Origin of the sequence: Acinetobacter sp. CE-15 (assembly GCF_051059255.1) — a bacterium.
GTDB classification, from domain to species: Bacteria; Pseudomonadota; Gammaproteobacteria; order Pseudomonadales; family Moraxellaceae; genus Acinetobacter; species Acinetobacter guillouiae.
Map to the genome: position 1 here is coordinate 1 of NZ_CP192737.1, position 57671 is coordinate 57671.

A 57671-nucleotide genomic window follows, 5' to 3' on the forward strand; every position below is an offset into this window, starting at 1 on the left:
ATGCTTTGGACGGACTGCTTAACTCGCTTGCGACAAGAGCTCTCTGATAATGTCTTTGCCATGTGGATTCGTCCTTTGGTTGCAGAAGAAGTCGAAGATACTTTAAAACTGTATGCACCCAATCCATATTGGACTCGCTACATTCAAGAACATCATTTAGAACTGATTTCTATTTTGGCAGAACAATTATCTGAAGGTCGTATTCGCAAAGTCGAAATTTTAGTCGACTCGCGTCCTGGTGCAATTCTTTCTGCTGCTGAACAGCCTGCAACCACAACGGCAGCGCTTGAAAGTTCTCCGATGCCTACACAGCATGTCAAAGCCAAAAAAGACAAAGAATATGAAGTTGTTTCTGCAAAAAATGTGAAGAAACGACAACTTAACCCACTATTTAACTTTGCTTTATTTGTTGAAGGTCGTTCAAACCAAATGGCGGCTGAAACTTGCCGTAAAGTTTTAACACAACTCGGTGAATCTCAACATAATCCACTCTTTTTATACGGTCCTACAGGCTTAGGTAAAACGCATTTAATGCAAGCGGTTGGGAATGCATTATTACAGGCAAAGCCAAATGCGCGTGTGATGTATATGACTGCGGAAAGCTTTGTCCAAGACTTTGTCAGCTCTTTGCAAAAAGGCAAGGTTGAAGAATTTAAAAAGAATTGCCGTTCTTTAGATTTATTGTTGGTGGATGATATTCATTTGTTGGCAGGTAAAGAAGCCAGTCTTGTTGAATTTTTCTATACATTCAATGCTTTATTGGATGAATCTAAACAAATTATTTTGACCTCTGACCGTTATCCAAAAGAATTAACTGAATTGGATCCGCGTTTAGTCTCGCGTTTTTCATGGGGACTATCGGTTGGGGTTGAACCACCAGATATTGAAACACGTATCGAAATTTTGCTGAAAAAAGCCGAAAGCAGTGGCATCGATCTGCCTCGAAATTGCGCTTTATTTATTGCACAGCAGGTTGTTGCCAATGTGCGAGAGCTTGAAGGCGCTTTAAACAAAGTTGTGGCAATCTCACGCTTTAAGGGGTCTGCAATTGATCTAGAAGTGGTTCGTGAATCATTGAAAGATGTTTTGGCGATTCGTGCCCGTACCATCAGTACTGAAAATATTCAACGCGTAGTGAGTGAATACTTCCGTATTCCATTAAAAGAATTGGTGGGGCCAAAACGCACACGTATTTACGCACGACCACGTCAGTTGGCGATGGGGCTTGCGCGTGAGCTTACTGGAGACAGCTTCCCTGAAATTGGGATGGCTTTTGGCGGTCGTGACCACAGTACGGTCATGCATGCCTGTGAAAAAGTGCAAAGTTTACGCGATGAAGATCCAATTTTTAATGAGGATTATAAAAACCTCATGCGCCTGTTACAAAGTTAAAATTTGTACAAATTATGCGCTTGCAATGCGGCATAAACTGCCGCATAGTACGTCATTAAAAAAAATTTATTACCCACATTTTTGTCATATTTAGTTAGAGGAATTCCACCGTGCGTTTGAAAATCGCGAAAGAGAGCTTACTTAATGTTTTGTCCCATGTGGTTGGAGCAGTTGAACGTCGCCATACTTTAAACATTCTTTCAAACGTGAAAATTCAAGCTACAAATCAAGCTCTTACGATTACAGGATCGGATTTGGAAGTGGAGCTTGTGGCAAGTACAACTCTAGCTGAAGGTGCATGTTTACAAGCAGGGGAAACTACAGTTCCTGCACGTAAGTTGGTCGATATTTGTAAATCTTTACCAGCAGCAGCTTTGATTGATTTGCAGATCACTGAAGATCAACGCTGTATTTTAAAATCTGGAAACAGCCGTTTTGTTTTAGGAACCTTACCTGCTGAAGATTATCCATTGTTAACCAATGAAAATAGCCAAGGCACTCAAGTTCAAGTCACTGAGCGTGAATTAAAACGTTTATTTGAAAAAACCTCATTTGCCATGGCTGTGCAAGATGTACGTTTTTACCTGACAGGTACATTATTGGAAATTGATGAAAATCAATTACGCGCAGTCACTACCGATGGGCACCGTTTAGCATTGTGTGAAACATTGGCGTCTTCAACCGCTGCACAATTGGTTCAAGCCATTGTTCCACGTAAAGCAGTCGGTGAGTTACAACGTCTTTTAAGTATCGAAGATGAGCAACTGACCTTGTTAATTGGTCGTGAATTGTTAAATGTTACCATTCAAACCTCTAGCCGCGACAAAGAACAAGGCGATATTACGGTACGTTTCACAACAAAATTAATTGATGGGAAATTCCCTGATTATCGTCGTGTGATTCCACGTGGCGGTGACAAAGTTGTAAATATTCCACATGATGTATTTAAGCAATCCTTACAACGTGTTGCGATTTTAAGTAATGAAAAATTACGTGGTGTATTCTTAAACTTTAATGCTGATTCTTTGCAATTACGTGCCAATAACCCTGAGCAAGATGAAGCGATTGAAGATTTAGCTATTCAATATGCCAATGCGCCGATGGAAATGTCGTTTAATGCGCAATATATTTTAGATGTATTAAGCGTTTTAGATGGTGATGATGTCGCAATGACCATGTCTGAAGCGAATCAGTCGGTATTGGTACAAGATCCAACCCAATCTAATCAAACTTATGTTGTGATGCCGATGCGTGTTTAATTGATTTATTTTTAAATCATAGCCATGCATATTACGCGTTTAAATATACAACGTGTTCGAAACCTCAAGACGGTTGCTCTGCATGAGTTGCAACCGTTTAATGTTTTTTATGGACAAAATGGTTCAGGCAAAACCTCGATTTTAGAAGCCATTCATTTATTGGCAACAGGTCGATCTTTTCGAACACATATCCCTAAAAATTACATTCAAAATAATCAATCAGACGCCATTGTTTTTGCCCAATCTTTGACTGAAAAGATTGGTATGCAAAAGCTGCAAAGTGGTGAGCAGTTAATTAAAGTCAATGGTGATACTGTTGCAACCCAAGGGCAGCTTGCCAAAATCTTACCTTTGCAACTGATTGACCCATTAAGTACCGATATTATTGATCATGGGGCAAAACCACGTCGCCAATTGTTGGATTGGCTCATGTTTCACGTGGAACCAGATTTCTATCATGCATGGCAATATTATTCACGCGCTTTAAAGCAAAGAAATAGCTTACTTAAAACCAAACGTAATTTGACTTTGCTCGATTTAGAGCCGTGGAACAAAATGCTCAGTGATTATGGTGAAATGTTACATTCTCAACGGGTCGAGATTGTTGAGCAATGGAAGCTATATTTGCAAGAAGATTTGGCGCAGTTGCTACCCGATTTAAAGATTGAAATGGAATACAGTGCAGGGTTCCATGTGGAACATGGTTTGGCCAATGACCTGATTCAATATCACCAAAAAGATGTTGATCGACGTTATACTGAGTATGGACCACATCGTGCAGATATCCGATTAAAAACCCCATTAGGCGAAGCGGATGTGGTACTGTCTAGAGGGCAGAAAAAGTTATTGATAATGGCTTTAAAACTATCACAAATTGCCATGTTACATGCCTGTAATAAAGAAACTGTGGTATTATTAGATGATGTGACAGCAGAATTAGATTTAAGCGCACAACAACGTTTAATTGAGCGATTGAGCCAACTTGGTAGTCAAGTTTTTATTACCACACTAGACCATGAATCAGTAAAAAAACATTTACATGATTTGTCTATTTCCTACCAGTTATTCAATGTTGACCAAGGTCAGGTAAGTGTTGTTGCAACATGATTTTAGATTTTAGCCAATTTTGGAAAGACCTATTTTTCACTAGGGAGAAACCATGAGTTCAGAAGATCAAATAGCTTCTCAAACAGAACCAACCATTGAAAAGGCTTATGATTCCTCTAGTATCAAAGTATTACGTGGTCTAGATGCAGTTCGTAAACGCCCAGGTATGTATATTGGTGATACTGATGATGGTTCAGGCTTACACCATATGGTATTTGAGGTCGTCGATAACGCGATTGATGAAGCTTTAGCTGGTCATTGTGATGAAATTTTAGTGACGATTCATGAAGATGAGTCAGTCAGCGTTGCAGATAATGGACGTGGTATTCCAACCGATATTCACCCGGAAGAAGGTGTCTCTGCTGCAGAAGTAATTCTTACGATCCTGCACGCAGGTGGTAAGTTTGATGATAATAGCTATAAAGTTTCAGGCGGTTTGCACGGTGTAGGTGTATCTGTAGTTAATGCACTTTCAAGCAAACTTGAACTTACGATTCATCGTGCTGGTCATATTCATCAACAAGAATATAAACATGGTGATCCGGTTTATCCGTTAAAAATTGTGGGTGATGTCGAAACCACAGGGACCATTGTTCGTTTCTGGCCAAGTACTGAAACGTTTAGCCAAACGATTTTTAATGTCGATATTTTGGCACGTCGCTTACGTGAACTTTCATTCTTGAACGCGGGTGTACGTATTGTCCTACGTGATGAACGTGTTGCCTTAGAACATGTCTTCGATTACGAAGGTGGTTTATCTGAGTTTGTAAAATATATCAACCAAGGTAAAACCCATCTCAATGAAATATTCCATTTCACCACTCAAGCTGAAAATGGCATAGGTGTTGAAGTTGCTTTGCAATGGAATGATACCTATCAAGAGAATGTTCGTTGCTTTACCAACAATATTCCACAAAAAGATGGTGGAACGCATTTAGCTGGTTTCCGTGCAGCGTTGACACGTGGCTTAAACAGCTACATGGAAAATGAAAACTTACTCAAAAAAGAGAAAGTTGCAGTTACTGGTGATGATGCGCGTGAAGGCTTAACAGCAATTGTTTCAGTTAAAGTGCCTGATCCTAAATTCTCATCTCAAACCAAAGAAAAATTGGTGTCGAGTGAAGTTAAACCTGCTGTCGAGCAGGCAATGAACAAAGCCTTTTCTGAGTATTTATTAGAAAATCCTCAGGCTGCAAAATCTATTGCAGGCAAGATCATTGATGCTGCACGTGCGCGTGATGCTGCGCGTAAAGCACGTGAAATGACACGTCGTAAGAGTGCGCTTGATATTGCCGGTCTTCCAGGTAAGTTGGCAGACTGTCAGGAAAAAGATCCAGCACTTTCAGAATTATACTTAGTCGAGGGTGACTCTGCGGGCGGTTCTGCAAAACAAGGCCGTAACCGTAAAATGCAAGCCATTCTTCCGCTCAAAGGTAAAATCCTGAATGTGGAACGTGCACGTTTCGATAAGATGATTTCATCACAGGAAGTGGGTACGCTGATTACTGCATTAGGATGTGGTATTGGCCGTGAAGAATATAACCCAGACAAGTTGCGTTATCATAAAATCATTATCATGACCGATGCTGACGTGGATGGTTCACACATTCGTACCCTGCTTTTGACTTTCTTCTTCCGTCAAATGCCAGAACTTGTGGAACGTGGTTATATTTATATTGCACAACCACCACTGTATAAACTGAAAAAAGGTAAGCAAGAGCAGTACATTAAAGACAATGATGCTTTAGAAACTTATTTGATTTCAAATGCGATTGATGAACTTGAATTACGTGTCAATGCTGAAGCGCCTGCAATTCGTGGCGTAGCATTAGAGAAAGTGATTGCTGATTATCAAACCTCCCAAAAGAGTTTGCAGCGTTTAACCGTACGTTATCCTGCGACCTTGCTGGATGGTTTATTGAGTCTTGAGCATTTTAAACTTGATCAAAATCATGACCAAGATTATGTACAACAATGGGGTGAGAAACTTCGTGCTGCGATTGAAACAACGCAACCAAGTTTACGTCCAGTGTTGAGCTTGGAGTCGTTTGATAAAGAAACTGCTGATGGGCTTAAAACGACGATTTATTTCCCGCGTATAACGATTTATGTGCACAATTTACCGCATAGCTATTTATTAGATGCGGGTTTATTGGCATCGGGCGAATATAAGCGTTTATTGCAGAACTCGAAGAGCTGGTTCACCTTGTTAGAAGAAGGTGCTTATCTGCAAAAAGGCGAACGTAAAATCAACGTTTCGACTTTCCATCAGGTTTGGCAACACATTTTGACAGATTCACGTCGCGGCATGATGATCCAACGCTATAAAGGTTTGGGTGAGATGAATGCTGAACAGCTTTGGGAAACCACAATGGATCCTGAAAACCGTAATATGCTGCAAGTGACCATTGATGATGCGATTGAAGCTGATCGTATGTTTGCATGTTTAATGGGCGATGATGTAGAACCACGTCGTGCGTTCATTGAAGAAAATGCATTAAATGCAGATATTGATGCTTAATTAAACTCATTTTAATCAATAAAAGGGAATAAACCTCGGTTTATTCCCTTTTTTATATCCGCTATTTTAATTTTGATGGTGCTAAACTACTGCTATTTAAAAATTTCAAGCAAAAAAACCAGCTTATTAAAGCTGGTTTTTTTGTAGACTTTAGCTTATTTCAGCTAAAGTATTATTCACCACCAAGCGTACATTCAAAGTTGGCTTTATCTACTGAACAACGTGCCTTTTTCAACACAGACATCATACCTGCATCATAAATACCTTGTTTAGTTAGTTCTAAACGGCCATCACGCATTAATTTTTGATATTTCAGCTTATCTTCAGCGGTTAAATTCATTTTGTATTTTGCTGGAATAGTCGCTTCTAGGCGATTAATCATAGCAAAGCTTTTTGGCAAGTTTTTCACAAAATAATCACGAGATTTTTGACCAAAACCTGCAGGGAACTTTTCAGGACGGATGACAAAGTCAGCAGTTACTTGTAATACAGGGAAGTTAAACATTGCCCCATTTGCGCCTAAACCTTTTTGAATTTCAAGTGGTTTGTAGGCATAAGCTGGTGCACCGACCATATCAACTTGACCATTGTTGAATTTTGCAACAAAGTTGGTGATATCTGAAGGAACTGCTTGCGCACCAACACGTTGTACCAGAATTTTTTGAGCGCTGTCATAGCTTAACACAGCAAACTTTTTACCAGCGGCTTTTTCAATCGAGTTGATATTTTTATCACGGACAAAAATAAATGCTGAACCAAGTGGTGCAATACCAGCAACTTCGTATTTTTTACCACCCAAGGTTGTGGTCATTTTTGCAGCATTACGCGCATCTAAGGCAAAAGTAATGGCTTTTTGTGCAATCGCATTACTTGGCACACCACCAATAGAGTCGATTGAACCCACAAATTTATTGTATTGACGCGCACGCATTGCAGTCATAAATACGCCATCGCATTTGCCTGCTTTAAAGTCGTTATCTGCAACAGCCTCATCTTGTTTTGGAATGAGATTGATATCAGCGCCCCAGCTTTTTGCTGATAATGCCCATTCTTGTGCCATTTGAAATGATTCACCTGACTTACCTAATAAGTCAAATACGCAGACATCTGTCGCAGCTTGAGATGCTGAACTAAATCCAACGATTGAAGTTGCAGCAATAGCGAATGCAATTTTTTTCATATTTTCGTCCTTATCTATTTATCCATCTTTAGGAACTTTTCCATAAGCGCAATATTAATCAGCTTTGTTTGAAAAAAATAGAGCATTTACTCCATTTATTATTTTTTTTTTTGACAATTATTGTGAATTAGCGACTTAACTCTCATTTCATCGACAATCTTTTTATAAGTAAATCAGTTTTTTAAGTCTGAGTTATGCTTTTTCATTACAAATTGTTCGAAATTCATGATCTATGTAATTTTAAATAATTTTGCTGAAATCAAAAAAAATTAGATGAATGTTCATTATAAAAAGCGACGAACGGTTAAATTTTGCACTTGAATTTTGTTCTATTATTAACCAAAATAATGTTGATAAGTGTGTGGGTAACTTTGCAATTAAGCCTAAATTCGATCAACACTGACTGATTTAATCACATATAAAACTTCAAAATCATTAAAAAATGCTCTCAAAGAATGAGTCAAAAGAACTGTTTTAAAATTTTAACTTATCCACAAGCAATTGATAAAAAATATTTTTAAGTTCAAATGAATTGTCTTTTTTAAAGCCTTTTTCGCCATTATTTAGGTGTGCTAATATGTTCCACGGTGGAAATTATCTATTATAAATAAAAGTTATGATTGCATTTTGTCGATTTAAAGATGCTTTTAGGCTTGGACGCGGCTGTTGGATGTGGTTTGGAGGTTGAATAAAATAAGCTTATGATTTTTATTGGATTATTGTGTTAAAAAGCCTTCTTTTTGATCTGCGGGAATATAGAGTAATGAGAAACAATACCTGAGCGTGTTTGCATAGCGTGGCTATGTATTGAATTACTGATGATTTATGAGAAGAGGTATAGAACTTTAAATTTTGTTAAGGCGATGAAATTGCGGTTAAAACTTTAAATAAATAGTTTTATTGATTAACTTATTGATTTTTAATTATATTTTATTAAAAAGCTAGAAAAGGCATTTGCCTATTTCTAGCTAATTTGAGGGGCTTACTGTCTTTAAAAGCACTTTTTAATTAAAAGCGCCTTTTAATCGAAAGAGCTTTCTAATGTTTCTAGTTCCATCATCAGTTCAAGCATTTTTTCTTCAGCTTGTTCTAATTTTACTTTTGACTCTGTCTGTTCATTCATGAGTTTGAGTAAATCATCTTTACGGTTTGCCTCATAAAGGGCTGAGTCTGCAAGTAATGTTTCAATTTCTGCAAGTCTAGGTTGAATTTTTCCAATTTGGCTTTCAATTTTCTCGATATTTTTACGAATAGGACGGCTCAGTTCACGTTGACGAGCAGCTTCTTTACGTTGTGCTTCTTTATCGAGTTTTGAAATACTTGGCTTTTCAACCACCTGAGATTGAACAGGTGCACTAGGCTGTTGTCCATTCTTGATCATATCGATACGTGCTTGACGTAACCACGTTGCATAATCTTGTAAATCCCCGTCAAATTCCTTGCTTTGACCTGCATGAACCAAAATAAGTTCATCACAGACTGAAGCGATCAGCTGACGTTCATGGGAAACTAAAACCACAGCACCTTCAAAATCCTGTAAAGCCATCGTAAGTGCATGGCGCATATCTAAATCTAAATGGTTAGTCGGTTCGTCGAGAATTAAAACATTTGGACGCAGCCAGACGATTAAAGCCAAAGCCAAACGCGCACGTTCACCGCCAGAGAAGCTTTCGCTTGGGGTGTCCATACGTTCACCACTAAAGCCAAAACTTCCTAAAAAGGAGCGTAATGCTGCTTCACTGATCTTTGGGTCAGCAATGCGAGAAAGTTGTAACATCGGGCTGGCATTGCCATCTAAAGCATCCATTTGGTGCTGGGCAAAATAACCAATGTTGAGTAACTCAGAATCTTTACGTAAACCTTGAATCAGCGGTAAATCACCGACTAAAGATTTAATTAGGGTCGATTTACCTGCACCATTCATTCCCAGTAAACCGATACGACTGCTTGGTGTAATCTGTAAATTTACATTGGTGACAATTAATTTATCGCCATAGCCAATATCTGCATGTTCGAGTGTGAGCAGCGGTGAACTCATTTTGCTTGGTTCACGGAAACTAAAGGTAAATGGATTATCGACATGCGCAGGGGCAAGCTCTTGCATACGTTCAAGTTGTTTAATACGGCTTTGCGCTTGTCGTGCTTTAGTCGCTTTGGCTTTAAAACGGTCAATAAATTTTTGTAAGTGTGCTTTAGCTTCTTGTTGCTTTTCAAACGCTTGTTGTTGCTGTGCTAATCGCTCAGAACGTGTGGTTTCAAAAGTAGAATAGTTACCAGTATATAAAGTCAGTACTTGATTTTCGATATGTAAAATATGATCTGTGATTGCATCTAAGAAATCGCGGTCATGTGAAATTAAAATGAGCGTGCCTTCATATGCCTTGAGCCAATCTTCTAACCATAAAATTGCATCTAAATCTAAATGGTTGGTCGGTTCATCAAGTAATAGTAAGTCTGAGCGACTCATCAGGGTGCGAGCAAGATTTAAACGCATCCGCCACCCACCAGAGAAACTTGAAACCAAGAGTTCTGATTGATGCTCAAAAAAACCTAAACCGGCCATCAGTTGAGATGCTTTAGATGCAGCTGTATAGCCATGAATTTCTTCAAAACGGCTATATAAATGTGCTAACTCATCATTACTCAAATCTTCAGAATGGTTTAGTTTGTCTTGGATGAGCCAATATTCTTCATCGCCAGATAACACAAAATCAATAGCTTTCATATCTAAGGCTTTGATTTCCTGAGCCATATGGGCAACGGTCCATATATTTGGACGGGTTAAGCTACCGCTGTCTGACTCCATTCCACCCAAAAGTGCTGAGAACAATGTGGATTTACCCGCACCATTTACACCTGTTAAACCAATTTTCCAACCAGGATGAAGTTGCATAGACGCTTTTTGGAATAAAATGCGTCCACCACGGCGAATTGAAAGTTGGTCTAACTGAATCATAGGAAACTGACTATTGAATATCGGATGCGGTATAGTAAAGGATAAATGGTAGAGTTCAAAAAATGTATTTGATAAAAGAAGTGACAAAATGTCTTTTCTTGAGTGAAAAGCACAATAAATTGGGTAAATAAGATCAATTCAAAAAAAACAAACAATGCTTTATTGTGAATGCTTCAATAAAAAATGTGTATATCTCCCAAACCAACAGCAATCATTAGAATATTTTAATTTTACAACCACTCAATAAAAAAACCGCTCAATCAAATCAGCTCAGCCACTTATTTTTATCAGAATTTTGTCCTGAATTTTTTATTTCATCTAAAAGTTGGTTAAAAAACTAACACAAAATATCCAATTTATGTAGAATTAATCACAGTATCACCTAAAAATGTGTAGTTAAAGTAAAAGACTCGGATTGCTTTTACATCTACAAGGATAAATCTATTTATAAAAATATGGACGTTAGATGATGAATAAAATTGGATATTTACCGATTGTTTTTTCAGTTTTTTTTTCACCTCTGCTACAGGCAAAACAAAATGTGTGTGTGTTTGATTTACTGGGTAAAGCGGGTGAATCTTATAAACTCATGGAAGAATGGGCTTTAGCAGCCAAAGCATGGGGTGCTGATATTAATTTAACCGTGTATCAGTCAGAAGAAGCCGTGGATAAAAATTTTAAAACCAATAAATGTGATGCCGCGGCAATGACCACGATGCGTTCACGTGAATACAATAAATTTGGTGGATCTATTGATGCTTTGGGCGGAATTCCCAATAACGAAATTGCCAGAAGAGCGATCAACTATGCCTTGGATAAACGCAATGCAAAAAGATTGGTTTCTGAAAAAAATGGGGTCAAATATGAATTGGCAATGATTACCCCGATTGGTATTGCTTATATCTTTGTTAAAGATCGCGCAATGAATACTTTGGAGAAGGGCAAAGGTAAAAAGTTTGCCTATCTGCATTATGATCTTGCACAAAAGGTTGCCGTTGAACGTGTAGGCGCAATCGGGGTTCCTTCTGATATTTTTAATTTTGTGAAAAAATTTAATGATGGTGAGGTGGATGCGATTGCTTCACCAGCCTATGCCTATAAACCATTGGAAATTTATAAAGGTTTAGGTAGCAATGGTGCAATGTTTACTTATCCTGTAGTGAATGTGACTGCCGATTTAATTATTAAACCTGAGCAGTTTCCAGAAGGTTTTGGTATTAAGTCACGTGAGTGGGCTGTGAAGCAGTTACCAAGTTCATTTAAGAAAATAGAAAAAATGGAAGCTGAAATTCCAGCAAAATATAAATTAAATGTATCTAAGGATGATGCACTCCGTTATCAGAAATTATTGCGAGAAGGGCGGATTGAGTTAACAAAAAGAGGGGTGTACGATCCTGTGATGATGTCGGTACTGAAAAAAGCACGCTGTACGGTAGATCGCACCAACTTTGAATGTTCACTTGCAGGTGAATAAATTTATTCAATAAAAAAGCCATCAATGTTGATGGCTTTTCTGGTTTTATTGGCTTAGACGGGATTAATCGGTAAAGGTCACTTTTGCAATGGCTTTTTTACTTGCCTGAATAACCAAAGTAACATTTTCTTTCACAGTGAAGTTTGCATCCACAACTTCCCAATCTACTTTTACGGCTCCACGTGAAACAGCATCTTTAGATTGTGCTGAATTCTTGGTTAAACCTGCGGCACGTAGAATAGACACAATCGAGATTTCTCCATTGTATTCACCACGAGAAATAGTCACTTCAGGCGTACCTTCAGGTAGCTCACCTTCTGTGATTAAGTTACCCGCACCTTTATGTGCATGTTCAGCAGCTTCTGCGCCATGGAAGCGTTCAACCAACTCAAGTGCAAGAATTTTCTTAATGTCTTGCGGATTACGACCTTCAGCCATTTCTTTGAGAAGAACGTCAATTTCGTCCATAGACTTAAAGCTGAGTAATTCAAAATAGCGTTCAATCAAGCTGTCAGGCATAGACAATACTTTTTGGTACATTGCGCCAGGGGCATCAAATACACCAATATAGTTGCCTAAAGACTTCGACATTTTATTGACGCCATCCAATCCTTCTAGGATCGGTACGGTAATACATACTTGAGCTTCTTGATCATAACGACCTTGAAGAGTACGTCCCATAAGTAAGTTAAAGGTCTGGTCTGTACCACCAAGCTCAACATCGGCTTCAAGCGCGATAGAGTCGTAACCTTGAACTAAAGGATATAAAAACTCATGAATAGCAATCGGTTGATGGCTATTATAGCGTTTAGTAAAGTCATCACGTTCTAGCATACGCGCAACAGTTTGCTGCGAAGCCAATTGAATCAAATCCGCAGCGGTTTTTGTTGCAAACCACTCAGAGTTAAAACGAACTTTGGTTTTATTTGGATCAAGAATTTTAAACACTTGTTCTTGATATGTTTTGGCATTTTCTAAAACTTGTTCACGCGATAGCGGTGGACGAGTCGCACTCTTACCTGTTGGGTCACCAATCATGGCGGTATAATCACCAATCAAGAATGTGACATCATGACCAAGATCTTGAAACGCTTTTAATTTGTTAATTAAAACAGTATGACCCAAATGTAAATCTGGGGCAGTTGGATCAAATCCTGCTTTAATTTTTAAAGGACGATTTTCTTTTAGTTTCTTCAGAAGATCTTCTTCAGAAATAATTTCGTGAGTGCCTCGGCGAATGAGGGCAAGTTGTTCTTCAGCCGGCAGGAAATTTGACATTACAAAAACCCAAATACTTCAGTTAGACTATTTGTGCGATATACTAACATTTTTTCAGCATAATGCAGGCGAAGAATATCTCATGACAACAATCTATATTGGCGTAATGACTGGAACCAGCATGGATGGCGTCGATTTTGTTGCTGCTTCATTTGATCCTTTACATATCCATGCCACGCTTACAGTCGCTTTTGATCCTCATTTACGCGATGAATTGATGGCATTGACCTTACCTGATGATAATGAAATCGATCGAATGGGTAAGGCGGATGTCGCTCTTGCAACCATGATCGGCAATGGCATTAACCAACTTATACAAGAAAATAATTTAGATAAAAGCCAAATTAAAGCGATTGGTTGTCATGGACAAACTATTCGGCATCGCCCAGAACATGGGTTTACTTTACAAATTGGTGATCCAAATATTATTACGGAAATTACTCAAATTCCTGTGATTTCAGATTTTCGTCGTCGTGATATGGCGGCAGGTGGGCAGGGTGCTCCTCTAGTTCCAGCGTTTCATCAAGCTTTATTCCAACATTCAACCATTCATCGAGTGATTCTCAATTTAGGGGGGATTGCCAATGTCAGCATGCTGCCTGCTGGTGATGAGCAGAATGTTTATGGTTTTGATACAGGTCCTGCCAATATTCTTATGGATGCGTGGTGTCATCGTTATACTGGGCAACCTTATGACGAAAATGGCAATTGGGCAGCTTATGGTCAACCGATACGTTCATTGTTAGATCGCCTTCAAGCAAATGAATACTTCTCTAAAGAACCTCCAAAAAGTACAGGGCGTGAAGACTTTAACTTGGAATGGTTAGATGAGCAGATTTTAGATTGGCGCAATGATTTAGAATATGATGAATTAGAAGATACCCCTGAAAATATTCAGGCAACGTTGATGAAACTCACGACACGGGCCATCAAGAAAGCCATTTATCGTTCGCCTCTAGATACGGGTGAGGTCTATGTTTGCGGTGGAGGTGCTTATAACTCACATCTACTTGAACAACTCCGTTGGCGTCTACGTAAGCACAATTGGTCTGTACAATCGACTTCTGCATTGGGCTTAGCACCGACATGGGTAGAGGCAACTGCATTTGCATGGCTCGCCATGCGCTTTGACCAACAGTTAAGTGGCAACCTACCTGCTGTTACGGGGGCAAAAGGCTATCGTATCTTAGGCACGATTACAGCAGTTTAAAAATAAAATGATTGCTAAGGTGAGTGATACACCTTAGTAATCAATATTTACACAAGAACAAGTGCGGTGTAGTGTGAGATATTTTGTAGAACAATGATCGACCTGTTTAGCGCTGAGATTGTCCTTTACTGCTGTTAAAAAATAGCGCATAAGCTTCCACTATCAATAAAAATTAAAACTGAGATCACAATGAACTTAGCGATACAGAAACAGCGCATAGAATCATTTCAAAGAGAGGGTTTTAGCTTTGATGTGATAGATTCGGGTCCTTTGGATGGGCAGCCTTTTGTCTTGTTACATGGTTTTCCTGAAACCAATAAAAGCTGGCAAGAAACTGCAGAGATCTTGAATCAAAACGGTTATCGTACTTTTGCTGTCAATCAACGTGGTTATAGTTTAGGTGCACAACCGCAAAACCGCCGTGATTATAGAAGTTCTGCTTTGGTTGAAGATGTAAATGCTTTAATCGATATGATTCAACAACAGGTTTATTTAGTTGGACATGATTGGGGAGCTGTAGTGGCTTGGGATGTTGCTCAACGCTATCCTGAAAAAATAAAACATTTGATTACGATTTCTGTACCGCATAAAGCAGCATTTATGCGTTCGATGTTCAGCAGTAATCAATTGTTAAAATCTTACTATATTGGTTTATTCCAGTTACCTAAAATTCCAGAATTATTATTCGAGAAATTACCAAAGTTGGGTCTGGGCTTATTAAAAGATTCAGGAATGACCGCAAAACAACTCGAAGATTTTCAACAAGACATCGTGGTGGAAAAGCGTCTAAGTTCTGCATTAAATTGGTATCGGGGACTTCCATTTAGTTCAAATAAAAATTTAACCCAACCAGTTTGTGTGCCGACTTTATTTATTTGGGGCAAACATGACTCAGCGATCGGTTCTAAAAGCGTTGCCTTAAATCATCATTATGTAAAAGCAGCTTATAAAGAAATTGTGATGGATGCGACGCATTGGATACCAGTGCAGAATGCAAAACAATTGAGCCAACATATTTTAGAAACGATTTAAGCTTGATGTCTCAACCATAAAAATGCCCTCATAAGAAGAGGGCATGATTTGATTCAAAATATGCTTTGAATTAAATGGAGAATGATGAACCGCAACCACAAGTTGTTGTTGCATTCGGGTTTTCTACAATAAAACGTGAGCCTTCTAAGCCTTCAATATAGTCAACTTTAGAACCGACGAGATATTGATAACTCAACGAGTCAACCAACATTTTTACATCACCATTTATAAATTCAGCATCATCTTCATTCATACTTTCGGCAAAGTTAAAACCATAAGAAAATCCTGAACAGCCGCCACCCGTTACATAGACACGTAACATCAGATCTTGATTACCTTCGCTATCACGAAGTTGGCGAACTTTATTTGCAGCATTGTCAGTCAGCTCAAGTGCTTGGGCGGTCATGATATTGTTCCTCAGATTTCAAATGGCTTAAATGAAAAGACCATATATTCAGTATAACATACTCAATATATGGTCAGTGAGTGAACTTTAAAGTAAATTCAGACTAAATTTATCGGATTTAATCTAGAATTATTTGTAGTTCTCATCTTGTAGCGCACATTCAAAGTTTTTCGGATCGTTTTTACAACGGAATTGCCAAAGGATTTTCATCATTTGTTTGTTATAAACGCCTTGTTTGGTCAAGCTGATACGCGATTCACGCATGAGTTTTTGATAACCAGGCTTATCACCATCTGGAACTTGCATCCAGTATTTCGCCGGAATATCTGCTTTCATTTTTCCAATGATAGTGTTTGCACGAGGCAATTGCGTTTTAATCCAATCACGAGATTTTTGACCATAGCCAGCAGGGAATTTATCTGGACGAATGATGATATTACCTGTGACTTGTAGCAGTGGGTAATTCACAATAGCGCCTTTGGTTCCTAAACCCTTATGCAGCTCTAAAGGTTTAAATACCGCTGCAGGTGCACCAATAATATCAACCTGACCATTATTGAATTTACTGCCAAAATTTGTAACATCCGCGGCAACTGCTTGAGCACCAATTTGTTGAACCATAATTTTTTGTGCTTGGTCATAGTCGAGTACCGCAATTTTTTTACCTGCTGCTTTTGCAACGGTATTGATATTGCGGTCATTGACCATCAGGAAAGCATCACCTACTGGAATAACACCAACAACTTCATATTTTCCGCTGGTCATGTATTTTGCAAAGTTTGGATTTGCTAAGCCTTGCATGACTTTTACCGCGAGATTGAGATCTGGAATCGCACCAATTGCATCTAAAGAACCGGTGAAACTATTAAATTGGCGGCCACGCATACCTGTGATACTGACAGCATCACATTTACCCGCTTTAAAATCTTCTGCAATAACAGATTCATTTGAATTCACTTTTAATTCCAGATCCGCACCCCAGTTTTTCGCTGCAAGTTGATAATCTTTCATTAAGGTAAACACATCACCATTTTTGCCTACTAAATCAAATACACACATGACTTGTTTTGCTTGAGTGGCAGATGTTGCAAGCAAAAGCCCCGCAGCAGCAATGAGAGCATTAGACCATTTCATTATTTTTTTCCTTTCCATGATCAATATTATTCATGTTCAATTGAATCGAAGAGCTTCGACCAATAGAACTTTGTGACATCAAAAATGTATCTAGTTTAGAAAATCATTTATTGCTAAACCCAACATGATCTATTCTGAACAATCGATTTTCCAAATCAATTGTTCGAGTTCAATGATGAATTGATGTTATTGAAATCATTGCTTGAAATGAGTCAGTTCGCAATGACCCAAATGACAAAATTTCCTCAGCAAAGAAGAAATGTCAGAAGCTATTAATTACTGAGGAAAATCATTACTTTTGCTTTTATAAATGAATAAATTGTTTGCTAAAAAGACAAAAAAATCTGGGTTAGCCCCAGATTCTTGAAGATTAATCTTGGTTTTGATCTCTGTTTTTACGCTCATCACGTCTTTTATCACGTTGCTGTTGTTGATTTTGACGATCACGCTGTTGCCACTGTTTTTGATCAGGTCTATTGTCCCAGCGATGGTCACGATTTGATTTATTGTTCCAATCTTTTCTATGTTGTTCCCATTGCTGCTTTTTCATTTGATCACGTTTGGCTTGTTCATATTGCCAACGTTGTTTATCCCAGTTCTTTTGGCGCCGTTCTTGTTCAATGCGCATTTGTTGTAAACGATAAGCTCGCTCGCGTTCCCAACGTTGGCGATCATTGTTTCGGTCATATCTTGGATCATAGCGTTGTCCATAGCCATAATCTCGATATACGGGTTGCCCATAGCCGCGAGAGTCATAACCATCTTCAGGAAATGCAACACAACCAACAGCAATAATAGATGTTATGAATGAAACAATTAATGCTTTTATAGCCATAAGTTGTCTCCATTTAACAAGCAAAATAGCAAAAAAAAATTCAGATATAGCAAAATAGTCAATGACAAGTCATTTAACTCAGATTAGCGTATTTAAAAATTATATTTGTATATCGATGATGAGACTTGTATAAGATTATAGTCAGTCGATGCCTGATCATGTAGACAATATGAAGAATTTGAACATTTAAGGAAGAAGTAATGGTTGCTTTTCAACGTAGTATTCATGATTTAGTCGAAAAAGGGCAGGGTTCGGCAGGTAGGGCTTTAGATCGTTTGCCTACATTCGCTCAAGAGTCATTAACCAAGTTATTGGGTTACCCGTACCAGTTTCCTCAATTGGATAGTTTCACCAAATGTTTGATGGCAGCTCAACTTAAACAGGGCAAAGTGGGTTTTATTGGCGCAGATGTAGAGCGCTCTAGAAAGCAATTTGAATCACAAATGCAATCTATTATAAACAAACCGACCCATATCCAATTTGTTGAAGATATTCGTCTTCCGCTGCAAAGTGGCAGCGTCTATGCACGCCATTACCATCCTGCACCAAATAAAAAATTGCCAATGATTGTATTTTATCATGGCGGTGGTTTTGTGGTAGGTAGTGTAGACACCCATGATGAAGTGTGTCGCTTAATTGCTGCTCATGCAAAAGTTCAGGTTTTAAGTATTGAATATCCACTCGCACCTGAGGTTGGCCCACGTGACTTAATTCAATCTTGTGAAGATGCTTTGGCTTGGGTGTATCAAAATCGCCGTCAATTTAAAATTCTCAAAAACCGGATTGCGGTTGCAGGAGATAGCGCGGGCGGAAATATTAGCGCTGTTGTTGCACAACGCACAGTCAATACAGTGTTTGCGCCTCAAGCCCAGTTCTTGATTTATCCTGCCGTTGATTTTAAGAGTCGACATCCATCTTTCTTTGCTTATAAAGATGGCTTGGTGTTGACAGGCTCAGATATTGATTATGTGACCGACTATTATGCGACACGTTTTAATATGGCATTGGATGATCCAATCATTTCACCCACCAATGGCCAGCTAAAGAAACTTGCCCCTGCATTTGTAGTAACGGCTGGACATGATCTTTTGCATGATGAAGGTAAAATTTATGCTTATAAGTTACGTCAAAATGGGGTAAAGGTTCATTATCAGGATTATGAAGATCAAACCCACGGATTTATTAACTTAACCCCTGTTTCACGTAAAGCTAAAAAATACGTTATAGAGATGAGTAAAGAGTTCCGTAAATTCTGGGATAAGCAATAACATAATATCCACTTGTACAAGTCACTTTTGTTTCACGTGGAACAAAAGTGACTGATTAAAAAATAATCAAATAAGAATAATTGTTCTATAAAGGCTAAGCACACGGATTTATCCATACAGTTCTTTTGTTGATAAAGCATCATCAACATATTCAACAACCAATAAGGCTTATGACAGCTATATAGATATAGTCGTGAATACTGTTGAGTATTGGTAAACGTGTTTAAATGTCATTTTTCAACAGAATAAAAGCAGACTACTATGAGAGGCTTATTAATTTAAAATGTTTAAGGAAAAGAGAATGATCAAAAAAATAGGCATCGGTCTTGCTTTAGTGGTTTTAGTGAATCAAGCGTTCGCCAATACAGATATGCAAATTAAAACCAATTTAGGCAACATCAATATAGAGCTTTATGATGATCAAGCACCGATATCAGTAAAAAATTTTAAGAGCTATGTAAATAGTCAATTTTACAACGGCACCATTTTCCATCGTGTTATCCCTGGTTTTATGATTCAAGGCGGTGGCTTTGATAGCAACATGAAAGAGAAGGCTACTCAACCAGCGATCCAGAATGAATCTAGCAATGGCTTAAAGAACGTTCGTGGGACTTTGGCTATGGCACGGACTAATGCGCCAAACTCTGCAACCAGTCAATTCTTTATTAATGTTGCAAATAACGACTTTTTAAATAAGTCTGCTGGAAACCCTGGGTACGCCGTATTTGGTAAGGTGACACAAGGACTGGATATCGTCGATAAAATCGTACAGACACCAACACAAACAGTGGGTATGCACCAAGATGTACCTAAACAAGCTGTAAAAATCATCAGTATTCAAACAATAAAAACAAATGTGAAAAAATAGTTAAAAAATAAAGCAGAAATATTTTGTTCATATTTCTGCTTTAATATTAAAAGCTTACGCGACAAAAAGCCTAAAAATGAACCAAAACAGTGCATAAAAATACAACACTCAATAAAACAATCAGTTAAAAGCACTTGCGTGTGTAAAAAATTGCCCTATAATGAGCTCATCCCGACGCGATACAGCAAACGAACTTAGCTTAGAGGGTTAAGTTGTTAAATGTTTATTGCGTCTTATTTATCACTGACGAAGTGATAAATTAATCATTAAGAGAATATGAAGAACAACTTGTGTGGATTTTTACTGATTGATTGATCGAAATATTATCATTGATTGATTGGTTTAAATTACTCGAAGTTTATTTGAGAGAATTTGTCAGTACATTGATGAGCCAGAATTGTGACCTTAAGTCACTAATGATTTTTAACTGAAGAGTTTGATCATGGCTCAGATTGAACGCTGGCGGCAGGCTTAACACATGCAAGTCGAGCGGGGGAGATTGCTTCGGTGATTGACCTAGCGGCGGACGGGTGAGTAATACTTAGGAATCTGCCTATTAATGGGGGACAACATCTCGAAAGGGATGCTAATACCGCATACGCCCTACGGGGGAAAGCAGGGGATCACTTGTGACCTTGCGTTAATAGATGAGCCTAAGTCGGATTAGCTAGTTGGTGGGGTAAAGGCCTACCAAGGCGACGATCTGTAGCGGGTCTGAGAGGATGATCCGCCACACTGGGACTGAGACACGGCCCAGACTCCTACGGGAGGCAGCAGTGGGGAATATTGGACAATGGGGGGAACCCTGATCCAGCCATGCCGCGTGTGTGAAGAAGGCCTTATGGTTGTAAAGCACTTTAAGCGAGGAGGAGGCTCCTGTAGTTAATACCTACAGTGAGTGGACGTTACTCGCAGAATAAGCACCGGCTAACTCTGTGCCAGCAGCCGCGGTAATACAGAGGGTGCGAGCGTTAATCGGATTTACTGGGCGTAAAGCGTGCGTAGGCGGCTTTTTAAGTCGGATGTGAAATCCCCGAGCTTAACTTGGGAATTGCATTCGATACTGGGAAGCTAGAGTATGGGAGAGGATGGTAGAATTCCAGGTGTAGCGGTGAAATGCGTAGAGATCTGGAGGAATACCGATGGCGAAGGCAGCCATCTGGCCTAATACTGACGCTGAGGTACGAAAGCATGGGGAGCAAACAGGATTAGATACCCTGGTAGTCCATGCCGTAAACGATGTCTACTAGCCGTTGGGGCCTTTGAGGCTTTAGTGGCGCAGCTAACGCGATAAGTAGACCGCCTGGGGAGTACGGTCGCAAGACTAAAACTCAAATGAATTGACGGGGGCCCGCACAAGCGGTGGAGCATGTGGTTTAATTCGATGCAACGCGAAGAACCTTACCTGGTCTTGACATAGTAAGAACTTTCCAGAGATGGATTGGTGCCTTCGGGAACTTACATACAGGTGCTGCATGGCTGTCGTCAGCTCGTGTCGTGAGATGTTGGGTTAAGTCCCGCAACGAGCGCAACCCTTTTCCTTATTTGCCAGCACTTCGGGTGGGAACTTTAAGGATACTGCCAGTGACAAACTGGAGGAAGGCGGGGACGACGTCAAGTCATCATGGCCCTTACGACCAGGGCTACACACGTGCTACAATGGTCGGTACAAAGGGTTGCTACCTAGCGATAGGATGCTAATCTCAAAAAGCCGATCGTAGTCCGGATTGGAGTCTGCAACTCGACTCCATGAAGTCGGAATCGCTAGTAATCGCGGATCAGAATGCCGCGGTGAATACGTTCCCGGGCCTTGTACACACCGCCCGTCACACCATGGGAGTTTGTTGCACCAGAAGTAGGTAGTCTAACCGTAAGGAGGACGCTTACCACGGTGTGGCCGATGACTGGGGTGAAGTCGTAACAAGGTAGCCGTAGGGGAACCTGCGGCTGGATCACCTCCTTAACGAAAGATTGACGATTGGTAAGAATCCACAACAAGTTGTTCTTCATTGATGTATCTGAGGGTCTGTAGCTCAGTTGGTTAGAGCACACGCTTGATAAGCGTGGGGTCACAAGTTCAAGTCTTGTCAGACCCACCAAGTCTACTGAACACAGAAGAGCAGATATATTAAGATCTTAAGCTGGGGACTTAGCTTAGTTGGTAGAGCGCCTGCTTTGCACGCAGGAGGTCAACGGTTCGACTCCGTTAGTCTCCACCAAATTTGAGGAAAAACAAAGCAACGCTTTGTCCGAAAATTTAAGCAAGAAGCTATGCTTCGCGCAGGCACCCATTTGAAAGATAAGATTGATTATAGAATTTAATGAACATTGAGTTTATTAACTTCTGTGATTTATCACAGTTAACTACTTGCTGACGAGGCGGTAGTGAATCATTAACAGAATATATTTGAGTTGAAATAATTGTTTAAACTCGTTTTAGTTGATGTTAGCAAGTAATTGTTAATGTTGAATGAAATGAGCACTAGCGATAAAACTGAATCAAGCGTTTTGGTATATGAATTAAATTGAAGCTGTATGGTGATTAAATTCACAGGCAACAAATAGAAGTGATTAAGTTCACATTGTTGATCCTCCTTGTAGGGATTAACGACTGTTTGGGGTTGTATAGTCAAGTAATTAAGTGCATGTGGTGGATGCCTTGGCAGTCAGAGGCGATGAAAGACGTAATAGCCTGCGATAAGCTTCGGGGAGGCGGCAAATATCCTGTGATCCGGAGATTTCTGAATGGGGAAACCCACTTACCATAAGGTAGGTATCGCATGATGAATACATAGTCATGCGAGGCGAACGAGGGGAAGTGAAACATCTCAGTACCCTTAGGAAAAGAAATCAATTGAGATTCCCTCAGTAGCGGCGAGCGAACGGGGATCAGCCCATTAAGTTATATGTGTTTTAGCGGAAAGCTCTGGGAAGTGCTACCGTAGAGGGTGATAGTCCCGTACACGAAAGGGCACATATAATGATGACGAGTAGGGCGAGGCACGTGAAACCTTGTCTGAATATGGGGGGACCATCCTCCAAGGCTAAATACTCCTGACTGACCGATAGTGAACCAGTACCGTGAGGGAAAGGCGAAAAGAACCCCTGTGAGGGGAGTGAAATAGATCCTGAAACCGCATGCATACAAGCAGTGGGAGCCGACTTGTTCGGTGACTGCGTACCTTTTGTATAATGGGTCAGCGACTTATATTCAGTAGCAAGGTTAACCGCATAGGGGAGCCGTAGAGAAATCGAGTCTTAATAGGGCGTTTAGTTGCTGGGTATAGACCCGAAACCGGGTGATCTATCCATGAGCAGGTTGAAGGTTGGGTAACACTAACTGGAGGACCGAACCCACTGTCGTTGAAAAGCCAGGGGATGACTTGTGGATAGGGGTGAAAGGCTAATCAAACTCGGTGATAGCTGGTTCTCCCCGAAAGCTATTTAGGTAGCGCCTCGGACGAATACCATAGGGGGTAGAGCACTGTTTCGGCTAGGGGGTCATCCCGACTTACCAAACCGATGCAAACTCCGAATACCTATGAGTACTATCCGGGAGACAGACTGCGGGTGCTAACGTCCGTAGTCAAGAGGAAAACAATCCAGACCGCCAGCTAAGGCCCCCAAATTATAGTTAAGTGGGAAACGATGTGGGAAGGCATAGACAGCTAGGAGGTTGGCTTAGAAGCAGCCACCCTTTAAAGAAAGCGTAATAGCTCACTAGTCGAGTCGGCCTGCGCGGAAGATGTAACGGGGCTAAAACTATATGCCGAAGCTGCGGATGTATACTATGTATACGTGGTAGGGGAGCGTTCTGTAAGCCGATGAAGGTGTATTGAGAAGTATGCTGGAGGTATCAGAAGTGCGAATGCTGACGTGAGTAACGACAAAACGGGTGAAAAACCCGTTCGCTGAAAGACCAAGGGTTCCAGTCCAACGTTAATCGGGGCTGGGTGAGTCGACCCCTAAGGCGAGGCCGAGAGGCGTAGTCGATGGGAAATTGGTTAATATTCCAATACTTCTGTGTAATGCGATGAGAGGACGGAGAAAGTTAAGTCAGCCTGGCGTTGGTTGTCCAGGTGAAAGGCAGTAGGCATGCATCTTAGGCAAATCCGGGGTGCTCTATGCTGAGAGCTGATAGCAAGCTAGTTTACTAGCGAAGTGGCTGATACTATGCTTCCAGGAAAAGTCTCTAAGCTTCAGTTACACAGGAATCGTACCCTAAACCGACACAGGTGGTCAGGTCGAGTAGACCAAAGCGCTTGAGAGAACTCTGCTGAAGGAACTAGGCAAAATGGTACCGTAACTTCGGGAGAAGGTACGCTGCTGACGGTGATAGGACTTGCTCCTTGAGCTATTGGCAGCCACAGAAACCAGGCCCCTGCAACTGTTTATTAAAAACATAGCACTCTGCAAACACGAAAGTGGACGTATAGGGTGTGATGCCTGCCCGGTGCTGGAAGGTTAATTGATGGGGTTAGCGTAAGCGAAGCTCTTGATCGAAGCCCCAGTAAACGGCGGCCGTAACTATAACGGTCCTAAGGTAGCGAAATTCCTTGTCGGGTAAGTTCCGACCTGCACGAATGGCATAATGATGGGGGCGCTGTCTCCAGCAGAGGCTCAGTGAAATCGAAATCGCCGTGAAGATGCGGTGTACCCGCGGCTAGACGGAAAGACCCCGTGAACCTTTACTGCAGCTTGACATTGAACTTTGATCTTACTTGTGTAGGATAGGTGGGAGGCTTTGAAGTAGTGACGCCAGTTGCTATGGAGCCATCCTTGAAATACCACCCTGGTAATATTGAGGTTCTAACTCTGTCCCGTTATCCGGGACGAGGACCATGTCTGGTGGGTAGTTTGACTGGGGCGGTCTCCTCCTAAAGAGTAACGGAGGAGTACGAAGGTGCGCTCAGCGTGGTCGGAAATCACGCGTAGAGTATAAAGGCAAAAGCGCGCTTAACTGCGAGACCCACAAGTCGAGCAGGTACGAAAGTAGGTCTTAGTGATCCGGTGGTTCTGTATGGAAGGGCCATCGCTCAACGGATAAAAGGTACTCTGGGGATAACAGGCTGATACCGCCCAAGAGTTCATATCGACGGCGGTGTTTGGCACCTCGATGTCGGCTCATCTCATCCTGGGGCTGAAGCAGGTCCCAAGGGTATGGCTGTTCGCCATTTAAAGAGGTACGCGAGCTGGGTTTAGAACGTCGTGAGACAGTTCGGTCCCTATCTACCGTGGGCGTTGGAAATTTGAGAGGATCTGCTCCTAGTACGAGAGGACCAGAGTGGACGAACCTCTGGTGTACCGGTTGTGACGCCAGTCGCATCGCCGGGTAGCTATGTTCGGAAGGGATAACCGCTGAAAGCATCTAAGCGGGAAGCCTACCTCAAGATAAGATTTCCCTAGGACTTTATGTCCTCTAAAGAGCCGTTGAAGACTACGACGTTGATAGGTTGGATGTGGAAGTGCGGTGACGCATGAAGCTGACCAATACTAATTGCTCGTGAGGCTTGACTATACAACACCCAAGCAGTTGTATACGAAGCATCATTTGATTCATAAAAGATCAAACATACTTGATTTAGTTGTAAAGCTAGTTAAACTATTCAACTCAAATGTTCTGTTAAACTCATTTGGTACGAAGTAAGGCATTTAAATAAGACCCGAACAAGTCCATAACAGTTTGCTGGCGACAATAGCAAGAGTGAACCACCTGATCCCTTCCCGAACTCAGAAGTGAAACCTCTTAGCGCTGATGGTAGTGTGGGGTTACCCATGTGAGAGTAAGTCATCGCCAGCTTTTAAATCTAAAACACCCCGATCTCTAACGAGAGCGGGGTGTTTTTTTATGTGTGGTGTTGATTAGCGAAATGAAATAGATCTCGTTATATTAAGTTAATTGATCACTGAATTCATTGAATAATGAACTGTTGACCTTTAAAATTTTTAGCTAAATAATAATTGAACAAAAATTTGGTATTTCTTATGAAACTTAGCTCATTCTCACCGCTTCCTAATAATGATGAAGAATTACATCTTCCTGAACTGGTGTATGCTGCATCTTTAGGAGAGTTTGAACAGGTCGAACAACTATTATCACAAGGTGTTGATGTCAATCAAACTGATGATGAAGGCTATAGTGCGCTACAAGCTGCGGCGGAAAATGATCATTTAGATATCGTTAAATTATTGATTTCTAAAGGCGCAAACAAAGACTATAAAAGCCAATTTACCGCATTAGAGCTCGCAGAAATGGCTGAAAATCAACAGATTATTTCGTATTTAAATGGTTTATAGATTCTCAAACAATATGATGTGAATCAGATATTCTATAGATATAAAAAGAAAACCCCATCATCCTGATGGGGTTTTCTTCGTATTGGTGTGTTAGATCTGACTCCTGTCGAATCTCACGTTCCTGATGCTCAGACGCTTTATTGTTGTTTTATGTCTGGGAAACTTCCTGTTCCCTATAACTATAGAATATAAGACTCTGCTTTGATCGTATAGATGACAATCGCTGTGATTGCTGTAAGCATTTTCCTACACAGACAACATGGCTATTAATTTACATCGATATTATTTGCCATAAGTCCTTTGCCTTGTGCTTCAGCAATCAAGCGTTCAGCAGATTCACGGTTTTTACGCAGTCCTGGCATACGGAACTCAGTATGACCATAGTCGTGAATGCGTGTCCAACGTCCACCCCATGTTAAACCTACAGATTCAGCAACAACCCCATACAATTGATAACCTTTCCATGCCCAAGGATCTCGTTCAGAAATAACAACTTTACCATCTCGTTTAAAGGCAACATCGGCTGCTAAACCAAATTGATGATAACTTTGATAGGCTTTGGCTAAAGTCGTGGCTGTATTGCCAGATAAACGAGTTTGACGTTCTGGACTACGATAACCTTCTAAAAGCACCATTTCATAACCATGGCGCTCTTTCATGATTTTAAAGACCATGAGTAAACGCTGCTTATAACTTGGATGCATTTTGTCCCATTTACGGTCAACCATTGCTGTATCGAAGCTGCTACGTTGATCTCCAATCCCTTCATTATCTATAGCTGATGGATTTACACTCGGAAATTGATGATTTGGAACAGGATTTTCTCTTTCCAATATCTGTGCTTGAACAATCGCAGCATCAATTAAGCTTTCATCCACTGCTGGAGGAGGGGTTAAAACCTCACCATTTAATAGCGCATAAATTTGAGGGTCAGTTTTTCTTAAATATTCTGCTTCAACCTTTGTCGGATCAATTGGTCGTGTAAATGCAAAAACAAGAATGCTGGAAAGTAAAAAGAAACCCGCAATCAAAATCCACCATTGCTGTAAATGCCAATGGGTTTGGGTTTGATTGGCTGAGGCTGCTTGATTCATTTGTTCTGCAAAGTGCTTTGCAGAAGCCAGCTTTCTCTTACCTTGCGGTAAAAGTGCTTTAAGGTAGTCTAAAGTTTTATGTCTAATTTCATAAGACATCAGAAAAGTTAGACCAAGCACCAAAAAGATAAAACAAATGACAACAAACAAAATCATGGTTTGTTTTCTATGACTTTACGGTCTATCGTCATTTTCACGGTACCTTCAGGGGAAGCTTCTTGCGCTTCCTCTTTTTTAGGTGCGGCTTCTTTTTCAGTAGGTTTAGCCGCAGTTTCTGCTTTTGCTTCTACTTTCGCTTTTGGTACTGGTTTTGCGGTTATTGCAGCTGGCGGTGGCACTGCTGGTTTCGCCTCTGGTTTTAGCATTTGTTCAAACGGGGAGGCATTCGGATTTGGATTTTTCTGAGCAGCAACCTTATTTTCATGTTTAAAAATCTGATTGAAATCTTTTTCATTTATATGCTGCTTATATGCACCAGCATTTTCATCGTGATGATTGGTTGCTGTTTCTTCAGCATGCACATCGCGTAGTTCAGGTTCTTGTGTTGCAACCGAATCCGTATTGGTACTGGTATTTTCTGTTGGGTTGATATTGATAAAAACAAAAAAGAAAATAGCAGAAATAACCATCCCAGCAATTAAACCAAGTAGAAAAACAGACGATTTCCCCAATGTTTTTTTAGCGGGTTTACTTTGTAATATACGAATAGATGTTTGTTTTTCTTGTGTCATAATTCAACCTGTCAAGGCAATTGAATAGTGATATGTGCTTGTTCAGCAGGTGCAGAAATCACATTATTAAATTTCGCAATAGAAGCATTTTCCGTCTTATTCAACATGAATTTTAGGCCAGCGAAAGCCAGTACAGCAAATAACAACAGGAAAATTAAAATCCAAACAAAGGGTAATTCTTTATGAATAATATTTTTGATTTGATCTGGTAAAGCCGCAAAAGGAGAAAAGGCCGTCTTTTTGCCTTTTAAATAATCGATTTCATCACCGACTCGTGCCACAAGATGATTTAAACTTTCAATTGATTCAATACGATACTTACCTTGGAAACCGAGCAATAAGCAATAATGAAAAACTTCGAGAGAAGCCAATCTTTCTTTACCACGAGCACGAATCAGTTCGAGAAACTCAAAGAAACGATAACCTGCAAGCTGTGAACCAAATAAAGTTAATTGGAGTGGACTGATTAACCAATGATTTTGTAGATTAAAGAATGATGGATCTTGTTGAGTAACAATGGTTTCATCAATTAAGGCGCAATATGCATATTTTGCATCATGAATATCTTCAGGAGAAAACTGCAGTTTTTTTGCTTGGTGTTCAAAACGATTCAACAAATCTAAAATTTTGTCTTTAAAGCCGTTTGCATTTTCTGGCACATACTGATTCTTCAATAAGAAAACAATATAAAATCCGTCATGTAGAAGATCGACTAAATTGGTTGCTTGTGTGATTTTGGATTGTTGCGGTAAAGAACCTCCACCAATTTGTCCATCATCAAACAGTGAGGGGGCAATATTATTCTGGCTCATGACATACTCCTCGCTTAACCATTCATCACTGCAATTAATTCAATACTGATATCTTGGAAACCTGCAGGGACATATATACAGATGGTTTCAGAATCAAGCATACGTTGATACATTTCATGATGTGGTTCAATTTCAAAATAATTCACACCAGAACGTACCGGGATAGCAGTTGGAATTTGGACTAAATGATGAATTGGGATTGCAGGAAGTGCTGCAACAACACGTTGTTCAACATCGACAGTATTCCCGACTTTGAAACGCAGTGGGACAATTTGAATCAGTTCATGGGTTTGCATCATGCTACTAGAAACAGCGATATAAAGTCTTGATTCTTTAGTGATTTTATCTGTTTCTAAGCTTCCGACCCAATAAGATGGGCGAATTTCTTTTAGCGCAATACTGATATAACGACTTGAAATAATCGTGTCGAGCAATTCGCGTAAAATTTTATCAAGCTGGCTAAAGCTATCTTGCAAGTTATGATGTTGATATTGTGGCAAATGTTCAACTTCGTATGCGGTCGAGAATGTTAGCAATGAACCCGTTAAACGCAAAAGTTCAAAAAATAATTTTTCAGGGTGAATCTGTGGATTTTGTAACAGATGATTCAAGGTCGCATGAGCAGTATTTAGTGCATTGACCAACCAGAATGAAACAATATCACCCGATCTAAACTCTATGAGCTTTTGTTCATTTTCACGGTTATTGGTTTGAATCATTTTAATTTTGGCACGAACAACGTTCAACGTTCGCTTCAAATTTGCCAATAAGGTTTCATTTGACTGAATATGTAAAATTGGTGGGATATATTTTGAATCAATCTCAAAATTCCCTGAACTATGACGTCGAATTTTTCCGATGGCGAGATATAAAAAACCATCTAAATCTTGATTTGGATCTGCTTGAACATCAAAAAGTTTAAATTCAGTTCGGCGTCGAAGAAATGTAATTTCAGCAGGGGATGCGTCTGTAAAAAGATCGTGAGTTTCATTCAAATATGAATGGTAGCGAGCAGGTTGTTTATCCTGTTCATCAGAGATGTTCTTCTTATTCGGTTGTAAAATAGGCAATGCTAAGTAGATTAACATTTCCCCACGTAAGTTCAGTTCATCCAATAAAATCGGTTGTGGTAACAGATCTTTGGCCGGCGCTTGGTAAATTTCACCATCCTGCCAAATCATATCAATTTGCTCTAAAGCAAGCACATGTGTGCCCAGCTGTGTTTCGTCAAATCGAAGATTTTTAATTCCATAAGGATAAGGAATCGTTGAACGAATGGTGTGGTTAAGTCGTTGTTCTTGATACGTATCTTGTAATTGGAAGTGTTGTGGTCTTAAAAATAAACCTTCACCCCAAAGAACTTTTTCTGCTTTAAACATAGATGATTACCATTCAGAAGATTCATTATTTTGGTTTACGCCCAATAATTCTTGAATAGAATCAAGGGGATTATCATTTTTAATGACTTGAGTTAACCATTCATGTAAAGGCATTTGGCTCCATTTAATTGTTTTTTGCAGCATATAACTCACAGGACTATGCGGCTCATTGGTTTGAAAGTAATCGGCAATCTCTTGTAAAACCCGCATTGCCTGTTCACGGTTTTGTAAATGGCTTTGTGGTTGAGGTTGAAATGTTTGCGCTTGTGGAATTGGCGCTGAATGCGTTGTTTCTGTTACTGGCATTGTCATTTGAGCTGGGGTATCTTCAACTGCAGCTGTATTGGTGTTGTTTCCAAATGAGTCTGCTTTATAGATTTTTTTCAGATTCATTTGAATATTTTCAAACTGTGAATCGATGCTCGCAAAACTTGGTGCTTCCAGCTCCATCAGTGCATCTAATGTTTGTTTGATAATATTCCAATGCTGCAAAATTTCTTGAAATTGCTGATAATTTTGATATTGAAAAGTGCGTGAGGTGTTGAATAGCGCCTGATTGAATTGATCTAATTCTAAGGACGCTTCTACACTGTCAGAATCTTCGGCTTGCTTACGACGATTATTCTGTAAATGTAAGAATTTTTCGTATTGGGCAAGTGAATAAAATGGTTGAATGTTGATGAGCGGAACATTCTTTACCAAGCTCGGTAATTGGGTGGTAAAACCTTGCAGTAAGCCTAGGCGTTGATCTAAGTCGTCATCTTCAATTTCAGGATGAATCTTTAACCAGAACTGTTCTAAAACACGGTGACTCAGTTCCAGTCCTTTGATTAGACCTTCAAAGCCATAGAGGTTTGTCCAAGCTTCAGTAAGCCATGTTAATAAACGAATATCTTTGGTTTTTTGCGTGAGTAATTGGATTGATTTTTCTGCAACAAATGACCAGTCGGCTTGCTTTGGCTCAGAAATCCAATCACCTTGGTCTAATAAAGGATCATCATGGGTACGTGCTTTTTTAATTTCGTGAAACTCATTGGAAAAAGATAAATCTTCTCCACACGGATGAGCATCAGAAATAGGCTCTAATAAGACGTCTAAATTTATATCCATTTTCTATACTCGTATATATTTAAGCTTCCACAACTTTTGACTTTTTGCTCGACTTTTTCTTTGCTGGCTTCGCTTGTGGATCTAATAGGTAAATGATTTCATCATCTTTCGTATCAATATGAATGACTTTTGGTATTTTTTGTTCAGCCAAAGCCACCAATATTTCAGTGGCCAAAGCAGGCAACACTGAGGCATTTAAAATGTTATCAACATTACGAGCGCCACTATCAACTTCAGTACAACGACTTAGAATTAATTCGATTAAATCATCGCTATATGTCACTTTGGTTTCATACTGTTTTTCGAGTCGTGCTGTAATTTTTCCTAGTTTATGCTCAATAATTCTGACTAACAGATCATCATGTAGTGGGAAATAAGGGACAATTCGCATACGGCCTAAGAATGCCGGCTTAAATTGTTTGTATAAGCTTGGTTTGAGTTGTTCAGTCAGCTCTTCAGCACTTGGCCATTCTTCGACAGGTTGATTTAGGCATGCCTGCATGATGGCATTTGAGCCCGTGTTTGACGTCAGTAATATCGTGGTGTTTTTAAAATCAATCACACGACCTTCACCATCTTCGAGCGTACCTTTGTCAAAAACTTGGTAGAACAGTTCTTGGACATCGCTGTGTGCTTTTTCAATCTCGTCTAATAACACAACGCTATACGGATTACGTCGAACGGCTTCAGTCAAAACACCGCCTTGACCATACCCGACATATCCTGGAGGCGCGCCTTTAAGTGAAGAAACCGTATGCGCCTCTTGGTATTCAGACATATTGATAGTGATTAAATGTGACTCACCACCATAGAGTTCATTGGCAAGTGCTAAGGCAGTTTCTGTTTTACCCACACCACTTGGACCAACAAGCATGAAAACACCCTGTGGTTTATTTGGATCTTCTAAACGTGCTTTTGATGTTTTAATACCTTGAACCAATTGATGTAGGGCATAATCTTGTCCCATCACTCGTTTTTCAAGTTTTTCTTCCAGACTGAGAATTTGCTTAATTTCATCATTGACCATTTTGCCAACAGGAATACCCGTCCAGTCTGAAATAATTTCATTAATAATTTGGGCATTTACACGTTCAAAGACCAATGGTTGCTGACCTTGTAGCTCAGAGAGCTGCGTACGTGTACTGAGAATCTCATCTTTGTTGGAATCAGCCTGCTCAGCAGTTTCTAATGCTTGGATTTTTTGAATCAGTGCCAATTCAGCTTGCCATTGTTGTTCTGTTTGCTGAATTTCTTGATCAAGCAATTCCAATGATGATGTTAACTGAGCTAAACGTTCTTCATGAATTGGCTGGTGGCGGTGTTCATTTTCAATAATATTGAATTCAAGATTTAAATTATGTTGTTGTGCTTTAAGTTGATCGAGTTTGACCGGTTGAGCATTTTGGGTTAGCGCAACACGAGCCGCAGCAGTGTCAAGCACACTAATGGCTTTATCTGGGAGTTGGCGGCCACTAATATAACGATGTGAAGAATGAACAGCGGTGATAATCGCTTCATCATCAATGCGTAAATTAAAGTGATTGGCCATCACTGGAATCATGGCACGTAGCATATCGATCGCGACTTCTTCCGTTGGCTCTTCTACTTTGACTACCTGGAAACGACGACTTAAAGCAGCATCTTTTTCAAAATACTGTTTATATTCAGCCCAAGTTGTTGCCGCAATTGTGCGTAACTCACCGCGTGCAAGTGCAGGTTTTAATAAGTTCGCAGCATCATTTTGCCCAGCTTGGCCGCCTGCACCAATCATGGTGTGAGCTTCATCAATAAACAAAATAATTGGATGAGAAGACTGTTGTACTTCTTGAATCACTTGTTTTAAGCGGTTTTCAAACTCACCTTTAACACTTGCACCCGCTTGTAACAGGCCCATATCCAAAGAGTGTAATTGGACATTTTTTAACGCATCGGGCACTTGGTTCTGTGAAATTTTTAATGCCAGACCTTCCACAACTGCGGTTTTACCCACACCAGGTTCACCCGTTAAAATAGGGTTGTTTTGACGACGACGCATTAAGATATCAAGCATTAAACGGATTTCATATTCACGACCAATGACTGGATCAATCCCACCTTTTTGGGCTTTTTCAGTCAAATTAATGGTGAACTGATCTAATGCAGGTGTCTTTTTGCTCGAAGCAGAATGGTCTGTTGGCTGATTCTTAAGTTCAGCTTCTTGTTCTTGAGCGGTTGTTGGAATATTTTCGGCGCTGTTTACACAAATTTCCAAAAATTTATGCTTCATCGTATCAATTGGAAACAGATCAAATAAACTCGATGCTCGAATGGCAATTTGATAAAGATCAGATGCTGTTAAAAGCGCAATCAATAAATGACCGCTTCGGATCACTGGGTCTGGTTCAGCCGAAGCAAGTAACCAAGCTTGCTCTAGAAGTCTAACAATTGATTTGGAAAAAATAGGTGTGCGGGTATTTCCTTTAGGAAGTTGAGAAATACACTCTAATAAATCCGTTAAAAGTGCATCTTTTGAAATTTTGTATTTATTAAGTAGAAGTTCAAGATCATTGGATTGTTGTTCTAATAATTTGACAAAAAAATGTTCGATTTCGATTTCAAAATTTTGATGGTTTACACATAAATTGGCGGATTGTTCTAAAGATGTACGTGAAGATGCTGATAACTTTTTAATCAAAACTTTTAGATCTGTCATTTTCTGTCTCTCTCAAAAAACTTTATTTCTAGGCAAATAAATTCTAAATTTTCTAGCCTATAAAGTTGGCATTAAAATTAGTATATTGAAATCAAATATTTAATAATTTTTTAAAAATCACTGGAAATATTTTACATAAAAAAAAACTTTTGTGAAGACAGGATATTATGTATATTATACAACCAATTAAAAAAGTCATTTTTATCAAACGGTTAAAATATTGATACGAAATTTAACTTGACGAGAGCACGTTTTTTTAGTCTTATTTTTAAGTCTTTAACGAAATTGCTTAATTATACATATTTATAAAACATCAAAAGTAAATCTATTGAATAACTGAATCAAGTAAATATTGAGGTTGGATTTTGAAGAATTTTATTCCATATATTTTAGTTCTTGGAGCATCATTGGCGACTACATTGGTCTACGCGGATGATGAAATCAAACTAAAAAGATCCTGTATAAAAGATTACCCAATGGTCGAGGGAGAAACCAATCCTGAGTTGTTGGCGGTCTATTCACAATTGTGTGATAAGAAAAATAAAGACAATAAAAACAAGCTGTTGGTCTCAGCGGCAGAAAAGTTTCAGCAAATTGGAAAAAATGATAAAGCCATCCAAATTGTCAATTATTTAGAAACGCAAAACATCCAAAGCAATGAATTAACAGATGTCAAATTCCTTGCAGGAATTGGCTTAGCATCTGATGCATTGAATAAAATGCGTACGCGTGAAATGAGATATTTGACTGAGGATAAAACCTATCCTGTTGCGAAAAGTTTTACTGACGCAGTTAGACAAGCAATGCCAGCAGCAGTTTTGGTTGAAAAAAATCAGGAAAGTGCCCCAGTTGTAGAGCGTGCTCGTCCTCAGAAGGTAAATCGCGCTCAGAAGAGCCGTACTACACCAACACGCTCAACGCCTGCTGCAAAACCAGCGACAAAGCCTACTGCGACGCCTGCAAAACCAAAACCAGCAACGTCGAATCCAGCAGCGAGACCTAATTTCCCAACATAATTTATTGCCCAAATTAATGGATAACAAAAATGTCAAAACGTGAAAGTGTACAGAAGAAATTACAGCGAATCCGACCACCACGTGTTCAACTGACTTATGATGTTGAAGTCGGTGATGGTAAAGAAATTAAAGAGTTACCTTTTGTTGTCGGTGTTTTAGGTGACTTTTCTGCTGCTTCTGAGTTAGAAAAAACCAAACTAAAAGATAAAAAATTTATCAATGTCGACTTAGAAAACATTGATGAAGTGATGGAGTCTTTGTCTCCACGTGCTGCATATCAAGTTGAAAATACGCTGACTGAAGAGGGTGGGCGTATGTCAGTCGACTTAACCTTTAAATCGATGGAAGATTTCAGACCAGAACAAGTGGTACAACAAGTAGAACCATTGAGAAAATTAGTTGAAGCTCGTGAACGTTTAACGGATTTGAGAAACAAGATTTCAAATAGTGAGCGTTTGGAAGATTTACTTGATGAAGTCTTACAAAATACTGATCAGATTCGTAAATTAAGCGCTGAGGCGGGTCCTGAAAATGAGTAATTTACAAACCAATACTGTGCAAGATGCAGCCGTAGAAGAAGTAAGTTTACTTGATTCTATTGTGGAGCGTAGCCGCATTGCACGTAATGACGAAGAGCATGACCGTGCGAAAAGCTTGATTGGTGAATTAGCCAAAGAAGTGATGGCAGGAACAATCACTGTTTCAGAAAATATGTCTTTATCGATTGATAAGCGTATTGCTGAAATAGATGCGCTGATTTCAAAGCAGCTCAGTAAAATCATGCACAATGAGCAGTTTCAGAAAATTGAATCGACTTGGCGTGGTTTGTATTACTTCTGTCAGGAGTCACCTTCAAATCCGTTGATCAAAATTCGTATGTTAAACACAACGAAAAAAGAATTGGTTAAAGATTTCCAAGGCGCGACAGATTTCGATCAGAGTACCTTGTTTAAAAAAGTTTATGAAGAAGAATACGGCTCATTCGGTGGCGCACCTTATGCGACATTGATCGGTGACTTCGAGTTTGACCGTACCCCTTCAGACATGTATCTGTTAGAACAGATTTCACATGTTGCAGCAGCGGCACATGCTCCGTTTATTTCGGCAGCAAGTAGTAATATGTTAGGCCTTGAATCATTTACAGATATTGATCGCCCTCGTGATGTTTCAAAAGTATTTGAAACAGCAGAATATGTACAGTGGCGTTCTTTCCGTGAAAGCGATGACGCTCGTTATGTTGCGTTGACAATGCCACGCGTTTTAGGCCGTTTGCCTTATGATCCAAAAGAAGGTTGGGCGACTGAAGGCTTTAACTTCGTGGAAGAAGTTTCAGGGCAAAACCATGATGAATATTTGTGGATGAATGCCGCGTATGCGTTCGGTACTCGTTTGACCAATGCATTTGACCTCCATGGTTGGTGTGCTGCGATTCGTGGTGTTGAAGGTGGTGGTATGGTCGAAGGCTTACCAGTACATACTTTCAAAACCAATGATGGTGAAGTTGTATTTAAGTGCCCAACTGAAATTGCGATCACTGACCGTCGTGAGAAAGAGTTGAGTGACTTAGGTTTTATTCCACTTGTTCATTGTAAAAATACAGATTACGCAGCATTTTTTGGTGCACAGTCTACGCAAAAACCGAAGAAGTATGACAGTGATACCGCAAATGCGAACTCGTCATTATCGAGCCAGATCCAATACATCATGGCAGTTTCTCGAATTGCACATTATTTAAAAGCAATGATGCGAGATAAAGTCGGAAGCTTTGCTTCAGCGGGTAATGTAGAAGCATTTTTAAATGAATGGCTATCACAATATGTATTGCTTGATGATGGTGCTTCACAAGAAGCAAAAGCGCAGTATCCATTGCGTGAAGCTTCTGTAAAAGTTGTAGAGAATCCTGCAGAGCCAGGGCACTACAAGTCTGTGGTCTTCTTAAGACCGCATTTCCAGCTAGATGAGTTGTCGGTTTCTTTGCGACTTGTCACTGAGTTACCTCAGTCCTCGAATTAAAATAGAGCGTGGCTAAATAATAACTTTAAAAAATAAGGGTAATCCAATGAAAGATATATACGTTCAATTTCAAGGCAAGTACAAGGTTGATGGCGAGTCACGTGATTCTGAGCACAAAAATTGGCTAGAAGTTAATTCTTGGTCTCATAATATTCGTCAGCCGAAATCTGCGACTTCTTCAAGCGTTGGTGGTCATACTGCTGAACGTGTAGAACACTCAGATATGCTTTTTGTTAAAGATTTGGATGCAACTAGTCCAAAACTTTGGGAAGCTTGTTCTGCGGGTTATACATTTGATGAAGTTCAAATTGACTTCTACCGTGCAAATGGTGACAAACGTATTAAGTACCTTCAAATCAAACTTAAGCATGTACTTGTTTCAAGTGTAACGCCTACGGTAAATGAAGAAGGTGTTCCAACTGAAGCATTTGGTCTTAAATATGCTGCGGTTGAGTGGACTTATAATCAACAAGATATTAACGGTTCTGCTAAAGGTGCCGTTACTAAGAAATGGTCTCTTTCTAACAATACTGCATCTTACGCTGCTTAATTGTTTGTTGGAACAGATAGGGACTCGGGTCCCTATCTGTTTCATATTATTAGAATATACATTATGAATTTAGATCAACTATACCCATATGGATTTCGATCTACACTATTTGATCGTTTAATTGTTGAAGATGATTATATCAAAGGGCTTTCGATTCATGAGTTAAGAGAGTCTGTTGCTCATGATTTAGAAGACTTATTAAATACACGCATTGCCAAGCTAGATTTGGAAATCGATGATTTCCCTTTAGTAAAAAAGTCTATCGTACAATTTGGCATTATTGATTTTGTTGGGCTTTCCACAGCGAATCCAACCGATCGAGATACCATCTGCCAGTCCATAGAACAATCGATTGCTGCACATGAACCACGCTTAAAACAAATTAAAGTAGAAATGCAGTTAGATGACCAAAATGTTGGTTCGTTATGCCTAAGCATTCAAGCTTATTTAAATATCCACCCACTTTATGAACCTGTAATTTTTGATGCCTTACTTAAGCCAACAACACAGCAATATGTGATTTCTGCCAGATCTTAAAATAAAGTAGGTATGTCGTGATAGAAGAACTTTTACCGTATTATGAAAAGCAATTACAAGAATTTGGACAGCAGTCGCGTGCCTTTGCAGATAAATACCCAAAAATTGCACAACGATTATCTTTAAATCAAGAACAAATTGATGATCCACATATTGAACGCCTGATACAGGCATTTTCTTTAATTGCCGCACGTATTGATAAAAAGTTAGCTGATAGTTACGACATCTTTACACGTTCTTTATTTGAGGTGATGTTTCCTCAATATTTACGCCATTTTCCGGCGTGTTCAGTTGTGAGTTTTGAAGACTTAAACAAGCAAAAACAGTTGACAGATGTTCACATTATTCCCAAGGGGACCACTTTAAAATCGAGAAGTTTCAAAGGTGTCCAATGTGAGTTTAATACCAGTGCTGAAGTTAAATTGCTGCCGATCCAACTGGAAAGCCTGAGTTTCCAAACCAATCCTAGTGCACATATTCATTTAAACCAAAATGCGACATTAAATTTAAAATTTGAGTTATTAAACCCTGCTAAAAATTGGTTGAAAAATGAAAAGCTGCCCATTTATTTGGATGCGATTTCAAACTTTCCTTTACAAGTTTTAGATCATATCTTTCATAAAGAGACCAGTTTTAGTCTGCGCATCAATCATAAAGTTGTGGCGATAAAAAATCCGTTTGAAGTGATGGGCTTTGATGAAAATGAAAGTTTATTGCCGGTTGATCAACATACCCATCATGCCTATCGATTATTAATCGAATATTTCTGTTTTCCTGAAAAGTTTAGTTATTTAAATTTGAATTTAGATTTTTTAAAATTATTAAAAGAAGAAAATCTAAGTTTTGAAGTGCAGATCCATTTAAAACTGAATTTAAATGATCAAGCCATTATTCGCAATTATTCAGAATTGAATGTGGCAAATTTTAAGTTATTTACCAGTCCTGTCGTCAATTTGTTTGAGAAACAAGCTGAGCCACAAAAAATCAATCATAAAAACTTAGAATATCCTTTGATGACGGATGCACATCATCCTGAGTTCTATCAAGTGTATTCAATCGTTGAAATGAATTTGATCCGTGAAAAAAGCAACCAAGATCAAGTGGTCTATCCAATTTTACCTTTCTTTGCCATGAGTCATTATCACGGTGACGATATTCAGTTTTTTTATGCATTAAATCCAACCGTTTTACAAAATCAATATGTCGAAACGGGCTATTCGATTATTTCTAAACAATTAGAACCACACAGTATTAAGTCTGATTTTGTCAGTTGTAAATTGTTATGTTCCAATCGTGAATTACCGCACGAAGCTTTGGGTCAGTCAAACAATGTCTTGAATTTGAATGACAGTACCGTTGCTCGTCGTGCATTGGTGTTAAAAAGACCTACTGCACCGTTCCAATTTGAAAAAAATAAGAATGAACAATGGCGTATTATTTCGCATCTTTCATTAAATACTTTAGCGTTAATGAAGGGTGATGCTGTCAGCCATATTAAAGAATTATTAGAGCTTTATAATCTACCAAAATCTAAAGAAAATCATTTAATTATTGATGCAATTAAAAAAATTGAGTTTGAAATCACCAATAAACTGGTTGAAGCCAAACCCTTTCCAATGTTTGTCCGTGGGGTCAAGGTTTTAATGGATGTGGATGTCCAAGTCTTTAGAGGGCATAGCTTATATATTTTCAGCGAATTGATCAGTCATATCTTTAACTTAAAAGTACAGATGAACAGTTTTGTTGACGTTTTTGTTCGAGATTTAAATACAAAACAGGAGTTATACCAATGCGTACAGAACGTTGGTGGCAAGAAGCTTCTGTAATTGATGAGCTTTTTAAAACCCCTACAGCTTTTGAATTTATCCAAACCACACGATTATTTAGACATGCGCCCAATACCGCTGTTTTAAAGAATTGGTCTGACGATTTTCTTTTTGAAAGTTCATTAAATTTGAACTTCCCAAAACATGAAATTGAATTACTCGAACAACAAGATGAAAAAATTCATCTTACCAATTTGATTGTCGGTTTAACCGGTATGCAAGGCGCAATGCCGTATACCTATACCAATAAAGTGAAACAAGCACCGCGTAAACAGCGTGTTGAAGTTCAAAAGTTTTTAGGCTTATTTAATCATAAGCTTACAGCTCAATTTGTTGAAGCCAGTTTAAGTTATAACCTGCCTGTACGTTATGAAGTTGAAAAAGAAAATAATTACTTAGAAATCCTGCATGCATTAAATGGTTATATTCGGACACAGCATCAACAGAGTGATCTAGACGATTATTTTGCTGAATTTTCTGGGCTAATGCAGGGGCAAAACAATACCGCCCATGCACTCAAGACAATGCTGACCTGTGTGTTCAATCAACACGTTGAAGTCAAAGAATATATTACCGAAAAGTTTAAACTCGGCGATGATCAGAAAACCACTTTGGGAGGCAAGCAGCCTTTTTTGTTAGGTGTAAATACTTTTTGTGGAGAAACGATCCGACAAATTGATGGAAAAATTGAGATTCAAATTGGACCATTGAGCCATGCACAGTATTTAGAATTTTTACCCAAGAAAAAATTGAGTAAGAAGTTAAAGAAAATTCTGCAAAGTTGGTGTAGTCCCACCTTACTTGTCGATCTACGTTTAGTCTTGGCAAAAGAGGAAGTCCAGCCTTTACAACTGAGCTCAACAACACAAATCGGTTTGGCACAAGGTGCTTTTGTGATGCCAAAAACTCAAAGTGACAATGATGAAACCTGTTATGCACTGATTGGAGTGTCATAAGTGATCAAAATAATTTTAGGAACTTTAGTCAGCACAATATTACTGGTTTCGGTAATTGTGGTGTTTTATTGGCGTGATATTAAATATGACCCAAATGGGCAAGATTTTCTGATTTTCTTTGGGGTGATTCCAGCGGCGATTACTTTGTTAATTCTAAGCCCAATGTTGATCAAAAAGATTTATCAAAGCCGCCAAGAGAAGAAAGAACAACAAAGAATTGAGGCAGAACAACGTTCAGAACAACAACAAACCACAGAAGCTAAAGTTGAAGAAAAAATTGAATGGGTAGACTTGAAAGTTTATTCAGCGACAAGTTTAAGTGCCTTAGGCGAAAATGAAGCACAGCTTGATCAGCTTCAAGATGTGGCAAGTCCTGAACTTGATTCGCAATTGGTCAATGGCTATGGCTTACCGATTCTTTCATTCCGTGTTCAAGAGATTGAAGAACCGTTAGAGGATGAGGCATCTAGTCTTTCCAGTCGTCAAAAGCGTATAAGTGCATTAATTCAGCAGCAATTAGAACAGAATACTGAAACTTTATATCAAATTGCAGAGCACCTAAAAAACTCAGCACTCTTTTATGATGCCAAACTTGCACATGAATATCGTATGCATCCTGCTTGGATTGACCCTCATCGTGACTATGAGGATGAGCCGATAGAACAACAGGTCGCAGAAGCAGTGCCGCGACTTAATCGTTTGAATATCCATATTATTTTGCCAGAAAACTTATTCCATAGCTGGGATGAAAGTTCAGCTTCAGAGTTGGTTCACCACTATCTTACTGAGCTGGGCATTCTCGATCAGCAATTTGGCACTGAATATCATTATTGGGGTGAGACAACCGCATATAAAGATTGGATTAAGTTGCTGAAAAGAACCCAACTCTTAGATGCTGAGGCATCACTGTTTATTGCAGTAGATTCAGAAATTGATCAAGAAACCATAGATGATCGGACGTGGATGACTGAAAAATATATTCCATCTGAGTATATCAGTACCTGTTGTATGACAAATACCCAGGTCGAATTGCAAAATTTACAAGCAATAAAGTATATTCGAATTGCTTTAAATTCTGATCAGGCATCTAAAACATTAAAAGAGTTGAATTTAGACCAAGCAGAACAGTTTGATCAAGAACAGCCCTTTGTCTTGGTCTTAGACGACCCAGCAGAGATCAAGCTGTTAAAGAAACTTGAACAAAACTTTGCCGAAACAGCGATTGAAGCGCATCATTATCTTTATAGTAAAAATAGCCTAGGCCATACCCAACCCTTAGCCAAAGTTTTTGGTTTTATGTTGAGTTTGCACTTTAAAGATGAGTTGTACGGTTATGTTTATAGTGCTGAACATCAGCAAACCCAAGTGCTTGTTGGGACTGAGTTTGCATAGAACTTACAGATAAATTTAGAAAGAAATAGAGAAAATGATACAAACAATTTTAAGCTATGCATGGCAGTACATCACAAACCCGAAACTGGTGATTGCGCTTTCGATTCTGGTGGCGATCGTTTCTTCATATAGTGTAGTGCCGCGTCAGTACTTCTTTATGATGGTTGCAGCTTACATTCTTGGATTGGTGATTTACGGCATCTACTGGTTGATCCAGCGCCGTAAACATGCAGAACAAGGTGAAGCATTGGCTGAAGCGATTCAACAAGACACCACTGCTGAATATGGAAAACAAAAAGATAAAGAAGAATTAAATCTGATCAATCAGCAGATGAAAGATTCGATCCAATTGATTCGTAAGTCTAAATTGGGTGATAAAAGTGGTAATGCGGCACTCTATGAGTTGCCTTGGTATATGGTGATTGGTAACCCTGCTGCGGGAAAAAGCTCGGCAATTTACCATTCTGGACTAAAATTTCCCTTTGAAGAGACCCATCAAAAAGTGGTGTCTTCAGGACTCAGTGGTACCCGAAACTGCGATTGGTTTTTCTCAACAGAAGGGGTCTTGCTGGATACAGCTGGTCGATACTCTGTATATTCTGAAGACCATTCAGAATGGTTAGGCTTTTTAAATATTCTGAAAAAGAACCGTTCTAAAGCACCGATCAATGGCTTAATTGTGATTGTTAGTGTGGCTGAGTTGGTCAGTCAAAGCCCTGAAAAATCAATCAAATTGGCGAAAAGTTTAAGAGCGCGTATTCAAGATTTAACTGAACGTTTAGAAATTTTTGCACCTGTTTATTTGGTCTTTTCTAAAATGGATTTGATTGCAGGATTCACTGAATTTTTTGAATGTTATGAATCTGCTGAGTTTGATCAAGTGTGGGGCGCGACCTTACCCTATGACTCTGAATCATCACAGAATGCCGTAGAACATTTCGAGAAGCACTACAATATTTTATATGATGGATTAAAAGGGGTCAGTACCACCCATTTAAGTCGCCGTCATGCGCAAAATATTTCACCAAGTGTGATGACTTTCCCACTTGAATTTAAGACTTTAAAACCTGTATTAAAAACGTTTATTGGTACTTTATTTGAAGAAAATCCGTATCAGTTTAAACCAGTCTTCCGTGGCTTTTACTTTACCAGTGCTTTACAAGAGGGCGTGATAGAAAGCCCAATGACGGAACAAATTGTTGATGATTTTCAGCTGACGAAAATCCCCAATAGCGAACATGGTATTCCACAAAATTCAATTTCTCAGAATCATGGCTATTTCTTAAAAGGTTTATTCTCAGAAGTCATTCTCAAAGATAAAAACCTAGTTAAACAACATATTAACCCGACCACAAAGCGTAAACGTTATTTGGCGTTTATTGCATCATTATTGGGTGTTTCCATCATTTTAGGTCTATGGGTATGGTCTTATCGTAATAACCAACAATTGATTGCAGATGTTCAGGCCGATTTAAATAAAGTTGTGCAAATGGAGCAAACTTCGGGTCAAGAGCTCTCTACCCAAATCGATGCATTACTGATTTTGCAACAACGTTTAGAACAATTGGATGATTTTGATCAGCATCGCCCGTTGAAGTTTTCGTTTGGTCTATATCAAGGCAATGACTTAAAAGAAAAATTAAAAGCCGAATATTTAAAAGGGGTGAAACAGATTGTTTTAGCGCCGAGCCAGCAAAACATTGCGCAATATTTACAACGTGTAAAAGGCAATGAGCAGACGCTTAAGCAAAATCATGTCAATGTAGAAATTAAACAAGCGTCTTCGACACAGATTGCATCAGAACCTTCTGATACCAATCCACAAGATGCCTACAATGCGTTAAAAGCCTATTTGATGATGAGTAATCCACAATATATGGATGCGAGTCATTTAAGTGACCAAGTCACTCGCTTCTGGCGTTCATGGTTAGACACCAATCGTGGGCAAATGCCGCGTGGCGAAATGATTCAAAAAGCTGAAAAAATATTGAGCTACTCAATGACTTTAGTCAATGATAAAAAGTTTCCAGTGTTAGAGTCTGATGCGCAATTGGTCGATCAAACCCGTCAAGTGTTGCTCTCTGTTGTACGTGGAATGCCAGCACGTGATCGCGTTTATAATGAAATTAAAATGCGTGCGGCTGTTCGATTCCCTGCAGTGACGGTGGCGCAAATTGTCGGTGAAACCAATCGTAATGTCATGCTCGGTGGTTATGCATTGCCTGGTATATTTACCCAAAAAGCATGGGATGAATATGTCGATAAAGCGATTGAAGAAGCTGCGAATAAGCCAACAGATACCAAAGATTGGGTGTTGAATAGTACCCAGTCCGATGATTTAACTTTTAGTGGTAGCCCTGACCAAATTCGTAAACAGTTAACCCAGTTGTATAAGCAAGAATATATAGCTGAATGGAAGAAGTTTATTAATGCTACCCATTATGCGAAAGGTGCTGATTTTGTTCAGCAAGCCAAGGTCATGGATGTGTTGGGTGAGCCACAAAACTCTCCAATCCGTACCTATATTGACCGTGTTGCAAAAGAAACCAGTTGGGATAATCCAGTTGTTCAAGCTGAACTTGCTGCACCACAAACAGGCTTTATTGCTTGGTTTAAGCGTAAAGTTTTAGGTCAAGGTAAAACGGATGATATCCAACGTGCATCTAATCAAGCACAAGGGCAGATTTCTCAACAATTCCAAGTATTCTACCAATTGGTCCGTAAACGTGATGATTTACAGAACAAATCACTGCTGGATGATTATTTACAGAATATGGCTCAAGTCAGAAGTAAGTTGAATGATCTACGCAGTGCAGGTGACTTTGGTCCAAGTGCTTTGGCCTTAGCGAAACTGACCATTAATGATCAAAGTTCAGTTTTCAACACCACTCAAAAAGTCGTCGATGAAAAATTGACGGTTGGTTTGGGTGAGTTGGATCAGCAAATGGTTCAAAAATTGTTGGTGAGTCCATTAACGCAATCTTTTGACAGTTTGTTGACCCCAGCACAGGACGAAATTAATAAACTTTGGACCTTGCAGGCTTTCCAACCATTTAGCCAAACACTTTCGCAAAAAGTGCCATTTAACTCATCTGGAACGATTCAAGCGACCAGTAGTGAAATTAGTCAAATTTTTGGTGATAACGGCAGCATTTCTAAATTTGTAAAAGAAACCCTTGATCCATTTGTTATTCGTCGTGGTTATACGTTGTCATCGAAGACTTGGAAAAACATGGGTATTGGTTTAAATCCTGAATTCGTGATGAATTTTGAGCAATATACCACCCCAATTAATGGTGCTTCTGCTGGAGCAGCAGGTGGTGCTCCAGTTGCAGCCAATCAGTCAAATTTCCAATTCTATCCAATCCCAAACAACAAATTATTGTCCTATACCATTGATATTGATGGGCAGCGTTTGGTTTATGAAAATGGCATCCAACAATGGGTTAACTTCATGTGGCCAAATCCTGGTGCAATACCGGGAGCACGGATTACGGCAATAGATTTAGATGGGCAAACCCATACTATATTTGATGAGCCGGGTGAATACGGGATCAATAAATTAATTGATAGTGCACAACGCAAGTCATTGAATGGAAGCTTTGAAATGACATGGGCAAGCAAACAAAACAGTGATTTGTTTGTGAAACTTCAATTCCGTTTAATTAGTGGTAATGCTTCAAATCCAATTGGTTCTAATCGTGGCTATGTTGGATTAAAACTGGTTGATCGAGTCACAAGTCCTAAAGCACCATTGGTTGTTGCAGCACAGGCAGCGCCTGTTACCGTAAGTGCAAACTCACCAGCGGCTTCACCATTTGGCGGTGCGACTGCACCGACAGCAGCTGCACCTAAGCCTCAGACAACCGCACCAGCAAGCCCAACTGCGGCACCTGCTGGCAATGCGGCAAATGCTGCTGGAAAAGGAGTGGCTCAATGATTAAAGGGAACGATTTGACGCGAGGGATTAAAGTATGCAAACGATAAAGTCTACACCGTTGTATTATGGAAAATGTCCCGCACGTGGTGATTTTCTGAAAACAAAAGGGCAATATTCATTGATTCAAGTGATTGATCAATGGATTACGGAAGCTTTAGAGCTTGCAATGCGAGAAGAAAATTTTAATCAAGCTTATGAATCATTAGCACCTTTAGACTTCTTTATCGCAAACCCTAAGGAAAGAATGTTTCTTGCGGCAAATATGGTGACCAGTGAAGACAGTTCTGGTCGTCAATTTCCAATGGTTTTAAGCCAGTTATTAGAAGTTGATCACCCCTTTCAAAACTTACTCTATGCGCCGTTTAAATATAAACCGGTATTGATTGATTTATTTCAAAAAAATCGAAGCATCCGAACCATTCGTGATCCTGAAGTATTGATCAATAAGCTGGGTGAAATTGATCGTGAAATACAGGTTCTACCTGAATTAAAAACGCAGGACTTTTTTGAAAATCATACCATGCATTCATTTGCACAAATGATGAAGATCACGCCTTATGAATTGGCACAAAGTATGTTGGGTTTGGGCTTATTACTACAGCCGGTGCTTAAACACGGTACCAGTAAGTTATCTAAGGTGCTTATTTTACCGATTAATAATCATAATTATTGCTATGAAATTGCTGCCTTTTGGGTCAACTTAATCGGACGCTTTTTAGAAAAAAGTAATACAGAGATCTTGATTGGTATTCTTCACCAGGAGTCTCCAATTTTATTATTTGGATTCCAAGGGGCAGATATCACGGCTTTGAGTAATATTTTCACTCAAAATATGCAAAATGATCATTGGGTGTCTTTGGTCAAACCGTTATGGATTGATGCCTATCTGGAACAGAATGCAGGTCTAGCAGCACTAGAACAGTCTTTATGTGAACGTCAATTGAGTCTGGTTCAAGGCATGAAAATTTTTAGACAAACATTTATAGATGAATAATGATATGAAAAATAAACAAGTCAAAATATTGAAAAAATTTGCGCTTATTTCTAGCTTATTTTGTTCATTCAATGTGTTTGCTGCCCCGATTGTGGTTGAAGGTGCTGTGCCGAATGACATGACCAAACAAGCAATCTTGGCGAAATTAAAAGCGGTTTATGGTGATGATCAAGTTGTTGATAAAATCCAAATTCGAGCCGTATCCGCACCGAATGGCTGGAGTGATTCGGTTACTCGTGTGATTACCCCAGATTTAAAGAAGATTAGCCAAGGTAAGCTCTCTGTACGAGGCACGCAAGTTGAATTGGTTGGGAAAATGGGTGTACAAACTGATATTCAGCCAACCACCAGTTTATTCCAATCCTTAGTTCAACCACCTTATCGATTTAATTCACAAATTTCAGTGAATGCTGCTGAGCAATCTGTGATTGATAATGCACTAAAAAATCGAATTATTGAGTTTGAATCTGGCAAAGCCGTACTTACCCCAACAGGTACACAAATCTTAGACGAGATGGTGGTTGCATTAAATAAAGTCCAAGGTAAAAATGTTAAAATTGTGGGGCATACTGACAGCCAAGGTAATCCACAGAAGAATCAGGATTTGAGTTTGCAACGTGCTGAAGCGGTGAAGCAATACTTAACTACGAAAGGCATTGCACCGACTCGTTTAAGCACAGCTGGTCTGGGTTCAACCAAACCTGTTGCTGATAATGCAACTGAAGATGGGCGTAAAAAGAACCGCCGTATTGAGTTCGATGTTTTATAAATTTTTATTCAATAACAAAACAATAAAAGGTAGGCACTATGGCACTTCCATATATCACATTAGGGTCACCCACGACAGGTGGTGGAAAAATTATTTCTGCTCAGTCTTCTTTTCTGATTGATGGTAAAGCGATTGCGTGTGTAGGGGATAAGGCGACCTGTCCCAAGCATAAATGTGTCGCCAGCATTGTTGCAGGTGATAATCATATGTTGGTGATGGGGAAGCCCGCTGCTCAGCATAATTCACCTTTATCTTGCGGATGTAAATGTATTGGTGATCAGTCATTAACAGTTGGGCAAAATTAAAAAGTCCAAGTTATAAAAAAAGCCCCATCATCCTGACGGGGCTTTTTCGTATTGGTTCGCTAGGTAAACTCCTGTTCTACCTCACTTCCTGATGTACAGACCGATTATTATTGTTTTATGTCTGGGAAACTTCCTGTTCCCTATGACTATAGAATAGGGGATTTGCTTCAACTTCCCTAGCCGTCAATGCATGCAAGTGATGTAAGCTAAAGCGTACAATGTGATTTTAGACATTGGCATATTGGATGAGTTTGTTTACCACAGACTTGACTGCTTTATTATCAAACTCATTTCCCTCAAAGGTTTCACTCTTACCACGTTGTCCAATATCTCGCAGTTCAATGACTGCATTAGAGTCAATCATGCCAATAAAAGCACAGACTTGTTTGATTTGATCAATTGAACGTGAACCGTTGGTACCGCCATAGCTGACAAAAGCCGAAGGTTTACTCTGCCATTCTTTATAAACGAAGTCGATGGCATTTTTCAGTACAGGACTATAGCCGTGATTGTATTCTGGTGTAATGAAAATAAACGCATCTCCAGAAGCAACTTTTTTCGCCCATTCTTGCTGTTTAGGCTGATCATAGATTCCTGAGGCGGGTGAGTTTTTCCCGGCAAAGAAAGGTAAATCCCATTCTTTTAAATCTACAATTTCAACATTGAGGGTACTGAAGTCGAGTTTTTGGATTTCTTTAAGTAACCATTCTGCGACTTTAATGGCAACACGACCTTCTCGAATACTGCCCACGATGATTTGGATATTCATTTATTTTCATCTCTATTTTTCTATTAAAACATTATGCGCAATCAAAGTCATAGGTACAGTAGTGATTTGTATATGATTTTAAAATTTTGAGTTAATAATAAGATTGATCAGGATTTGAATTTCCATTCTAATAAGGAAAATTTTAATTTTGAATAGATATGAAAGACGACATTGCACTGATTATGGCTTTACCCAATGAATCTAAAGGCTTATTTGAACAAGCAGGTATCACTGTCCATTATAGCGGGATTGGCAAGATTAATGCAGCCTATACGGCATTCGATGTTATTCAAAAAACCGGCTGTAAAATCATACTGAATTTAGGTAGTGCAGGAAGTTCTTTCTTTGATGCCCATGAGTTGATTGAGGTAAAAACCTTTGTGCAACGTGATATGGATGTTTCCCCACTCGGTTTTGATGTGGGCGTTACGCCAATGGATGAGCATTTTCCAGGCGAAATTCATTTAGAATCGTATTTTCAACATTTAGCGCAGGGTGTTTGTGGTACAGGGGATAGTTTTGAAACAGGACAACCCAAAGTGAGCTGTAACTTGGTCGATATGGAAGGCTATGCACTGGCTAAAGTCTGTAAAAAATTAGATGTGCGTTTCGTTTCGATTAAATACATTACAGATGGTGCAAATGACACCGCACATTTAGATTGGGAAGATAATTTATTATTGGGTGCACAAAAGTTGTTAAAACTATATCAGTCTATTTATTAAAGACTTAGTTTGTTTGAGTATTATATAAAGTTTAAAATTGAGTCTTGGCGACCATAGAACTCTATGGCCGTTTGCCAAAATAACCAATAAGTATATTGGATGATTAATTGCGCGGTAACACACCATATAAAGTCATATGGATTGTATGTTCAATTGCGCGTTGACACATACTTTTATTACGCAAAGTTTTACCAGTCACCATTTCAATTTGAGTACTAAAGTCTGCATAATTTTGAGTCAATGCCCAAATATTAATAATCAGCAATTCGGCATCGATTTGATCTGATATTTTACCTTGCGCCTGCCAGTTTAAAATCACTTTAGCTTTGCGTTTAAAGAGCTTTTTAAGCGGGCCTTTGAGGATCGGTAAAATATGTGGTGCGCCTTGAATCACTTCTAACGCGAAAAGTTTTGAAGCTTTAGGCTGAGTTCTAGAGATTTCAATTTTGGTCATGATGTAATGTGACAAAGCTTCTGTCGGTTCCAATTCTGACTCAAGCGACTGCAACGGTGCTAACCATTTCTGCATAACTGTCGTTAGCACTTCAACATATAAGGCTTCTTTATTTTCATAGTAGTAGAAAATATTGGATTTATGCATATCTGCTAATTGAGCGATTTCATCTAGACTTGCGCCGTTGAAACCATAGACAGAAAATACGTCAAGTGCAGCATTGAGCAGCTGCTGGCGTTTTTGAGCACTCTTTTTTTGTTCCATCGCATCTTTAATCGAAAAACTGATTATTAAATTGTACGGTAAAATGTTTGATTTGTGCACAGAAAGCAGCATTATTTTGGTATATTTCTGATAAATAATGATGAAGTTTTATTATTAAGTCGATCGTAGATCCCTATTATCTAATTTTGCACTAAACTGGAGCAAATCTTATTTTAAAATTCTGTCAGTTATGACTTAATATTTAAATTTTGTGACATTTTTTAGTATAAGGTTAATTTTTGAGTTAATTTAAAAATTAGATAATCTTAAATAGCATGATTTAATTTTCATTTAAGAAAACTGACTTGCTTTAAAATACCCAACTCATTTTTAATCAATAGAAACAGTTGAAAACTTAAACATATTTGTGACAGCGAACATTTTCTATCCGATCAAAACGACTAAATATTCGATTTAATTATTCAAGATCAGCAACATGGTTCCGCAAGGTTGGGGTTTGTTGGCATTTCATAAATGGTTTGCGTTGTAGGTTAAAATTGAGCAGGCAAGGCATGAAACGAAGAGAATAGCGAGACTATTTTCGAGTTTCATAACGAAGACTGAGATAATTTTGGCCACAACCCTGAGCAAGAACAAAGCACTGCTTTGTTTGCAGCGCAAGGCGCAGCGGGGGACTTGTGTGTTTTTTGCCGCTACGTTGTTACCTTGCGAAACGATGTTTCTCATCATTTAGAATGACTAAATTTCGTATTTCGCGCCTAGTATCGACTAAAAAATACACGTAGTCGCAAACATAGACGAATTGTCAGCAAACCCTAATATATAAAGACAAAAATATTCTGCCCGACAATACCTTGCGTTGCCAACAAAAGGGTATTTTGTTGCTGTTCATGTCGCAAGAACAGCACTGAGTACCTGTTGTTCAAGTTCGGCAAATGCTACACCTTTTTGACGTGGACGTGGTAAATCGACTTGAAACTGTTGCGCAATATGTCCTTTATCCAAAAGAATAATACGATCGGCGAGTTGAACCGCTTCACTGACATCATGGGTAACAAGGATGGTGGTAAAGCCTTGTTCTAACCATAACTTTTCAATTAAATTCTGCATCTCTAGTCGCGTCAATGCATCTAAAGCACCTAAAGGTTCATCCAGTAATAAGACTCGTGGTGTATGTGACAAAGCACGAGCAAGCGCCGTTCGTTGGCGTTGTCCACCAGAAAGCTGTGATGGCCAAAGTCCAGATTTCTCCTTTAATCCAACCTTTTCTAATAATTGCTCAGCTTTAGAAAATTGGTTTTTGGCTAGACCCAATTGCACATTTTTTAGAATACTTTTCCATGGCAATAAGCGTGGATCTTGGAACATCACCCGAATATCATCTGCAATGATCCCTTCACGGAAATTTAATAAAGATTTAAATTTGATTTCACCATAACTGGGTTGTTCTAAATCGGCAATTAAACGCAGTAGGGTACTTTTACCACAACCGCTGCGTCCCACAATTGCAACGAATTCACCTGCTTCAATGTTTAAATCTAAGTCCTCAAGAACTTTAACTTCGCCATAATATTTATGCAGTTGTTCGATCGAAATTTCTGCACCAATTTTTGCTTGTTGTTCTTCAACAATCTCAGTTGGTGCCACCAAGTCATTGGCATATTGGCTAATGCTTAAATCGGTCATATCAGACTCCTATTTTTGATAACCTGCGTGCCAACGCAATAGGTATTTTTCTAAAAATTGTGCAAATACATCGGCAAGTTTGCCTAAAAGGGCATACAGCAAGATACCCACTAGCACGATATCTGTTTGTAAAAATTCACGCGCATTCATGGTCATATAACCAATTCCAGATTGTGCGGAAATTGTTTCCGCCACAATCAGCAGTACCCAAACCAACCCCAGTGAAAAGCGTAAACCCACTAAAATTGAAGGCATTGCGCCCGGTAAAATAATGTCTTTATACAATTGCCATCTGCTTAATCCATAGCTTTTTCCCATTTCAATCAATTGAGGATCAACTGAACGAATCCCATGATAGGTATTGATGTAGATCGGGAAAAACACACCGACAGCCACTAAAAAGAGTTTTGCAGACTCATCAATTCCAAACCATAAAATAACCAATGGAATCAGCGCCAATGCTGGAATATTTCGGATCATTTGCAAGGTGGTATCCAATAAGTTGGATGCAACTTTTGATGAACCATTAAGCAGTCCCAAAAATAGACCGAGCCCACCACCAACTAAGAGGCCAAGTAGCGCGCGACCAGCACTGACTTTGACGTGCTGCCAAAGCTCACCGCTGACTAAAAGTGCCCAAAACGCTGAGACTACCGCTGTCGGTGCAGGTAAAACACGGCTTTCAAGCAATCCTGTTTTAGACGCAATTTGCCAAATGACAATCAGTAAAATCGGCACAATCCAAGGCAGCAAACGCTGCCCAATTTGTTTCGTTCCACGTGAAACGGCAGTACTTTTGGCTGGAGCAGCATTGTTAATTAAGGCATTCATGCAGGCTCCTGTAATGGTTTTTTATTCTCTTCAGGGGTGTAATTATTGGCAACGATTTCGCCAAATGGTCCAGTCAAATTAGGTTGCGTGAGTTTCTTGCGTGTTTCCAACGGCAGTAATGGGAATACTAGTTCAGCAAAGCGAATAGATTCTTCCAAATGTGGGTAGCCTGAGAAAATAAAGGTATTGATGCCTAAATCTGCATATTCTTGGATACGATCTGCAACAGTCTGTGGATCACCGACCAAAGCCGTACCTGCACCGCCACGAACGAGTCCAACTCCTGCCCAAAGGTTTGGCGATACTTCAAGCTTACTACGATCACCATTATGTAGTTCAGCCATACGGCGCTGACCGACGGAATCCATTTGTTTAAATTTTTTCTGTGCAGCGGCGATCGTCGCATCATCTACATATTGGATCAGTTCATTGGCAGCTTGCCATGCTTGTTCATTGGTCTCACGAACAATGACATGTAAACGAATACCATAATTAAGTTGACGACCTTTGGCATCGGCTTTCGCTTTCACTACTGCAATTTTTTCTTTGACTGCAGCAGGTGGTTCGCCCCAAGTCAAATAGGTATCAACTTGCTCAGCAGCCAATTCAATCGCATCTTCAGAAGAGCCCCCAAACCAGAGTGGTGGGTAAGGCGCTTGAATTGGTGGATAAAGCAGTTTGGCATCATCTACACTTAAACGTTCGCCATGGAAGGTAAATGATTCACCCGTATGTGAACGTTTTAAAATTTCACGCCAAATCGTGGTGTATTCAGCTGCTGTTTTATAACGTGAAGCGTGGTCTTCGTATACGCCATCACCTTTCAATTCTTGCTCATCACCACCTGTAACGAGGTTGAGCAAAACCCGTCCATTGGATAGACGATCAAAAGTTGCAGCCATACGTGCCGCGAGTGCAGGTGTTGTTACGCCTGGACGTAACGCAACCAAGAATTTTAAATTTTTAGTCGCATCAATCAGACTCGCAGCAGTAATCCATGGATCTTCACATGAACGTCCCGTGGGAATGAGTACACCTTCATAGCCCAAATTATCCACAGCTACAGCAATTTGTTTCATATAAGCATGGTCCACTTGGCGAGCGCCTTTGCTTGTGCCTAAATAACGACTGTCACCGTGAGTAGGAATAAACCAGAAGATTTTCATTTCATTCATCCTTAGAAAATATTATTTCGCAGTCCAAACGGCTTGTTTGATATCAATGCTGTTTGGAATAATTTTGAGTTCGCTAAAACGATTGGCCAGTTGTTGCTGATCTGCAATTACTTTTGCTGAAAGCGGTGCTGCACCCGAAGGTCTTGGGCGTCGCTCAATAAAAGTTTGACTAACTTTCGGTTTTAAACCAGTGCTTTGCCCGATGGCTTGTGCTGTTGCGACACGATTGGCTTGTACCCATTTATCAGCAATATTAATTTGCTGGATAATGCCTTTAACTGCTTGAGGATATTTCTTTACAAAATCTGGCGATGCTAAATAGAAGGTATAATTCGGACTTAAACCCTGCCCTGAGGCGAGGATACGCGCCTGATCTTCAACTTGAGCAGAAGCAAAGAATGGGTCCCAAATCGCCCAAGCGTCGACAGCACCTTTTTGAAATGCAGCACGGGCATCAGCAGGGGTTAACCAAATCGGTTGAATGTCTGACCATTGCAAACCAGCTTTACGGACAGCTTGTACCAATAAATAATGCGCACTTGAGCCTTTCTGTAACGCAATACGTTTACCTTTCAACTCATTCAGTTTGGTGATTTTTGAATCTTTAGGCACTAAAATTGCCGAAGCCAACGGCTTGGCTGCTTCATAGGCAATGTAGTACAGCGGTTTATTCGCGGCTTGGGCATATACTGGTGGGGTATCGCCAGTGACACCAACATCCAGAGAACCTACAGCAAGGGCTTCTAAAATTTGAGGACCCGCAGGGAATTCATTCCAAGTGATTTTGGCATTTGGAAATTCTTTCTCATACAATTTCTGTTGTTTGGCGATTGCAAAATTAATAGAACTTTTTTGAAAGCCAATACGTAATTCTTTTACCGTTGGATCGATTGCCCACACAGAGGCTGAACCCAGCATTGCGCTACAGATCAACATCGTGGTCATGGCATGAGTCGTTGCATTGAACCATGAGGCTGTGTTTTGTTGTGCGATTTGCTGGGTCATATTAATGTCCTCTTTAACGGCGCTGTTGGCGAAATTAATTCGCTAAAACAGCTGCTTGAATGTTGATTTTATTGGGAATGAGTTTTTGTTGATAAAAAGCATCTGCGACAGCTTGCTGTTTCTTTACCACATCGTTAGAAATTGGAGTCACACCAAAACCCATACGAGAAATTGAGGTATTCAAAATATCAAGCGGTAAGCCCGTCGGTTTTTCTAAGAGTTTTGCCGCATCGGTTTGATGTTGAGACACCCACTGCGTTGTCGTATTCAGTTCATTGACCACAATTTTTAAAACATCGGGATGTTGTTCGGCAAACTTACGATCAGCCAAATAGAATTGGTGGTTGTTGACCAATTTTTGACCTGTCGCAATGACTTTGGCATTGAGTTGTTTTTCAGCAGCAGCAAAGAACGGATCCCAAATGACCCAAGCATCTACAGCACCTTTTTCAAAGGCAGCACGTGCATCAGCTGGTGGTAGGTAGACCACTTGAATATCATCAAGTTTTAAATGATTTGCTTCTAAAACTTTGAGTAAAAGATAATGTACATTTGAACCTTTATTCAAAACTACACGCTTACCTTTTAAATCTTGGACTGATTGAATGGCTGAATCTTTCGGCACAATTAAGGCTTCAGCCAAAGGTGCAGCAGGTTGATTGGCAACATAGACCAGATTTGAGTTTGCAGCTTGGGCGAAAATAGGCGGTGCTTCCCCAGATTCACCAAAGGCCACACTACCGACATTTAAACCTTCTAGCAGTTGAGGACCAGCAGGGAATTCAACCCATTTCACATTTACCCCTTTTTCCTTTAGGGCTTTATCTAAGTCGCCACGTGCTTTGATAATGGGCAAGACCCCATATTTTTGAAAACCGATATTTAAGGTTGTGGTTTCTTGTGGTTTTGAGCATCCAGTAAGCATCATGATGGTGGCAAGGCTAGCACTCATAAGGGTGATTTTTTTCCACGAAGGTTGAAATAAGCTCGCCATGAGTCACGATGCTCCTATAAAGTCAGAAAAAGGCATGAGCATCAGCTTAAAAGGCTTTGTATTTTCAAAAAAATAAGTTTTTAGTGATTGCTAATGAAAAAAACAGATAAATAATTAACTGCTAAGCTTAGTTGTAAATGAGAAATATAAAGTGGATATTCTATAAAAATATAATGTTATAAGAATTTGAAAATTATGATGTTATTTGTATTATTCAATCGCCATATATAGATCCCACTCTCAAGAATAAGAAAATATTCTGCTTGATGGAACCTATAGCGATAAGCTTAGCAGCAAATGTGATAATTGATAGAGAATAAAAAAATTCATCAATTTTAAGCAATTGATTTTTTAAAGACCATCGAATTACGTTGATAGTTATACAGCGCTTGTCGGGCTTCGGGTAAATCATCAACATTGGCCAGTTCAAATCCATGCTCTAAGAACCAGTGTGCGGTTCGCGTGGTTAATACAAACAGTTGTTGAATACCCAATTGACGTGCATTTTCTTCTAGGAAATGCAAAATTTGGCTACCACGATTAGATTTGCGATAGCTTGGGTGTACGGCTACACAAGCAATTTCGGCCGATTGCACTTCATTGTCTGTTGATGGAATCGGGTAGAGCGCAGCACAGGCGAGAATTGTTCCATCTCGTTCAATGACGGCAAACTTTTCGATTTCATTTTCTAAACGTTCGCGTGAGCGATAGACTAAAATACCTTCATCTTCCAAAGGGCGTAATAGATTAATCAAACCGCCAACATCACCAATATTTGCCATACGAACTTCTTCATAATGGGCATCGGTGATCATGGTGCCATGTCCATCACGGGTGAAGAGCTCTTTAATCAATGCACCATCATCGCTATAGGAAAGCAGATGAACGCGATTTACGCCTTTTAGTGAGGCTTCTTTTGCATTGTGCAAATGCAAAGCGATTTCAAAATTTGAATCTTGGTATTTTTCAATATGCTTATCGAGTTGTTGCGGGGTAATTTCACGTCTCAATTGCCCGTATTCATCCATTAAGCCCTGTTGATTGCCTAAAAAAATCAATTTATCGGCTTTGATATGAATGGCCGTTTTTGTCGCAACTTCTTCCGCAAGCAAGTTAAATACTTCACCTGTGGTGGAATACCCTGTAGGGCCAAGTAACACAATATTTTGATTGCCTAAATGGCCTTGAATGGCTTCAGTATCAATCGTGCGAACTTCGCCAGTGAGTTGGAAATCGACACCATCACGAATGCCATACGGCTTTGCTGTGACAAAATTACCTGAGACCACATCAATGCGTGCGCCAAACATAGGTGAATTGGCAAGCCCCATAGACAATAATGCTTCGATTTGTAGACGAATCGAACCAACGGCACTCATGACACAAGGCAGCGATTCGCGTGTGGTGACACGACGGTTGATATGGATCGGGCTTTGAATTTTATTGTGAAGCAAGTTGGCCGTAATTTGCGGGC

The 57671-nt window shown here is 39.5% G+C and carries 42 protein-coding genes, 2 tRNA genes, 3 rRNA genes and 2 pseudogenes (1 of these 49 running past the window's edge); 29 read left to right on the forward strand and 20 right to left on the reverse strand.

The genetic code is table 11. The features are described 5' to 3' along the window. The 4 genes from dnaA to gyrB all read left to right on the forward strand — a co-directional run bounded on the left by dnaA (position 1) and on the right by gyrB (position 6279). Positions 1-1392 (forward strand): chromosomal replication initiator protein DnaA, encoded by a 1392-nt coding sequence (gene dnaA, locus ACQ7EO_RS00005; protein ID WP_004818188.1) that lies wholly within the window; start codon positions 1-3, stop codon positions 1390-1392. Between the two features lie 110 nt (positions 1393-1502). Further along, positions 1503-2651: a DNA polymerase III subunit beta gene (gene dnaN, locus ACQ7EO_RS00010; RefSeq protein WP_004718933.1), complete on the forward strand. Its 1149-nt coding sequence runs from the start codon at positions 1503-1505 to the stop codon at positions 2649-2651. 24 nt (positions 2652-2675) lie between these two features. Beyond that, the gene (gene recF, locus ACQ7EO_RS00015; RefSeq protein ID WP_004718931.1) at positions 2676-3758 is read left to right on the forward strand and encodes a DNA replication/repair protein RecF; all 1083 of its coding nucleotides are present in this window, start codon (positions 2676-2678) and stop codon (positions 3756-3758) included. 52 nt (positions 3759-3810) lie between these two features. After that, positions 3811-6279, forward strand: coding sequence for a DNA topoisomerase (ATP-hydrolyzing) subunit B (gene gyrB / locus ACQ7EO_RS00020; RefSeq protein ID WP_034613335.1), 2469 nt, complete (start codon positions 3811-3813; stop codon positions 6277-6279). A gap of 172 nt (positions 6280-6451) precedes the next feature. Here the strand turns inward: gyrB and ACQ7EO_RS00025 are convergent, their stop codons facing one another. Further along, entirely contained in the window at positions 6452-7459 is a 1008-nt protein-coding gene (locus ACQ7EO_RS00025; protein ID WP_004718925.1) for a putative solute-binding protein, read from the reverse strand. 1021 nt (positions 7460-8480) lie between these two features. Further along, the gene (locus ACQ7EO_RS00030) at positions 8481-10415 is read right to left on the reverse strand and encodes an ATP-binding cassette domain-containing protein (protein ID WP_434278653.1); all 1935 of its coding nucleotides are present in this window, start codon (positions 10413-10415) and stop codon (positions 8481-8483) included. Between the two features lie 469 nt (positions 10416-10884). Here ACQ7EO_RS00030 and ACQ7EO_RS00035 point away from each other — a divergent pair, with 469 nt between their 5' ends. Then, the gene (locus ACQ7EO_RS00035) at positions 10885-11889 is read left to right on the forward strand and encodes a putative solute-binding protein (protein ID WP_004718922.1); all 1005 of its coding nucleotides are present in this window, start codon (positions 10885-10887) and stop codon (positions 11887-11889) included. A 63-nt stretch (positions 11890-11952) separates the two neighbouring features. Here the strand turns inward: ACQ7EO_RS00035 and tyrS are convergent, their stop codons facing one another. Next, the gene (tyrS, locus tag ACQ7EO_RS00040; protein WP_004718921.1) at positions 11953-13167 is read right to left on the reverse strand and encodes a tyrosine--tRNA ligase; all 1215 of its coding nucleotides are present in this window, start codon (positions 13165-13167) and stop codon (positions 11953-11955) included. An 82-nt stretch (positions 13168-13249) separates the two neighbouring features. On the opposite strand from tyrS, the gene ACQ7EO_RS00045 reads away from it, so the two are divergent. Further along, positions 13250-14377 (forward strand): anhydro-N-acetylmuramic acid kinase, encoded by a 1128-nt coding sequence (locus ACQ7EO_RS00045; protein WP_035370790.1) that lies wholly within the window; start codon positions 13250-13252, stop codon positions 14375-14377. A gap of 189 nt (positions 14378-14566) precedes the next feature. Further along, positions 14567-15409 (forward strand): alpha/beta fold hydrolase, encoded by an 843-nt coding sequence (locus ACQ7EO_RS00050; RefSeq protein ID WP_004818192.1) that lies wholly within the window; start codon positions 14567-14569, stop codon positions 15407-15409. A gap of 70 nt (positions 15410-15479) precedes the next feature. On the opposite strand, the gene erpA is transcribed toward ACQ7EO_RS00050, so the two are convergent. From erpA to ACQ7EO_RS00065, 3 genes are all read right to left on the reverse strand, one after another. Then, positions 15480-15815 (reverse strand): iron-sulfur cluster insertion protein ErpA, encoded by a 336-nt coding sequence (gene erpA / locus ACQ7EO_RS00055; RefSeq protein ID WP_004718915.1) that lies wholly within the window; start codon positions 15813-15815, stop codon positions 15480-15482. A gap of 129 nt (positions 15816-15944) precedes the next feature. Continuing rightward, the gene (locus tag ACQ7EO_RS00060; RefSeq protein ID WP_004818193.1) at positions 15945-16949 is read right to left on the reverse strand and encodes a putative solute-binding protein; all 1005 of its coding nucleotides are present in this window, start codon (positions 16947-16949) and stop codon (positions 15945-15947) included. Between the two features lie 370 nt (positions 16950-17319). Next, positions 17320-17784, reverse strand: a complete 465-nt coding sequence (locus tag ACQ7EO_RS00065) for a hypothetical protein (protein WP_004818195.1) — start codon at positions 17782-17784, stop codon at positions 17320-17322. A 200-nt stretch (positions 17785-17984) separates the two neighbouring features. Here ACQ7EO_RS00065 and ACQ7EO_RS00070 point away from each other — a divergent pair, with 200 nt between their 5' ends. The 8 genes from ACQ7EO_RS00070 (at position 17985) to ACQ7EO_RS00105 (ending at position 26217) form a co-directional block, all read left to right on the forward strand. After that, a complete protein-coding gene (locus tag ACQ7EO_RS00070) occupies positions 17985-19052 on the forward strand; it encodes an alpha/beta hydrolase (RefSeq protein WP_004718910.1) in 1068 nt (355 codons plus the stop codon). Positions 19053-19353: 301 nt separating this feature from the next. Beyond that, positions 19354-19920, forward strand: a complete 567-nt coding sequence (locus ACQ7EO_RS00075) for a peptidylprolyl isomerase (RefSeq protein ID WP_004718908.1) — start codon at positions 19354-19356, stop codon at positions 19918-19920. Between the two features lie 424 nt (positions 19921-20344). Beyond that, positions 20345-21883: ribosomal RNA gene (locus ACQ7EO_RS00080) — 16S ribosomal RNA — on the forward strand. Between the two features lie 59 nt (positions 21884-21942). Next, positions 21943-22019 (forward strand) — tRNA-Ile (locus ACQ7EO_RS00085). A gap of 44 nt (positions 22020-22063) precedes the next feature. After that, positions 22064-22139 (forward strand) — tRNA-Ala (locus tag ACQ7EO_RS00090). A gap of 408 nt (positions 22140-22547) precedes the next feature. Then, positions 22548-25438: ribosomal RNA gene (locus ACQ7EO_RS00095) — 23S ribosomal RNA — on the forward strand. A 167-nt stretch (positions 25439-25605) separates the two neighbouring features. After that, positions 25606-25720: ribosomal RNA gene (gene rrf, locus ACQ7EO_RS00100) — 5S ribosomal RNA — on the forward strand. Together the 16S, 23S and 5S rRNA genes with 2 tRNA genes alongside form the textbook arrangement of a ribosomal RNA operon. A 185-nt stretch (positions 25721-25905) precedes the next feature. Beyond that, positions 25906-26217 carry an ankyrin repeat domain-containing protein gene (locus ACQ7EO_RS00105; RefSeq protein ID WP_434278654.1) on the forward strand — a complete coding sequence of 104 codons (312 nt, stop codon included), beginning with the start codon at positions 25906-25908 and terminating at the stop codon, positions 26215-26217. 266 nt (positions 26218-26483) lie between these two features. Here ACQ7EO_RS00105 and ACQ7EO_RS00110 read toward each other — a convergent pair whose 3' ends face one another. The 6 genes from ACQ7EO_RS00110 to tssH are packed head-to-tail and all read right to left on the reverse strand — an operon-like array spanning position 26484 to position 34035. Continuing rightward, entirely contained in the window at positions 26484-27467 is a 984-nt protein-coding gene (locus tag ACQ7EO_RS00110) for a M15 family metallopeptidase (protein WP_004823585.1), read from the reverse strand. Further along, the gene (locus ACQ7EO_RS00115) at positions 27464-28042 is read right to left on the reverse strand and encodes a hypothetical protein (protein ID WP_434278655.1); all 579 of its coding nucleotides are present in this window, start codon (positions 28040-28042) and stop codon (positions 27464-27466) included. The genes ACQ7EO_RS00110 and ACQ7EO_RS00115 overlap by 4 nt, the downstream gene beginning before the upstream one ends. An 11-nt stretch (positions 28043-28053) precedes the next feature. Next, positions 28054-28854, reverse strand: coding sequence for a type IVB secretion system protein IcmH/DotU (icmH, locus tag ACQ7EO_RS00120; protein ID WP_004723567.1), 801 nt, complete (start codon positions 28852-28854; stop codon positions 28054-28056). 14 nt (positions 28855-28868) lie between these two features. Beyond that, positions 28869-30233, reverse strand: a complete 1365-nt coding sequence (tssK, locus tag ACQ7EO_RS00125; protein WP_004823587.1) for a type VI secretion system baseplate subunit TssK — start codon at positions 30231-30233, stop codon at positions 28869-28871. Between the two features lie 6 nt (positions 30234-30239). Continuing rightward, a complete protein-coding gene (gene tssA / locus ACQ7EO_RS00130; RefSeq protein WP_004723563.1) occupies positions 30240-31343 on the reverse strand; it encodes a type VI secretion system protein TssA in 1104 nt (367 codons plus the stop codon). Between the two features lie 19 nt (positions 31344-31362). Then, the gene (gene tssH / locus ACQ7EO_RS00135; RefSeq protein WP_151803466.1) at positions 31363-34035 is read right to left on the reverse strand and encodes a type VI secretion system ATPase TssH; all 2673 of its coding nucleotides are present in this window, start codon (positions 34033-34035) and stop codon (positions 31363-31365) included. Between the two features lie 365 nt (positions 34036-34400). Here tssH and ACQ7EO_RS00140 point away from each other — a divergent pair, with 365 nt between their 5' ends. The 13 genes and pseudogenes from ACQ7EO_RS00140 (at position 34401) to ACQ7EO_RS00200 (ending at position 48333) form a co-directional block, all read left to right on the forward strand. After that, positions 34401-35051, forward strand: coding sequence for a hypothetical protein (locus ACQ7EO_RS00140; protein WP_244016019.1), 651 nt, complete (start codon positions 34401-34403; stop codon positions 35049-35051). A gap of 29 nt (positions 35052-35080) precedes the next feature. After that, on the forward strand, positions 35081-35590 hold the full coding sequence (gene tssB / locus ACQ7EO_RS00145; RefSeq protein WP_004723560.1) for a type VI secretion system contractile sheath small subunit: 510 nt from the start codon (positions 35081-35083) through the stop codon (positions 35588-35590). Further along, positions 35583-37064 (forward strand): type VI secretion system contractile sheath large subunit, encoded by a 1482-nt coding sequence (tssC, locus tag ACQ7EO_RS00150; protein WP_004823591.1) that lies wholly within the window; start codon positions 35583-35585, stop codon positions 37062-37064. The genes tssB and tssC overlap by 8 nt, the downstream gene beginning before the upstream one ends. A gap of 46 nt (positions 37065-37110) precedes the next feature. Next, positions 37111-37614, forward strand: a complete 504-nt coding sequence (locus tag ACQ7EO_RS00155) for an Hcp family type VI secretion system effector (RefSeq protein WP_004723558.1) — start codon at positions 37111-37113, stop codon at positions 37612-37614. 63 nt (positions 37615-37677) lie between these two features. Beyond that, entirely contained in the window at positions 37678-38151 is a 474-nt protein-coding gene (tssE, locus tag ACQ7EO_RS00160; protein ID WP_004723556.1) for a type VI secretion system baseplate subunit TssE, read from the forward strand. Positions 38152-38168: 17 nt separating this feature from the next. Next, the gene (tssF, locus tag ACQ7EO_RS00165; protein WP_004823592.1) at positions 38169-39977 is read left to right on the forward strand and encodes a type VI secretion system baseplate subunit TssF; all 1809 of its coding nucleotides are present in this window, start codon (positions 38169-38171) and stop codon (positions 39975-39977) included. Further along, positions 39941-40933, forward strand: a complete 993-nt coding sequence (tssG, locus tag ACQ7EO_RS00170; protein WP_034617199.1) for a type VI secretion system baseplate subunit TssG — start codon at positions 39941-39943, stop codon at positions 40931-40933. The genes tssF and tssG overlap by 37 nt, the downstream gene beginning before the upstream one ends. Further along, on the forward strand, positions 40934-42325 hold the full coding sequence (locus ACQ7EO_RS00175) for a hypothetical protein (protein ID WP_004823594.1): 1392 nt from the start codon (positions 40934-40936) through the stop codon (positions 42323-42325). It abuts the gene before it with no gap. Positions 42326-42359: 34 nt separating this feature from the next. After that, positions 42360-46265, forward strand: coding sequence for a type VI secretion system membrane subunit TssM (gene tssM / locus ACQ7EO_RS00180; protein WP_434278656.1), 3906 nt, complete (start codon positions 42360-42362; stop codon positions 46263-46265). A 34-nt stretch (positions 46266-46299) separates the two neighbouring features. Then, positions 46300-46696: pseudogene (gene tagF, locus ACQ7EO_RS00185) on the forward strand (type VI secretion system-associated protein TagF); the annotation flags it as partial. Positions 46697-46767: 71 nt separating this feature from the next. Further along, positions 46768-47259 (forward strand): annotated as a pseudogene (locus ACQ7EO_RS00190) (type VI secretion system-associated protein TagF); the annotation flags it as partial. A 118-nt stretch (positions 47260-47377) separates the two neighbouring features. Further along, complete coding sequence (locus ACQ7EO_RS00195) at positions 47378-48028, forward strand: OmpA family protein (RefSeq protein WP_434279581.1); 651 nt, start codon at positions 47378-47380, stop codon at positions 48026-48028. 38 nt (positions 48029-48066) lie between these two features. Continuing rightward, positions 48067-48333, forward strand: a complete 267-nt coding sequence (locus ACQ7EO_RS00200) for a PAAR domain-containing protein (RefSeq protein WP_004723549.1) — start codon at positions 48067-48069, stop codon at positions 48331-48333. Positions 48334-48559: 226 nt separating this feature from the next. On the opposite strand, the gene ACQ7EO_RS00205 is transcribed toward ACQ7EO_RS00200, so the two are convergent. Further along, positions 48560-49102, reverse strand: coding sequence for an NADPH-dependent FMN reductase (locus ACQ7EO_RS00205; RefSeq protein ID WP_004723548.1), 543 nt, complete (start codon positions 49100-49102; stop codon positions 48560-48562). Positions 49103-49260: 158 nt separating this feature from the next. On the opposite strand from ACQ7EO_RS00205, the gene ACQ7EO_RS00210 reads away from it, so the two are divergent. Continuing rightward, positions 49261-49827, forward strand: a complete 567-nt coding sequence (locus ACQ7EO_RS00210) for a 5'-nucleosidase (RefSeq protein WP_434278657.1) — start codon at positions 49261-49263, stop codon at positions 49825-49827. A 103-nt stretch (positions 49828-49930) separates the two neighbouring features. On the opposite strand, the gene ACQ7EO_RS00215 is transcribed toward ACQ7EO_RS00210, so the two are convergent. The 7 genes from ACQ7EO_RS00215 to argA all read right to left on the reverse strand — a co-directional run. Beyond that, positions 49931-50545 carry a TetR/AcrR family transcriptional regulator gene (locus ACQ7EO_RS00215; protein WP_016539535.1) on the reverse strand — a complete coding sequence of 205 codons (615 nt, stop codon included), beginning with the start codon at positions 50543-50545 and terminating at the stop codon, positions 49931-49933. A gap of 849 nt (positions 50546-51394) precedes the next feature. Beyond that, complete coding sequence (locus ACQ7EO_RS00220; RefSeq protein WP_105714168.1) at positions 51395-52192, reverse strand: ATP-binding cassette domain-containing protein; 798 nt, start codon at positions 52190-52192, stop codon at positions 51395-51397. A gap of 9 nt (positions 52193-52201) precedes the next feature. Further along, a complete protein-coding gene (ssuC, locus tag ACQ7EO_RS00225) occupies positions 52202-53023 on the reverse strand; it encodes an aliphatic sulfonate ABC transporter permease SsuC (RefSeq protein ID WP_434278658.1) in 822 nt (273 codons plus the stop codon). After that, positions 53020-54189 (reverse strand): FMNH2-dependent alkanesulfonate monooxygenase, encoded by a 1170-nt coding sequence (ssuD, locus tag ACQ7EO_RS00230; protein WP_004723543.1) that lies wholly within the window; start codon positions 54187-54189, stop codon positions 53020-53022. The genes ssuC and ssuD overlap by 4 nt, the downstream gene beginning before the upstream one ends. Positions 54190-54210: 21 nt before the next feature. Continuing rightward, positions 54211-55143: a sulfonate ABC transporter substrate-binding protein gene (locus tag ACQ7EO_RS00235; protein WP_434279582.1), complete on the reverse strand. Its 933-nt coding sequence runs from the start codon at positions 55141-55143 to the stop codon at positions 54211-54213. Between the two features lie 94 nt (positions 55144-55237). Then, entirely contained in the window at positions 55238-56197 is a 960-nt protein-coding gene (locus ACQ7EO_RS00240; protein WP_434278659.1) for a sulfonate ABC transporter substrate-binding protein, read from the reverse strand. A gap of 335 nt (positions 56198-56532) precedes the next feature. Beyond that, positions 56533-57671, reverse strand: the 3' portion of a protein-coding gene (argA, locus tag ACQ7EO_RS00245) for an amino-acid N-acetyltransferase (RefSeq protein WP_034618293.1). Its footprint extends 217 nt past the window's final position; only the last 1139 of its 1356 coding nucleotides appear in the window; its start codon lies off the right edge, out of view; it ends in the stop codon at positions 56533-56535.

Bases quoted from the DNA above. Each gene is read 5' to 3' on its own strand.
- dnaA (WP_004818188.1), top strand. From the start codon at position 1: ATGCTTTGGACGGACTGCTTAACTCGCTTGCGACAAGAGCTCTCTGAT.
- recF (WP_004718931.1), top strand. From the start codon at position 2,676: ATGCATATTACGCGTTTAAATATACAACGTGTTCGAAACCTCAAGACG.
- gyrB (WP_034613335.1), top strand. From the start codon at position 3,811: ATGAGTTCAGAAGATCAAATAGCTTCTCAAACAGAACCAACCATTGAA.
- ACQ7EO_RS00025 (WP_004718925.1), bottom strand. From the start codon at position 7,459: ATGAAAAAAATTGCATTCGCTATTGCTGCAACTTCAATCGTTGGATTT.
- ACQ7EO_RS00030 (WP_434278653.1), bottom strand. From the start codon at position 10,415: ATGATTCAGTTAGACCAACTTTCAATTCGCCGTGGTGGACGCATTTTA.
- ACQ7EO_RS00035 (WP_004718922.1), top strand. From the start codon at position 10,885: ATGAATAAAATTGGATATTTACCGATTGTTTTTTCAGTTTTTTTTTCA.
- tyrS (WP_004718921.1), bottom strand. From the start codon at position 13,167: ATGTCAAATTTCCTGCCGGCTGAAGAACAACTTGCCCTCATTCGCCGA.
- ACQ7EO_RS00045 (WP_035370790.1), top strand. From the start codon at position 13,250: ATGACAACAATCTATATTGGCGTAATGACTGGAACCAGCATGGATGGC.
- ACQ7EO_RS00050 (WP_004818192.1), top strand. From the start codon at position 14,567: ATGAACTTAGCGATACAGAAACAGCGCATAGAATCATTTCAAAGAGAG.
- erpA (WP_004718915.1), bottom strand. From the start codon at position 15,815: ATGACCGCCCAAGCACTTGAGCTGACTGACAATGCTGCAAATAAAGTT.
- ACQ7EO_RS00060 (WP_004818193.1), bottom strand. From the start codon at position 16,949: ATGAAATGGTCTAATGCTCTCATTGCTGCTGCGGGGCTTTTGCTTGCA.
- ACQ7EO_RS00065 (WP_004818195.1), bottom strand. From the start codon at position 17,784: ATGGCTATAAAAGCATTAATTGTTTCATTCATAACATCTATTATTGCT.
- ACQ7EO_RS00070 (WP_004718910.1), top strand. From the start codon at position 17,985: ATGGTTGCTTTTCAACGTAGTATTCATGATTTAGTCGAAAAAGGGCAG.
- ACQ7EO_RS00075 (WP_004718908.1), top strand. From the start codon at position 19,354: ATGATCAAAAAAATAGGCATCGGTCTTGCTTTAGTGGTTTTAGTGAAT.
- ACQ7EO_RS00105 (WP_434278654.1), top strand. From the start codon at position 25,906: ATGAAACTTAGCTCATTCTCACCGCTTCCTAATAATGATGAAGAATTA.
- ACQ7EO_RS00110 (WP_004823585.1), bottom strand. From the start codon at position 27,467: ATGATTTTGTTTGTTGTCATTTGTTTTATCTTTTTGGTGCTTGGTCTA.
- ACQ7EO_RS00115 (WP_434278655.1), bottom strand. From the start codon at position 28,042: ATGACACAAGAAAAACAAACATCTATTCGTATATTACAAAGTAAACCC.
- icmH (WP_004723567.1), bottom strand. From the start codon at position 28,854: ATGAGCCAGAATAATATTGCCCCCTCACTGTTTGATGATGGACAAATT.
- tssK (WP_004823587.1), bottom strand. From the start codon at position 30,233: ATGTTTAAAGCAGAAAAAGTTCTTTGGGGTGAAGGTTTATTTTTAAGA.
- tssA (WP_004723563.1), bottom strand. From the start codon at position 31,343: ATGGATATAAATTTAGACGTCTTATTAGAGCCTATTTCTGATGCTCAT.
- tssH (WP_151803466.1), bottom strand. From the start codon at position 34,035: ATGACAGATCTAAAAGTTTTGATTAAAAAGTTATCAGCATCTTCACGT.
- tssB (WP_004723560.1), top strand. From the start codon at position 35,081: ATGTCAAAACGTGAAAGTGTACAGAAGAAATTACAGCGAATCCGACCA.
- tssC (WP_004823591.1), top strand. From the start codon at position 35,583: ATGAGTAATTTACAAACCAATACTGTGCAAGATGCAGCCGTAGAAGAA.
- ACQ7EO_RS00155 (WP_004723558.1), top strand. From the start codon at position 37,111: ATGAAAGATATATACGTTCAATTTCAAGGCAAGTACAAGGTTGATGGC.
- tssE (WP_004723556.1), top strand. From the start codon at position 37,678: ATGAATTTAGATCAACTATACCCATATGGATTTCGATCTACACTATTT.
- tssG (WP_034617199.1), top strand. From the start codon at position 39,941: ATGCGTACAGAACGTTGGTGGCAAGAAGCTTCTGTAATTGATGAGCTT.
- tssM (WP_434278656.1), top strand. From the start codon at position 42,360: ATGATACAAACAATTTTAAGCTATGCATGGCAGTACATCACAAACCCG.
- ACQ7EO_RS00195 (WP_434279581.1), top strand. From the start codon at position 47,378: ATGACCAAACAAGCAATCTTGGCGAAATTAAAAGCGGTTTATGGTGAT.
- ACQ7EO_RS00200 (WP_004723549.1), top strand. From the start codon at position 48,067: ATGGCACTTCCATATATCACATTAGGGTCACCCACGACAGGTGGTGGA.
- ACQ7EO_RS00205 (WP_004723548.1), bottom strand. From the start codon at position 49,102: ATGAATATCCAAATCATCGTGGGCAGTATTCGAGAAGGTCGTGTTGCC.
- ACQ7EO_RS00210 (WP_434278657.1), top strand. From the start codon at position 49,261: ATGAAAGACGACATTGCACTGATTATGGCTTTACCCAATGAATCTAAA.
- ACQ7EO_RS00215 (WP_016539535.1), bottom strand. From the start codon at position 50,545: ATGGAACAAAAAAAGAGTGCTCAAAAACGCCAGCAGCTGCTCAATGCT.
- ACQ7EO_RS00220 (WP_105714168.1), bottom strand. From the start codon at position 52,192: ATGACCGATTTAAGCATTAGCCAATATGCCAATGACTTGGTGGCACCA.
- ssuC (WP_434278658.1), bottom strand. From the start codon at position 53,023: ATGAATGCCTTAATTAACAATGCTGCTCCAGCCAAAAGTACTGCCGTT.
- ssuD (WP_004723543.1), bottom strand. From the start codon at position 54,189: ATGAAAATCTTCTGGTTTATTCCTACTCACGGTGACAGTCGTTATTTA.
- ACQ7EO_RS00235 (WP_434279582.1), bottom strand. From the start codon at position 55,143: ATGACCACGATGTTGATCTGTAGCGCAATGCTGGGTTCAGCCTCTGTG.
- ACQ7EO_RS00240 (WP_434278659.1), bottom strand. From the start codon at position 56,197: ATGGCGAGCTTATTTCAACCTTCGTGGAAAAAAATCACCCTTATGAGT.